The sequence below is a fragment of the Gammaproteobacteria bacterium (ex Lamellibrachia satsuma) genome (assembly GCA_019623805.1).
In the GTDB taxonomy this organism is placed as follows: Bacteria; Pseudomonadota; Gammaproteobacteria; order Chromatiales; family Chromatiaceae; genus QGON01.
Genome location: CP053680.1, coordinates 3,031,154 through 3,088,824, shown reverse-complemented (window position 1 = coordinate 3,088,824; position 57,671 = coordinate 3,031,154). Strand labels below are relative to the sequence as shown.

Here is a 57,671-nt window from a genome sequence, read left to right as displayed (position 1 = left end):
TTCGATGGGATGTTCGGCCTCGGGCATTCCACCCTCAAGGGACCAACTGCCCTGTGCCCATTCGTAGGGGATATCGGTGGTGACCTCTTTCGCCAGATCCATACCCTTAAGACCAGGAAAATTCTTGGCTGCCTCCAGTGCCGCCTGTTCGTCAACATCGTCACCCGCCAGGATACAACCGCTTTGAGCTCCTTTCTCCCGCAGGATCCGGGTCAGCTTGCGAGTGTCGATACCCGCAATAGCAACGATGTTATTACGGCGCAGGTAGGCATCCAGTGCCTCCTGGCTCCGCCAGTTGCTGCTCAAGAGGGGAAGGTCGCGAATCACCAGGCCAGCGGCATGGATATGTCCCGACTCCTCGTCGTCCTCATTGGCGCCGGTATTTCCGATATGGGGATAAGTCAGGGTCACGATTTGACGGCTGTAGGAAGGGTCGGTAAGAATCTCCTGATAGCCGGTCATTGCCGTATTGAAGACCACTTCACCGACAGACTGCCCATCCGCACCAATGGCTTCGCCCCGAAAAGTGGTGCCGTCTTCCAGGACCAGAACTGCTGGTTTGTTCAAAAAATTCTCCACTGCGAGCGCACGAAACGGGATAAGCCCTGCGGCTTACCCCGTTCCAATTGAATCGTTTGGGATGAGTGGCTGAAAAGTGCCACGTCAAACCAAGGCGATTCTACTTGAAAGAGAGCAATTCTGTCTACGTGGATAAGCCATCGCCGAATAAACCGCCTAAAGACCCGAAAGATGTTGCCGGGTCCAGTTAACGATGCCTCCGGCGTCCATGGCTCCAGGCTGCCGGGCAACCTCCCTGCCCCGATGCAGTAGCATCAATGTGGGAATACTGCGAATACCGAACTGCGCTGCCAACGGCTGCTGCTCTTCCGTATTCACCTTTGCCAGCCTCACCTGCGGTTCAAGTTGCGCCGCGGCCTGCTCGAAAGCCGGAGCCATCATTTTGCAGGGACCGCACCAAGAGGCCCAGAAATCGACCAGCAGCGGGAGATCGCTCTTCTGACTGTGGCGTTGGAATTGCGCCCCATCCAATGCGATCGGCTGCTGCGTAAACAGAGGATTATGGCACTTGCCGCAGTTGGCACCATCTTTCAGCCGCACCGCTGGAACCCGATTGACGCCGCCACAATGGGGGCAGACGATATGCATTGCTTCCGACATGAACTCAATCCCCGAAAAATTATTAGGACCTGTTAACACTATGCGGATGCCCAGCGTTGGCCCTATTATCATGTCTATAAATGGGGGGCCATCTCTCGATTTCAAGGCGGTACCAATCAAGCACAAATCGGTATAATACTAGTGCTGGTCCCAACAGATGCTCCAATCATGACTATCGACGATCCTGCCAAAAATAGAACTGATCCCGGCTTTGGCCTAGGCTTGCGGCGCGAGCTGGTCAGGCCGGTCATAGTACAGCGTCCGGCCGTGGACTGGTTCGAGATTCTCTCTGACAGCTATCTGGATGCCGATGAAGAAACGATGGATCAGCTACTGCAAATCCGCGCTGAATATCCCCTGCTCATGCACGGCGCGGGACTCTCAATTGGGGGACCGGATCCGCTGGATGGGGCTTATATCAAACAACTCAAAACCCTAATGCAGCGCGTGGAACCCAGCGCGATTTCCGACCACCTCTGCTGGACCCTGCCGGGCCAGTCCCACAGCTATGATCTGCGTCCCCTGCCCAGAACGCTTGAGATGATCGATCACCTGATCCCTCGTATTCGCGAGGTTCAGAAGAGACTGGGCAGACGCCTCATGCTGGAGAATATCTCGGCCTATCATCAGGAGAGCGGCAATCAGATGCCGGAGTGGGATTTCATGACGGCAGTTGCCGAAGCCTCCGACTCGCTGATCCTGCTGGATCTGAACAATGTCCTGTCGAACTGCAACAAACTGGGGCTGGAACCAATGACATTTGTGCGCAACCTGCCTGCCCAGCGCATCCGGCAGATTCATCTCGCCCCGCCGGCCAGCAATGTGGAACACCAGGTCGATCCTGCAGAAGCGCTAAAGTCAGATCCAATCTGGCAACTCTACCGCGACACCCTGAAACATGTCGGTAAGATTGCCACCATGATCGAACGCAATGATGATATTCCACCTCTGGAGGAGATGGTTAAAGAATTGGAACAAGCCAGGGCTATTGCCAGCCAGACGTAGGCCGGTTCAAGCGTAGCGGAACCGGCAACCTCAAAGATCACGTCAATCCCGGAATGCCCGATCCGCTACGTTTGATCGGGCCTGCTTTTCTGTGCATTTAGTGCCAGGTTTCTGGATAGAGAACCGCTCCAATACGGCTGCACCGCAGCGGTCTCCTCTGCCGCCGCAAAAGGCTGGCAAACGGTAAATCCGGGAATAACCGCCAACTCCTCATCCAGGAAGATCAAGGGGATACGATCCCGCAACCAGGGCGGTACACCCCAGGTCTGAAACAACTGCTTCAGGGGACGGTGAAAACTGTCACCTGCCGGGCGACAACGCTCACCGCCCCGGCGGAATCTCACCTCGATACGACCGTTTTGCCACGCTTCCGCATCGACTCCATGTTCGGAGAGAGAGACCTCCAGCTTTCCCAAGCCGGACGGCAGTGTCAACGCCGCTTCACCATTCCAACTCAGGCATAATCCAGCATCATGGGGGAGCAGCCGGGGACCAAGAAAAAGGTCATCCCGATAACGGCGCACCTCCATCCCACCCCAGCCCACCAGCGGGTTGGCGTCCGCACGTCCCAGTACGCACTCATCCAACATGCGCTGAAGATGCCGATAACCGGGCGCTGCCGCACCTTCCTGCGCCAGAACCCAATGCCGCAGCAGACTGCGGATTCTCGGCTCAGAGAGTCGACTGAGCGCTTTCACCGACAACCTTCCGGACGCTGAACCACGGCACCGCTGCAGATCTTCCGCCGCCAGCTCATCGATCAGCACCTGGGCATCGGCACAGAGCCCCGCACTTCGTGAAAGCGTCGCACTGGCAGCGGGCCAGTGCACCTGAATAAGCGGTATGATTTCATGACGCAGATAGTTTCGGGAAAATTCGAGGTCGCAGTTGCTGGGATCCTCCACCCAGATCAAACCTTCGCGCTGCGCATAGGTTTCGAGTGCTTGCCGGGTAAAACCGAGCAGGGGACGTTGCAGCCACCCGTTTCCAAGCCGGGACGTTTTAGCCATCGCCGCCAGACCAGCGGGCCCGCTGCCGCGCAGCAGTTGCAGCAGCAGGGTCTCTGCCTGGTCATCCTTATGTTGGGCGGTAAGCAGCCAGTCATCGGGCTGCAGCAGATCAGCCAAAACCCGATAGCGCCCCTCACGCGCCAGCGCCTCGATACTCTCGCCTGCGGACGGAGTCAGCGCCAGATTGATCTGCTGATAGGAGACATCGAGGGCTGCCGCGAAATCACGGCAGTGCTCACCCCAGGCATCCGCTTCAGACTGGAGTCCGTGATGAATATGGATGGCTTTGAGTTCACCGGGAGTCCGGTCGCGAATACAAACAAGCGCGTGTAGTAAAACTGTCGAATCGAGACCACCGCTAAAGGCGACATGCCAGTCACCGGAACGGGGCAGTTGCGGCATCCCTTCAAGCAGGCGGGCCGGAGAAAATTCCATACAGGATGGCGGAAAAGAGGAACTACTCTCCGCTGAACTGACCGTACTGCATCAGCCGCTGATAGCGGGTGTCCAGCAGTTTGTCGATGGCCATGCTGCGCAGATTCTCCAACCCCTCCAGCAGGGAGTGCTTGAGATTCTTTGACATCGTCTCCAAGTCCCTGTGGGCGCTGCCTAGAGGTTCGGGAATGATCTCATCGATCAAATTCAACTCTTTCAGTCGATCAGAGGTGATACCCATTGCCTCTGCGGCAAGGGGGGCCTTTTCTGCACTCTTCCACAGAATGGAAGCACACCCTTCCGGCGAGATCACAGAATAGGTGCTGTATTCCAGCATCATCACCCGATCTCCAACACCGATGGCCAATGCCCCGCCGGATCCACCTTCACCGATCACGGTGCAGATGATCGGGGTACGCAGACCGGACATCACCTTCAGGTTTCTGGCAATTGCCTCGCTCTGTCCGCGCTCTTCGGCACCCACCCCGGGATAGGCACCGGGCGTGTCGATAAAGGTGAGGATCGGCAGTTGGAACTGCTCCGCCATCTCCATCAGCCGCAGTGCCTTGCGATAGCCTTCGGGACGGGGCATGCCGAAATTTCTATGCAGCTTATCCTTGGTATCACGGCCTTTCTGTTGGCCGATCACCATTACCGGCTGACCATCGATACGCGCGAGACCGCCAACAATGGCATGGTCATCGGCAAAGGCGCGGTCGCCGTGGAGTTCATGGAACTCGTCGAATATCAGGCCGATATAATCCAGCAGATAGGGACGTTGGGGGTGTCGGGCGAGCTGGGATATCTGCCAGGGTTTAAGGCCGGAGAAGATCGACTCCGTGAGTGTACGGCTCTTGCTTTCAAGACGGGTTATCTCGTCCTGAATGTTGATCTCATTGTCGTCGCCCACCAGGCGAAGCTCTTCGATTTTCGCCTCAAGTTCGGCGATCGGCTGCTCAAATTCGAGAAAATTCAGATCCATGCGCGGACTATACCGGAAATGTTTTTTTTAGGACAGTCTCAACTAGAGGTCCAGACCCCCAGGGAAGTCTTGAATGAAAAGAGAAACCTGTCATTTCGACCGTAGGGAGAAATCTCATACCCCCACAACAACGAGTTAGTACTCCGCTGCTTGAGATCTCTCCCTACGGTCGAGATGACAATAACCGAGTCATTCAACGCGACCGTTTATTGTAGACCACGCTGACACTTCCCTTCCCCAGAAACCGCTCCAGGCGCCGCAGCAGTTCATCGACCGGATTGACCCGCCACTCCTGTCCCAGGACGATATCGCCTTCGGCTCTGGCTGAGCGGTAGTGCAATTTGATCCCGGTGGTTCCGCCGGTGAAGGGTGACAGCAACTGCAGCAGTTCATGGCAGAAACTGCCTGCATCACTGCCGCTGAGCTGGACATTCAGACCCAGATGGCCCGCATAGAGCGCCCGCGCCTGTTCAAACGCCAGCACATTATCCACCCGAATGTTCAGCCCTCCCCGGTATTCGTCATAGTTCAGGCTGCCGGAAACCACCAGAATCCGGTCTGTGGCCAGCAGGTCACGATAGGACTCATAGGTTTCATTGAACAGCGTGGCTTCGATGCGGCCACTGCGATCATCCAGCAACAGTGTTCCCATATAACCCCGCTGGGTCTGCCGGTGGCTGGTCTGCACCACCAGTCCCGCCACTACGACGGGTACACCACGACGACGCCCACCGCCACCATTTCCCGACCCGCTATCCAGCGAGAGATCGGCAATGCTGGTCCCGGCAATCTGCCGCAGCTCGGCCTCGTAACGGTCGATGGGATGGCCGGTGAGATAGAGTCCTAGGGTCTCCTTCTCGCCCTGGAGACGCTGTTCGTCCTCCCACTCCTCCACATCGTCGGGCACCACCTGTGGCTCGTTTGCCGTGGCGGGTTGGGGATCACTCATGCCGAAGAGGTCATTCTGCCCCCGCGCCAAGTCCTCATGGTGCTGCTCCGCCATTTTCAGCGCCAGGGGCAGCTGCATCATCAGCGTCGCCCGGTTGGCGCCCAGCCCATCCAGCGCACCCGCCCGAACCAGGGACTCCAGCACCCGCCGGTTGACCCGTTTCAAATCGATACGACGGCAGTATTCGAAGATATCCTTAAAAGCGCCGTTATCCTTGCGCTCCTGGACGATACATTCGATGGCCGATTCACCCACGCCCTTGATTGCGCCCAGGCCATAGACCACCTTGTTTTCACCATCGATAGTGAACTTGTATTCGGAGATGTTGACCTGAGGGGGCTCCAACTTGAGCTTCATGCGCCGGCACTCCTCGATCAGAGGCACCACCTTGTCAGTATTGTCCATGTCAGCGGAGCAGACCGCCGCCATGAAAGCCGCTGGGTAGTGCGCCTTGAGCCACATGGTCTGGTACGAGACCAGCGCGTAGGCTGCAGAGTGGGACTTGTTGAAGCCATAACCCGCGAACTTCTCCACCAGGTCGAAGATCTTCATCGCCAGATCGGGATCGACGCCGTTCTTCTCAGCCCCCTCCTTGAACACCGCCCGCTGCTTGGCCATCTCCTCAGGCTTCTTCTTACCCATCGCCCGACGCAGCATGTCAGCGCCGCCGAGGGAGTAACCCGCCAACACCTGGGCAATCTGCATGACCTGCTCCTGGTAGAGGATGACGCCATAGGTAGCATCAAGAATCGGTTTCAGCGATTCATGCTGGTAGTTGGCATCAGGGTAGGAGATCTTCTCCTTGCCATGCTTGCGGGCGATGAAGTTATCCACCATGCCCGATTGCAGCGGACCTGGACGAAACAGGGCGACCAGGGCGGTAATGTCATCGAAACAGTCGGGCTTGAGCTTTTTAACCAGCTCCTTCATACCCCGGGATTCAAGCTGGAATATGGCCGTAGTCTCTGCGCTCAACAGCAACTTGAAAGCCGCCTCGTCCGCCATATCGATGGCGGTGATATCGATGGGTTCCTCTCCGATTGCAGCACGACCGGCGTTCACCGTTTTCAACGCCCAGTCGACGATGGTAAGGGTGCGCAGTCCGAGAAAGTCGAACTTCACCAGCCCGACCTTCTCCACGTCATCTTTGTCGAACTGGGTCACCAGACCTTCACCGCTGGCCTCGCAATAGAGCGGAGTGAAGTCAGTGAGCAGGCCGGGAGAGATCACCACGCCACCGGCGTGCTTGCCGGCGTTGCGCGCGCACCCCTCCAGTTTTCTTGCCATCTTGATGAGCTCAGTGACCTCCTCGTCGGTTTCGTAGGCCTGCTTGAGATCCTCGCTCTCCTCCAGCGCCTTTTTCAGCGTCATGCCGATCTCGAAGGGCACCATCTTCGCCACCCGATCGGTGAAACCGTAGGGATGTCCCAGCACCCGCCCCACATCCCGCACCACCGCCTTCGCCGCCATGGAGCCATAGGTGATGATCTGGGAGACTGAATCACGGCCGTAGGTACGCGCCACGTAGTCGATCACCCGGTCACGCTTGTCCATGCAGAAGTCGACATCGAAGTCGGGCATGGAGACACGCTCAGGATTGAGGAATCGTTCAAACAGCAGTTCGTGCTCGATAGGATCGAGATCAGTGATTTTCAGCGCATAGGCGACCAGGGAACCTGCACCGGAGCCGCGCCCAGGTCCCACCGGGATGTCGTTGTCCTTGGCCCACTGGATAAAGTCAGCCACGATCAGAAAGTAACCCGGAAACCCCATGTTGTTGATGACACCCAGCTCGATCTGCAGCCGCTCATCGTAGACCTTGCGCTGATTGCTGAACTCCGCAGCCGTCGTATCGAAGATCTGTTCAAGCCGCCACTCCAGCCCCTTTTGGGACTCTGCGGCAAAATACTCATCAATGGTCATCCCTTCCGGGATGGGGAAATCGGGCAGGTAGTTCTTGCCCAGGGTCAGCTCAATATTACAGCGGCGAGCGATCTCAACCGAGTTTTCCAGTGCTTCAGGAATATCGGAGAACAGCGCCTGCATCTCCTCTGAACTGCGCAGATATTGTTGTTCGTTGTAGAGCCTGGGACGGCGGGGATCATCCAGGGTTCGTCCATCGTGGATGCAGACCCGGACTTCATGGGCCTCAAAATCCTCCGGGGAGAGAAAGCGGACATCGTTGGTCGCCACCACCGGCACATCATACTTCTCCGCCAGTGCCACGCTGGCGTGCAGACAGGCTTCTTCCTCCGACCTGCCGGTTCGGGTCAGCTCCAGATAGTAGCGATCACCAAACAGCCTCAGCCATTCTGCCAGCAGGCGCTGCGCCTCCTCCTCATTCCCAGCGAGCAGCGCCCGGCCCAGATCCCCCTCACGCCCACCGGAGAGGGCAATCAGGCCATCTGCATTACCCTCCAGCCACTCCCGTTCCAACATCGGGCGGCCAAGGTGTTGGCCCTCCCGGTAACTGCGGGAGACAAGGCGGGTGAGATTGTTATAACCGACCTGATTCTGCACCAACAGGAGCAATCGAAAAGGTGTGTTGGCATCCTCCGGGTTGCGGATCCAGACATCCACCCCGGTAATAGGTTTCACCCCGGCACCCAGCGCCGCCTGATAGAAACGCACCAGGGCAAACATGTTGCATTGGTCGGTGAGCGCCACCGCGGGCATACCCATCTCCACCAGCCTGGCGACCAGCGGCTTTACCCGTACCAGGCCATCGACCAGGGAGTATTCAGAGTGAACGCGGAGATGGATGAAAGCGGGTTCCATGGGGCTGGAATTCTAGCAAAGGGAAGCAGATCAGGTTGGCTGATTTTTGCCCAGCACCTAATCTCCATCAGGAAACACTTATCTCACCGCCAAGAACACAAAAGCACGGTAACTTCTCAATACATCCAAGCTTGCGGCCGAGCATTCATATCAATCAAGCATAAAAAAGCCGCCTGCGTCTCCACAGGCGGCTTTTTCTTTCACTGTTACCGGATCAGTTCTTGGACTTGTCCACGATCTTTTTGATCCAGGGCATCATGGCACGCAGCTGCTCACCGGTCTGCTCGATGGGGTGGGCAGCATTCAGACGGCGATAGGCGGTCATGGAGGGGTAGTTGAGCTGCCCTTCCATGACGAACTGCTTGGCATACTCGCCGGTCTGGATATTTTTCAACGCATCGCGCATCGCCTGCTTGCTCTCCTCGTTGATGACCTTGGGGCCGGTGACGTACTCGCCATATTCCGCATTATTGGAGATAGAGTAGTTCATGTTGGCTATGCCGCCTTCGTACATCAGGTCGACGATCAGCTTCAGCTCGTGCAGACACTCGAAGTAGGCCATCTCGGGGGCGTAACCGGCTTCGGTCAGGGTCTCGAAACCCGCTTTGACCAGCTCAACCGCACCGCCGCAGAGAACAGCCTGCTCGCCAAAGAGATCGGTCTCGGTCTCATCCTTGAAGGTGGTCTCTATGATACCGGTGCGGCCGCCGCCGATAGCGGATGCGTAGGAGAGAGCTGTCTCTTTCGCGGTGCCGGTGGCGTCCTGGTAGACAGCGATCAGGTCGGGAATACCGCCGCCCTTCTCATATTCGCTGCGCACAGTGTGGCCAGGCGCCTTGGGGGCGATCATGATCACGTCCAGGTCCTCGCGGGGTACGATCTGGTTGTAGTGGATGGCAAAACCGTGGGCGAAGGCCAGGGCCGCACCATTCTTGATGTTGGGTGCGATCTGGTCGCAATAGAGCGACGACTGGAACTCATCCGGCGTCAGAATCATGACAACGTCTGCAGCGGCAACTGCCTCTTCAACGGACTTTACGGTCAGACCCGAGTTCTCCGCCTTGATGACAGAAGGTGAACTGCTGCGCAGACCGACAATGACGTTTATCCCTGAGTCCTTCAGGTTGTTGGCATGGGCATGGCCCTGGGAGCCGTAACCGATAATGGAGACCGTCTTACCCTTGATCAGGGAGAGGTCACAGTCTTTGTCATAGTAAACGTTGATAGCCATGTTGTTTTCCTTCGGAAAATTTTGAATTGTGTGCCAGGGCCGGAGTCAAATTTAACTCCAATCCCTCTCGTGTTTGATTTTGTTGGGTTACGCTGCGCTAACCCAACCTACGCTTTGGCTTTTAGATACCAAGCCCCTTTGGACCACGGGCAATGCCCGATGGGCCGGTGCGCACCATCTCGACAATCAGATCGTCGTTCACCGCTTCGACAAAGGCATCGAGTTTACAGGACACGCCTGTCAGCTCGACGATATAGCTGGTGTCGGTGACATCGATGATCTTGCCGCGGAAGATCTCCACCAGTCGCTTGATCTCCTCACGCTGGGTGCGCTCGGCGCGCAGCTTTATCATCATCATCTCCCGCTCGATGTGGATGCCTTCGGAGAGATCCGCCAGCTTCACCACATCGATCAGTTTGTTGAGCTGCTTGGTGATCTGCTCGATGATCTCCTCGCTGCCACTAGTCACCAGGGTAAGCCGGGAGAGGCTGGGGTCCTGGGTCGGCGCCACGGTAAGTGACTCGATATTGTAACCACGGGCGGTAAACAGGCCGGATACCCGGGAGAGCGCGCCGGACTCGTTTTCCATCAGAATAGAAATGATATGTCGCATCAGACCAGCTCGCTCTCAGGTGACAGGTACATCTCGTGGTGGCCCTTGCCCGCTGCGATCATCGGGAAGACATTCTCTTCCGGATCGACCACCACATCCATAAACACCAAACGATCCTTCATGGCAAAGGCCTCCTTCATCGCCCCCTCCAGCTTTGCAGGATCCTCGATCCGCATACCGACATGACCGTAGGACTCCGCCAGCTTGACGAAATCAGGCGTCACGTCCATGGTCGATTGAGCGTAGCGGCTGTCATAGAAGAACTCCTGCCACTGCCGCACCATGCCCATATAACCGTTGTTCAGCAGCAGTATCTTGATCGGCAGATTGTACTGCAGACAGGTTGCAAGCTCCTGAATACACATCTGAATGCTCGACTCGCCGGTGATCAGGGCAACCTCCGCCTTGGGGTGGGCGATCTGGATGCCCATCGCTGCAGGCAGGCCAAAACCCATGGTGCCGAGACCGCCGGAGTTGACCCAGCGACGGGGTTTGTCGAACACATAGAACTGGGCCGCAAACATCTGGTGCTGTCCCACATCCGAGGCAACGAAGGCATCGCCCCCGGTCACCTTGTGCAGTGTCTCAACTGCAAACTGCGGTTTGATGCGGCCACTTTTTTTCTGATCATATTTGAGGCAGTCCATACCGCGCCACTTTTCGATCTGTACCCACCAATTTGCCAGCACATCCTTATCCGGTTTCTTTTTATGCTCCTTCACGACCCTGAGCATGTCGCGCAGCACTTGCTTGACCGGGCCCACGATCGGTACATCCACCCGCACGGTCTTGGAGATGGAGGCTGGATCGATGTCGATATGGATGATCTCGGCGTTGGGGCAGAACTGCTGAATATGACCGGTGACACGATCGTCGAACCTTGCGCCCACAGCGATCAGCACATCGGTTTCGTGCATCGACATGTTGGCTTCGTAGGTGCCGTGCATACCGAGCATGCCGATGAAGTGGCGGTCACTGCCCGGGTAGGCGCCGAGGCCCATCAGCGTACTGGTGATCGGATAGTCGAGTTCATCCACCAGCTCGGTCAGCTCCTTGGAGGCATTCCCCAACACGACGCCACCACCCGTATAGAAGACCGGCTTCTTTGCGGAGAGCATTTTGTTGACCGCCTTCTTGACCTGTCCCAGGTGCCCCTTGGCCTGCGGGTTGTATGAGCGCATCTTGATCTTCTTGGGGTAGTCGTAAGGGATCTTGATGCCCGGATCCGTCACATCCTTTGGAATATCGACCACCACCGGACCGGGTCGCCCGGTGGTGGCAATATAGAACGCCTTCTTCAGGGTCAAGGCGATATCATTGACATCCTTGATAAGGAAGTTGTGTTTCACACAGGGACGGGTGATGCCGACAGTATCGACCTCCTGAAAGGCATCACTGCCGATCACCGGCGTCGGGACCTGCCCGGTCAGCACCACCATTGGAATGGAGTCCATATAAGCGGTGGCAATGCCGGTTACGGCATTGGTTGCACCGGGACCGGAGGTAACCAACACCACCCCGGGTTTGCCAGTGGAGCGGGCATAGCCGTCCGCCGCATGGGTGGCACCCTGTTCGTGCCGTACCAGGATATGCTTGACCGCATCCTGCCGATAGATCGCATCGTAGATGTGCAGGACGGATCCACCCGGATAACCGAACAAATGTTCAACGCCCTCATCCTTCAGGCATTGAACGACAATCTCGGCACCACTCAATTCCACTTCAACAACCTCCAAATGACGCCCAGAGTCACGGGCAGCGGGCAATATCAAAACCGTACAAACTACTAATAGTCGCACGGGAGGTCAAGCAATAACCGGTATTCCACAATGCCCTCCAGGTTTTCTTTTCAAATTGGGCTACGTCACTTGCCATTCCACGCCCTTGCTCCATAATTAGAGTGGCTGGTTGATGGATGGAAATAACGATAAAAAATGAAGCGATATAGACTTTTTTCAGGCTTTTTCCTGGCTGCAATCTCTCTCGCAGCAGGTGCTCAAACCTATCGATGGGTGGGCGAAGACGGCGTCACCGTATACTCACAGACGCCACCATCTTCAGGTTCGGATTCGGCGGAGGTGATAAAACATCGCCCGGCGCCAAAGAACGACCCTGCTGATACCGAAGCGGCAAAAAAAAGTCTGAACAAGATGCGCCAGGATCTGGAAGATCGCCGGGAAGATCGCAAACTGGCCAAGCAGGCGCAGGATGAGAAGCAGCAAGCCGCCGCCACTCGTCTGCAGAATTGTGAGGTTGGGCGCTCCAATCTGCGCAATCTGACTGCCCTCGGTAACCGCAAATTGCGTACCCAGGACGGAGAGTACCTGCGACTGACTGAAGAAGAGCGCCAAACTAGAATGGAGCAGGCCCGCAAGGATATCGAGGACAACTGCAAAAAGTAACTGGGAGGTATCCATGCCGGTACTCAAGATCCAGACCAACGCCGAAATCCCGGAAGACATCGAAACCCGGCTGCTCCAAAAGGCCTCTTCACAGGTCGCGGAGATGCTCGGCAAACCTGAACGCTATGTCATGGTGTTCATCGAAACCAACCCCTATATGCTGTTCGCGGGCGATAACGCTCCAATGGCCTACCTTGAACTGAAAAGCATCGGCCTGCCGGGAGACCGGACCGGCGAGTTCTCCGACCGTCTCTGCAACCTGATCTCGGAGCAGCTACTCATCCCGATGGATCGAATCTATATCGAATTCGCCATGGCGGAGCGCCACATGTGGGGTTGGAGCGGAGGGACTTTCTAGGGAAGTTCTGATTAATTGGGTCATTGTCATCTCGACCGTAGGGAGAGATCTCAAACTACAAAGTGCTTAGCTGGTTTCGAGTTATACGATTTCTCACTACGTTCGAGTAGTGCTACACGGATGTAGCGTTTACGAACCTAAGGATGGAAATGACAATTAATCAGAGGCTCCCTGGTAATTCAGGGATTACATCCTGAACCCAAGACTGGATCAGGCCTACGTTTAATCAACCAATCCTGCCCTGATCTGCTGTTTATAGGCCTGAAAAAGTGCCCAGACACGGCGCCACACGGGACCGGCAACCCCTTCACCAACCGGCCACTCATTCAAGGAGATCACCGGCACGATCTCTTTCGTGGAGCTGGTGATCCAGAGCTCATCCGCCTCAAACAGGCGGCTTTCCGCAATCGGCGCCTGGATCAATGGCAGGTTGTGCAACCCGGCAAGCTCCACCACGAGGTCCCTGGTAATGCCCGGCAGCAGCTCCGGCCCATCGGGGGGCGTGGTAATCACTCCATCCTTCACCACAAAAAGATTGGAGGCGGTCCCCTCATGGGCCACACCGTCCCGGATGAGAATGGCCTCCGCCGCCCCCTCGTCCACCGCCTGCTGACGTAACAGCACATTCGCAAGCAGGGTGATTGCCTTGATGTTGCAGCGTAGCCAACGGGTGTCCGGCAATGTGATGGCGGCGACACCCTGCTCCGCTTGCCCCGGTTCCGGTGGCGCGACCGGGAAGGCCATAGCAAAGATCGTCGGCGTGGCTACCACAGGAAAGCTGTGATCCCGCTTCGGCGCAACCCCGCGTGTGACCTGAAGATAGACCGCCTGATCACCCATCTGCCCCGTTGGCAGCAGAGACTGGAGAATGTCTCGCCAGTCGTCGTGGGAGATCGGCACCGCCAGGCGGATACCCTGCAGGCTCCGGTCGAGCCGATCCAGATGCTGCTCCAGACGAAACAGCCGTCCACCGTAGGCAGGAATGACCTCATAGACCCCGTCGCCAAAGAGAAACCCACGATCCAGCACAGAGACCCTGGCCTCCTCCAGGGGGAGAAACTCGCCATTGAGGTAAACTTGGGTCATGTCTGAGATTTCCAATACCGAGAGTAATTCTGAAAGTATGCCCCTGCCCACCCTGCGTCAAGCCGTTCCTGCAGAGTGGATGACCCACCGCAAATTGCAGGCTAGAATGGCGCGTTTTCACCACAGGATCTTTTACCGCAATGCGTACTTCTGACTTTCCGCTGCAAACCGTCAAGGAAACCCCCGCCGATGCGGAGACTGCCAGCCACAAGCTGATGCTGCGCGCCGGCATGATCCGCAAACTGGCCGCCGGTCTCTACTCCTGGCTACCGCTGGGACTGCGAGTATTACGCAAGGTAGAACGCATCGTGCGGGATGAGATGGATCGCGCCGGCGCACTGGAGGTACTGATGCCGACCGTGCAGCCCGCCGAACTCTGGCAGGAGTCGGGCCGCTGGGAGAAATATGGCCCGGAGCTGCTGCGTTTTCACGACCGCCACAACCGGGAGTTCTGCTTCGGTCCCACCCACGAGGAGATCATCACCGATCTGGCGCGTAACGAGCTGCGGAGCTATAAGCAACTGCCGATCAATTTCTACCAGATCCAGACCAAGTTCCGCGATGAGATCCGCCCTCGTTTCGGCATCATGCGCGCCCGTGAATTCCTCATGAAGGACGCCTACTCCTTCCATCAGAATCAGGAATCCCTACAGGGTACTTATGAGCAGATGTATGAGACCTACACGCGCATCTTCAGCCGCTGTGGCCTCAACTTCCGCCCGGTGGCGGCGGATACCGGCAGCATCGGCGGCAGCACCTCCCACGAGTTCCATGTGCTGGCGGAATCGGGTGAAGACGCCATCGCCTTCTCCACGGAAAGCGATTATGCCGCCAATATCGAACTGGCGGAAGCGGTGGCACCCGCAGGTGACCGCCCCGCCCCCGGCCGTGAGATGGAGCTGGTGGACACCCCGAACGCAAAAACCATCCAGGAGCTGGTGGAGCAGTTCAACCAACCGGTCGAACAAACGGTCAAGACCCTGATCGTGCTGGCGGACGAAGAGAGCGAGAGCGATCTCGTTGCCCTGCTGGTACGCGGTGATCACGAGCTGAATGAGATCAAGGCGGAGAAGCTGCCCCAGATGGCGATACCTCTGACCTTTGCCGACGAAGAGCAGATCCGCGCTGCAGTCGGTGCAGGCACCGGCTCATTGGGTCCTGTCAATCTGAACATCCCGCTTTTCGTCGATCACGCCGTGGCACAGATGGCCAATTTCAGCGCAGGTGCCAACCAGGACGGCAAACACCACTTCGGCATCAACTGGGGACGGGATCTGCCGGAACCGGAAAACATCGCCGACCTGCGCAACGTCGTTGAGGGTGACCCCAGTCCCGATGGTAACGGCACGCTTACCATTGCACGGGGCATCGAGGTAGGTCACATCTTCCAGCTCGGCCAGAAGTACAGTGAGGCGATGAACGCCAAGGTGCTGGATGAGAACGGAAAATCCGTCACCATGACCATGGGCTGTTACGGCATCGGCGTCTCACGGGTGGTGGCAGCGACTATCGAGCAGCACCACGACGATAAAGGCATCTGCTGGCCTGCCGGGCTCGCACCTTTCCAGGTCGCCATCTGCCCGATGAAGATGAACAAATCCCACCGGGTACGGGAAGCCGTTGAACAACTGTACGAAGCCTTCGAAACTGCGGGTATCGAGGTGCTGCTGGATGACCGGAATGTGCGCCCCGGTTTCATGTTTGCCGACATGGAACTGATCGGCATCCCCCATCGCATCGTGGTAGGGGAGCGCTCTCTGGATGAGGGTAATGTGGAGTACCGTGCCCGCACCGCATCGGAGAACAGCTTCATCCCGCTGGATGAGATTCTCGACCATATCAAAGGGCAATTGTAAACAGATATTGAAGAGATAAAAAAACAGAACCCACCACCGGGTACGCATCCGATGGTGGGTTCTGCACCTGCCAACCAGCCAGGTTTTTCCTGATATATCGTAAGAAAGCTACTTCTCCTTTGTAACCACCTTCAGCAGCATCATCAACTCACCCGCCGTATGGCGGATGGTCCGCACCCCTTCCTGCATATCGTTGCATTCAACCCCGGTCCGCATCGCCGCCGCCGCATTGGCTACATCGAGGATACGTCCCAAAGGCGCACGAATCTCCTGTAGCAACAGCTCCACGGCATCCTGCTCCGCGTGGCTGGCCAATGACAGATCATCTTTGGAGACCTGGAGTTCATTGCTGAGATCCTTCACCAGGTTCTCCAGATTATCCCTGTAGGCCCCCACCTCCTGCAGCGCATGCTTCTGCCGGGTAATGTCCTGAAAGAAACAGAGCGCTGAAGAGTAATCGTGTTCCACCGGGGAGTTCCTGACACCTGATAGAGAAATCGTCACCGTTACCAGCCGTTTTCCGCCCGTTGCGTTGCTGACTTCCAACGGGTGCTGAAACAGGTCGGCTTTGGAGGCGCAGACATCCGCCAGGTAACGGGGCACATCTTCACCAAACGCAGGAGGACAGGGAATCCAACCATCCAGCGAGCGGCTGAGCACATCGGCCTCTTCACAACCGAAGAGCTGCTCCGCACCGCGGCTGAACAGCTGCACCAGACCGTCGGCATCGAACATCACGATGGCATCCATCGATTCCCGCAGCATCTCCTGCAGACGCACCTGCTCCTGCAAGGCCTCAAAACCGGTCTGCCTGACATGGTGCCGCACCCTGTGCAGGCGGGTAACCTCTTCGATCAGCTCATTTCTGCTCTTCCCAACATCATCCATAGGCTTGGTTCCTCTCGAATCAAACTGAGTACCGGCATATGCAAGACCGGTTGCTTGATCAATGAGTCGGCGAGGCAGTATGGATATTGAGGAAGCTGAGAATAAGATTCACAGGCTGGGAATTATTGGATTTCTCCTGTGATTTTACGCACGGGATTACAGTCAATTGGTTCCTGAAACAACGCCGGAAACAAAAAACCCCGGCTGTGCCGGGGTTCTGTCTCCTATTAAGTAAAGCGTTAAGGGGCGGCCGATCCTTTGACGAAGATGCTTCTCGTATCACCCTGCATGGTCCTGTCTGGATCCATAGTACGCAGACCCAAGCGTGCAAGCTCATCCACATCCAGGGAGAGATCAAGTCCGGCCGGGGCGGTCCAAGTCCAGGTATTGGTTCCCGCATCGCGGACCAAGTCGTCAGAAGTCGCCTGGTCCATCGGCTCTGAGCGGAGTTCTCCATACTGGATAGCATCCCCGGTGACAGGATCTGATAACCGTCCGCGGACGAGCCAGAGGGTGTCCGCAGGCAGCGTGCTGGTCCAACTAACCGAGGTTACCGCTGCCGTCCCGATATCATGGGCAGTGGTAAGAGAAGTTGCTGTGTCACCCGTGAACGAGGTTCCATCATCCAGATGGACCGTGATGTCCGCCCGCACCGGCACAGCTACCGCAGCGGGATCCAGCACTGTGTAGTCCAGCGAAAATGTCATGGGCGGGATACCCAAACCCAGTCGGTCGTTGGTGAAGGTTGCAGAGACGGTATCTGCTACCAATATTGAATGGTCGCGGGTACTGGCATAGCTTCCCACCCGCTGCGCCTTGTCGTCGTCGAAAGGGAACTGAAAGTAGGCGTCAACGGCATCCATGTAGTCGTTGCCATCACCCGCAATCGTGTCATCCCAGAGCGCAAAGCTATTACCTCCACCGACGAAGGTTCCAGCCAGCAGTGACACGTCCGCATTGAGGAAAGCGGCCGGTGCGTTACCAAAGGAGATCACAGTCATCGCTAAACCATCTTCGGTCAACTGGGATCTGACCATCAATTCGGGATTCACTGCCCGCGCAACACCCGTAGATGCCCCCATGGTCACAGTGGCATTGCCGCTGTCGGTGAAGGTCAGGGTCGTTGGTATCGGCACACCGCCTACCAGATCATACAGCGTCAGGCTCACCCGATTGTTGGCCCAGTCGATGGCGTTTGGAGTGAACCCTGAGGCTCCTGGCTGCCACGGACTGCAGGAGAGCCCGGTGAAGGTCGGCACAACGCAGGTGACATCACTTCCGTCGCTGATCACCTGCAGGGCAAACTTACCCAGGGAGATATCCGGATTATCTGTCTCAACGGTAAAGAAACCGTTCATGCCCGCCAACACGTTCAGACTGCGACTCCAGGAGATTGCTCTGCGTGGACCGTCATCGTGAACCGACCAAACACGCAGTTCCGAAGGACCGTCCCACTCGTTGATTACACCCGGCGGGATTGTAACAGTCGGAGTGCTACTGGATACTCGTTTCCGTTCAGGACTCTCGGTGCTGTCGAAGTCGAAATGATAGCCGTTGGCACCAGGGACACCAGGGAAGCTGGCAGTCATGGCCTGGTAGGGGTTGAAGAACCCGTAGAGGCCAATCACCCGGCCCCGCTCGGTACTTGAGGAGACAACACCATTCAGATCCAGATCCCTGCGACTGATACGGTCCGCCACAGGCAGGGCGAGTTGAGCAGTCGCGTTATGGGAGACAACCACCTGATCGTCGACACCACCATCAACCGTACCCATGTCATCCATGATCTTCACGACATAGCTTTCACCATCGACCAGCGGGGTACCCATGCCATTCTGGTTGGTATCGCAGCTGGCGAAGCTGTAGAAACCATCCTGAAACGCCTCGGTGTCGAAGTCCGCATGGGGCAATCTGCTCACTATCCTGAAGCCACCCTGGTCATACGCCCGGGAGCAGAGCAACACAGTGCCTGTCGCGTCGTAGACCTCAGCCCGCAGAATGCTACCGGTAGCCGCCGTGCGCATCGGCGGATTGAACAGCCCCATGATGTGGAGATCCTCGATAGCGCCATCGGAGACGGCACTGGTGACCCTGAGGGTATAGTCTTCAGTCGTCAGACGCTTGCCGTACATTTCGGTCCATGAATCGTCACTCCAATCTGGAAATTCTCCCGGATCTGAACATACCGCTGGATCCACTTGGCCATAGAACTCCTTGTCAGTACCTTCAGCCGACAAAGAGACGATCGGCAGTCCGCCTGCATCATCCGGAGCACGAACAAAGATGCCTCCAATCATGGTGCTGGAGCACTGGATATCATTCACGAAGCCATCACCATCCAGATCATCCAAATCGTAAAAACTCTCGGTAAAAACAAAGAATCCAGTATTCGGATCAAAGCTCACATCGCTATAGACAGTATTCGGATGTGCACCGGCAACGAAAGGCATGAAGCTGTTACCGTTGATCACAATCTCAACTGGAATGGTACCCCGGTCCTGGTCACCCGCCTGAATATTGTCGCTACCGCGATACTCAATACCGTAGACACCGTTGTAGTCTTCGGTGCCGTTATGGCGGTAAACGAAGTCAGCAGTCAAATTCGTGGTACGTGTACAGTCGTAATTGTTGACAGCATTATTGGTATCCACACCCGTTTCGGTCTCTGTAATAGTCCCGGAAAAGGTACCGGCCACCAAATCATAGGTGCCGTCGGTGAGGATAAATGACTCAGTAAAATCCCAGCCGTTTTCAGAGTAGCTTTCACTCAAAGCCAATGTAAAGGTGTCGTTGGCCGAGTCAACTGTACCAGTAGGCTGGCCGCCAAACGGATCAGCACTCATTGCAATCAGGTTGATACCCGTCTGGCCCACCGTGATATACATCCGCTCGACATCGCCAACCAGATCATTTTCATAGCAGGTGCCGGTGCCGGACTGTATCGTCCGGTTAATCGCGGTAGTGATTTCCGTCAGTTTGTAGACACCACTCAGATCATCCACCGCTGCTGCCGGATTGATCGTGATGGAGAACGGACCCAGATCGGCGGATTCCGACGGGGTACCATCGTCGGTGACGGTAATAGTGATATCAATCTGTATCCCTGCGGCATCCGGCGTACCGCTGATCTCACCAGTGGTACCGTTAATGCCAGCCCAGCTGGGCAGATTGGTGGCTGTGAAGGTCAAGGTGTCGCCTTCAGTGTCATCGGAGGTCGGGGTGAAGGAGTAGGCAATGCCCACCATACCATCCGGTGCCGTTCCGCCGATGGTCGGCGCATCGTTGATCGGCGCGATGTTCACCGTCACGTCGATGGTATCGGTATTGCCGGTGCCGTCATCCACCTGCACCGCAAAGGTATCGGTACCATTGGCATCCGCATTCGGTGTATAGCCGATGATCTTGGAGACGCCGGTGCCGGAGGCAGTAGCCAAACCGTTCGTCGCGGCGGAGGATATGCTCCAGGTCAGTACATCGCCGTCTGCATCGGTCGCATTGAGGGTCAGGGCAAAGGCGGTCGGCACACCATCCTCGTCCATGTTCACCGTAGTGGTTGCACCTTCGGTGATTTCCGGGGCATCAGGTTGAGCCGTGACGGTCACGTTGACGATGATGGTGTCGGTGTTGGTGCCATCTGTAACCGCGACGACAAAGCTGTCCGGGCCGTTCAAGTCGGCGGTCGGCACATAGGTGACAACCATGGAATTGCCGGTACCACTGGCAGTGGCTACGCCATTGGTGGCCTGGGTGTCGACACTCCAGGTCAGAACATCACCTTCCACATCAGTGGCGTTAAGGGTCAGACTGAACGGCGTGGGAGTGCTGTCCTCATCCATGGTCACTGTAGTGGAGACCCCTTCGGTGATCAGCGGCGCCTGGTTGTCACTGACTATCACGGTCACGGTGGCATCCGCCGAGTTGGCGGTACCGTCGGTCATGCTATAGGTGAAGGTCTCGGTGCCATTGAAACCGTCGGCAGGGGTATAGGAAATAGCGCCGCCGTCGATGCTGACGGTGCCACCATGTGAAGTTGCACCCAGTGGTGTATTGATGGTCAGTGCCGAGCCTTCGGCATCTGTATCGTTGACCAGTACATCAAGCAGATTATTACTGCTGTTGAAGCCGACGCTGAAGCTGTCGTCGTTGGCCACAGGGGCATCGTTTACCGGGTTGATGGTAAGGGTTACCGTGGTGACGGCGGAGGCATCCGCACCGTCAAACGCGGTATAGGTAAAGCTGTCGCTGGTGGATTCGCCGCCATCGTGGTTGTAGGTGATTGTGCCGTCGCTATTGTCCAGCAGCTGGCCATGTGCCGGCAGTGTCATGCCGGTCACGCTGAGCGGGTCGTTCTCTCCGTCGCTGTCGTTGGCGAGCAGGTCGATAGTGACGCTTCCACCTTCATCCAGTGTTCCGCTGTCAGCTCCCGCCTGCGGCACATCGTTGACCGGGGTGATGGTGATATTGACTGTAGCTACTGCAGAGTCAGCGGTACCGTCGTTGGCGGTATAGGTGAAGCTGTCACTGATAGTCTCACTGCCGTTGTGGGTGTAGGTCACGGTGCCGTCGGCATTGAGTGTCGCCGTACCATTGGCGGGAACGCTCAGATTGGTGACGGTCAGTGCGCTGCCTTCGGCATCGGCATCGCCGTCGAGCACGTTGACTATGACCGAACCACCTTCAGCCGTAGTACCCGCATCGTCATCTGCGGTGGGCAGATCATTCACCGGCGTAATGGTGATAGTGACGGTGGTGAGGTCGGAGGTGAGATTGCCGTCATTGGCGCGATAGGTAAAGCTGTCGCTGACCGTTTCGCCACCATTGTGGATGTAGGTAACGGTTCCATCGCCATTGTCCAATAACTGACCATTAACCGGCAGCGTCATGCCGCTGATAGTGAGTGGATCACTCTCCGCGTCGCTGTCGTTGGCCAGCAGATCGATGGTGACCGTGCCGCCCTCAAGGGTGGCGCCGCTATCGGCAACACCGATCGGCGCGTCGTTCACCGGGGTGACGGTGATATCTACCATGGCGGGAGCGGAGTCGTCTGTACCGTCGTTGGCAGTGTAGGTAAAACTGTCACTGATAGTCTCGCCACCGTCGTGGGTGTAGGTCACAGTGCCGTCGGCATTGAGGGTGGCCGTGCCGTTGGCAGGGACACTCAGGTTGGTGACGCTCAGGGCATCGCCCTCCACGTCGGTATCGCCATCAAGCACATTGACGGTGACTGAGCCGCCTTCATCCGTGGCACCCGCATCATCATCTGCCGCAGGCGCATCGTTCACCGGGGTGATGGTAACCGCAACGGTGGCCACGTTGGAGCTGGCGGTGCCGTCGCTGACCCGGAAAGTAAAGGCGTCGGTGCCGTTGAAGTCGTTGTCTGTGGGTGTGTAAGTATAGGCACCAGTCACTGCATCGGTGATAACTACGGTGCCATTGGTGCCCTGGCTGTCCACACTGAAGGCTAGTACGTCACCCGCATTGACATCGGATCCGATAAGGGTTCCGGTTCCCACGGTAGCCTCGGCAGTGGTCAGGGTGCCGTTCGAGGCAGCCGGAGCACTGTTTACAGTGACGCTGGGATCTGTGGGATCAAGGTCGACGCTATCAAGGTATCCGTCGCCATCGGAATCGATGTCGCGAGAGTCAGGCGTGCCGTCAGCGTCCGTATCGACTGCACCGTCACCTTCATCGACATCGGAAAGACCGTCGTTGTCGTCGTCGGCATCGGCGTTGTCACCGGTGCCGTCGCCGTCAGTGTCCACTGTTTCGCTGGCGTCCTTGGGAAAGGCGTCGCTCGCATCCGGCTCGGCGTCATCGTCGTCATTTGTGTCGGCATTGTCGCCAGTGCCGTCACCGTCGGTATCGAGGAATTCGTTGGGATCGGTATCGAAGGCATCCTGGGCATCCGGTACGCCGTCGTTATCGTCATCCGTATCGACATCGTTGGGGATGCCGTCGCCGTCAGGATCCTGAGAGGCGAAACTTACACCGGGGTTGGTGTCATCGTTGTCGTCCGGGTCGTAGAGTACATCCCAACCGTCATTATCCTGATCGTTGATGCTGCTCTTGGTATTGTCCAGTGGATAATCGTCACTGGCATCCGGCACACCATCGCCGTCGTCGTCGGTATCGGCATTGTTGCCGGTGCCATCACCGTCAGTATCCACCTGCTCGGCGGGATCAAGTGGGAAGTCATCGTCGACATCTGCCACGCCGTCGTTGTCGTCGTCGGTGTCGGCATTGTCGCCGGTGCCGTCACCATCACTGTCCACCGACTCGGTGGCATCGTCAGGGAAGGCATCCAGGGTATTCGGCACTTCGTCGCCGTCCCGATCCGGGTCTGGCTCAGCCGGCTCCAGAACCAATTCGATGGTACCGGTGGTGGGATCGAGATCGTCCGTATTGGTGGTGACACCTGTGGTCGCCGTTTCGTCGATGAGGATCTGCTGAACCTGATCGACGGTCAGCGGAGTTCCTGTGCCGTCATCGGTGCCGGGGATCGGCAGCGTGGCTGGATCCTGCTGCAGCACGGTAGCAGAGGTCTCGGTCAGCACCGTACTGGCGGTGGGAGCGCCCGTTTCATCGGGTACCTAGCCGTCGATCTGGCCGGTGGAAAGGTCTGCGGCCAACTCTTCCAGTACTGCATTTGCATCGGCATCCGGGAGCTGGTCATCAATCTGGGCGACTACTGCGGTCAACGCCTCCACGGCGGCGCGGTAACTGGCGACATCCGCCTGCTCGTCGGTGGTATCGGTGGTATCGTCCACCAGTGGTGGGGTAGCGAAGATGTCGATATCGCCACTCAGGCCGAAGCCGACGGTGGAAGCCACCTGAGCGGCCGCGATCGGCAGCGCCGCAATAAACTCAGCCGCAGTGGTGGTGCCATTACCATCACCGGTGAAGGGAGCCGTGCTGGAGTCCGCGTTCATCACCGCCAGGTCGGTGGCCATGGTGGTCAACGGCGTGGCATAGATCTGCTCGCCCTTGTCGAGCATAGCCAGGGTAATTACCGTGCGCATGGTACTGATCACCGGAAAGGCGCCGGTAGTGATATCCGTGGTTCCCGCGTCACTGGTGAACTCGAGGATATAAGGAGGTGTCAGAGGGAAAGGCAAGGCCAGTCCCTGGATCGCTGCGGCGCTGTCAGTGGTGCCTGTATCCACCACCGTACCCTTGAACCCAGGCTGAGAGGCATCGAACAGGGTGGCCGTGGTTACCGCATTCGCCAGAGGCCCTTTGACACCACCACCGCCTATGCCACGGGGTGCTGGAGCTGGGTCAGCCTCATCTCCACCGCCACCACTGCACCCTGACAGAACCAGCGCCATAGAGGCAACAAGTAAGAAGGCGCGAAACAACAGAGGGGATCTCTTCCGGGTTTGCTGGGAACTCATGGTATTTCCTTCAGGTCTATATCCATCACGATAGCGATTCGGTCTTCGTGCCAAACGCACGCGCGAGCGCACCCATCCTGGATGGGCAACTGCTCGAAAATTATCGGGTCTTCTTGGGTATCAAACGGATTGGCGGTGACGAGGGTCGCCACAGATTCTTACACTCTTTCCATAGCCGGCCATTCTCTCTTACCGAATAAAACATTACCGCACTCCTCCCTTTTATATTCGGTTTAAGAATGACGTAATATGTAAGCTTTGTAAACACCTACATGCTATAGGTGTTTCTTTCATTCGCAAACCCTGCAACAACAGCTATTCCCCTGTCACTCACATCCGATACATCATCACCCCGTCCACCAATGAAGCATTTGACACAACCAGCCATAAACAAGGAAACTACCCGGCTTTGAGCACCTTTGCTGCTGTAATCAAACCAAGGCTCCCAGAATGACGAAACAGCCCTCTTTTACCCGTGATGAACTGCTTGCCTGCGGACGCGGCGAGATGTTCGGCCCCGGCAACGCCCAGTTACCCACGCCCAACATGCTGATGATGGATCGCATCATCAACATCTCCGACGAGGGGGGGGAGAACGGCAAAGGTGAAATACTCGCTGAATTGGATATCAACCCGGATCTCTGGTTTTTCGACTGTCACTTCCCCGGTGACCCGGTGATGCCAGGTTGTCTTGGACTCGATGCCATGTGGCAGTTGGTGGGCTTCTTTCTGGGCTGGATCGGCAACCCAGGCCACGGTCGCGCATTAGGAGTTGGCGAGGTCAAATTCACAGGCCAGGTACTGCCGAAAGCTAAAAAGGTGACCTACCATATCAATATGAAACGGGTCATCAGCCGCAAACTGGTTCTCGGCGTGGCCGACGGCGTGATGAAGGTGGATGGCAGGGAGATCTACACCGCCAAGGATCTGCGGGTCGGCCTCTTTACCTCGACAGAAAACTTTTAAATCCGGTCGTTATGCAAGGTCACCGTGGAGCGCTGATTCTATTCCTGGCAGCCACGCTGCTCTTTTGTTCAGTCCTGCAGGCTTCCGAGGTCAACCGCCTGTTGCGATCCGAAACAGCCCCTGATGGAGTGGTGTTCGAGATTCTGGAGAGCGACGTGGATGATCTCGGTTGGGCGATTCCCCAAACCCTGCGTCACATCAAGGCACTGCGCGCGCGCTTCCCCGATCTCGATATTGCCGTTGTCACCCACGGCCCGGAGATGTTTGCCCTGAAATCATCCGACCGGGATGCCTTCCCCGAGGCCCACGAAATCGTCCAGTCACTCACCCAGGATCAGAGGGTGGATGTACACGTCTGCGGCACCCATGCCAGCTGGTATGGCGACGCCGATGAGGACTTCCCCGACTATGTGGATGTGGCGCCTTCCGGTCCTGCACAGATCAACCAATATCTGGAACTGGGTTACAAGCTGATCGTCGTTGAACGGGAATTATGAACCCCCAGTCAGATTTGTTTGCTGTATAAAACGAATCTACCAACCCACCACGATGACTCCGTAGATAGACAAATCGCGGCGGGGGCGCCGCTTCTACGAACACATAACAGCCAGGATTCAAACTCGCAAGCCCATGAAAAGTCTCTGGAACGATACCGAAGCCGCCCGATTCACCGATGATCTGCAACTGCGGGTCTACAGCTCAAGGCTGTTGGGGAGCGATCCCTCACTGGTGCTGCACGGAGGTGGCAACACCTCGGTAAAAATCCGCCAGCCCGATCTCTTCGGAGATGAAGAGGAGATCCTCTACGTCAAGGGCAGCGGCTGGGATCTGGCCACAATCGAAGCCGAGGGTTACACCCCGGTCCGTATGGCGCATCTGCTAAAGCTGGCAACCCTGGAGTCACTCTCAGACCTGGAGATGGTCAATCAGCTCAAGACCCAGCAGACCATTGCCTCAGCCCCGACTGCCTCCGTGGAGGCGATCCTGCATGCGGCGCTGCCTTACAAATTTGTCGACCATACCCATGCCGACGCCCTGGTTACCATCACCAACACCCCGGACGGTGAAGCACGCATCCGCGAGCTCTACGGCGACGACCTGGTGGTCATCCCCTACGTGATGCCCGGCTTCGACCTGGCGCGGACTGTAGCGGAGCAATTCACAAAAGAGGCCCATGAGGGCACCCTCGGCATGGTGCTGATGAACCACGGTCTCTTCACCTTTGGCGACACTGCCAAGGCCTCCTATGAACGCATGATAGAACTGGTTGACCGGGCGGAGAGATACCTTCATGCCGAGGGAGCCTGGGAACTGCCTGAGCCTGCCTATGAAGCGACTGCAGCAGACCCGATTGCGTTGGCGTCACTGCGCCGCGGCATCTCCTCTGCCGCCGGTTTTCCTGTAGTACTGCGCAGTCATCGCAAGCCAGATGAAATGGCCTTCTGCCAACGGGATGACCTCACTGTGATCTCGCAGCAGGGACCGGCGACACCGGATCATGTCATCCGCACCAAGCGCCTTCCTCAGTTGGGTCGCGATGTAGAAAGCTATGTCCGGGACTATCGCCAATATTTCGACAAGCAATCGCCCCAGTCCCGCACACCAGTGAAGATGCTCGACCCAGCCCCCCGGGTGGTGCTGGATCAGACACTTGGACTGCTTACCATCGGAAAGAGTCCCAAAGAAGCGAAGATCATCTCCGACATCTATCGTCACACCATCGAGATCATTCAGCGCGCCGAACGACTCGGCGGCTGGCGCGCCCTGCCCGCACGGGACATCTTCGATGTGGAGTACTGGGAACTGGAGCAGGCTAAACTGCGCAAAGGTGGAAAGGCACCACAGTTTCAGGGTGAGGTCGCACTCGTGACCGGCGCCGCTTCCGGCATCGGTAAGGCATGCGTGGATTCACTTTTGGCACGGGGGGCTGCAGTGGTGGGTCTGGATATCGATCCTGTCATCGAAACCCTCTACCAACGGCCGGATTTTCTCGGCATGTGCTGCGACATCACCGACAACACTGCACTGCAGCAGTCAATAAAGAAATCGGTGCTCGCATTCGGCGGGCTAGACATGTTGGTGCTGAATGCGGGTATGTTTCCCGGTGGCTGCCCTGTGGCGGAACTTCCCGACGACGAGTGGAACCAGGTCATGCAGGTCAACCTGAATGCCAATCTGGCCCTGTTACGATCATCTCACCCTCTGCTGAAACAGGCGCCGAGCAATGGCCGGGTAGTGGTGATCGGATCAAAAAACGTACCTGCACCAGGTGCGGGCGCAGCAGCCTACTCCGCATCAAAATCCGCACTCACCCAGCTGTCCCGGATTGTGGCACTGGAGTGGGCCAAAGACGGCATTCGCATCAACATCCTGCATCCCGATGCCGTTTTCGACACCGGCATCTGGACCCAGGAAGTACTGCAGGCCCGCGCCAGCCACTACGGCATGAGCGTGCAGGACTACAAAACGAGAAATCTGCTGAAGACAGAGATTACCAGCCACGACGTGGCAGAACTCACCGCTGAACTCTGTGGCCCGCTGTTCGCCAAAACCACAGCCGCGCAGATCCCGATTGACGGGGGAAACGAGCGGGTTGTTTAGCCGGGGCACTCCTCCCTGACTGCCCCGGAAACATCCCAACTCAGATCAACGAGCGGAGCAGTTCAATCGCCTGTTGAACCAACGGATAGACCTCGTCCTGGGCCTCACAGGTCGTCAACCAATCCTGCTTGTCGGGCTGCCCGGAAGTGGCGCAACCGTCGATCTTTGGCAGGATATCGTGCTCAAGTTTGTTGAGCGCATCAGCGTAGTCCCCGTTATCTATCTTCGACAACACCGCATTGAGCTTATTGGTAAACGGCTTTGCCAGGTTCTTGTTCTTGAACACCGACGAGTCGAAACCATTAATCCTCTCCATGACATCCTGCACCAATGTCACAAGCTCATCCTGCAAGGTCAGGGCGGTAACCGTCACGCTGCTCGGATCACTGTCCAGCAAGCCATCGTTCACTATAAGGCTGGCCAGGTAGGTTCCAGCAAGGTCAGCCGTAAAGACCGTCACCGCTTGATCCGGGGTTGCCAGCTCTGCACCACTGCCATCCGGCTTGAGCACCAGCGACCAACGATAGGTCAGCGGACCACCATTGGCATCGTGACTACCCGTTCCGTCCAGGCTGACACTCTCTCCAACATAGACAGACAGGTTGTCCCCTGCGTCGGCCACCGGCTGCACATTTTCAAGACTGACCGTCACCTGGTCCGGTTCACTCACTGCGTAATAGGCATCGGTCACTGTCAGCTCAAACACATAGCTACCGTAGAGATCGGCAAGAAACAGGGTTTCCGCCGTATCTGCCGGCGTAGGTTCGGCAACACTGCCGTCCGGTTTGGAGACCAGCATCCATTGGAACTCGATCAGATCATCACCATCCAGGTCGTAACTGGCCAGACCGCTCAGCGCGATCCACTGCCCCGTTTGGGTGATCGCCAGGTCTTCACCCGCGTCGGCTACCGGCGCTGTGTTGACCGTACTGACCATCACCTTATCAGTGTCACTGACGTGTCCCTGCTGATCAGTGACACTAAGTTCGAGCAGATAATCACCCATCAGATCCGGTGTCAGCGAAGGTGTTGCCGAAGCCGGATTTTGCACGGTGGAAAGACTGCCAGATGGCGAAGAGATCAGCTGCCAGGCGAACAGCAGCGGGTACTCTTCATCGGGGTCAGTGCTGCCGGTCCCGTCCAGGGTGACTACCGTACCCGGGTGGGCTGCCTGATCCATCCCGGCATTGGCGATCGGCCGGTCGCAAGGATCACCGATACCGTCGTTGTCTGCATCGGCCTGATCCGGGTTGTAGCCGGTGATGCAGTTATCACTGTTGTCACCAACGCCGTCACCGTCAGTATCGGCCCATTCCGTCGGATCCTTGGAAAAGGCGTCGTCTTCATCGAGCACGCCGTCGTTGTCATCGTCGGGATCATCCTGGTTGGGAATACCGTCTCCGTCACTGTCCTCCAGAGCATCTGCCTCGGTGGGATTGGTGTCCTCGTCGTCCGGAATACCGTCATTGTCGTCATCCGGATCGGCATTGTCACCGATACCGTCACCATCCACATCGGACCACTCGGTGGGATCGTTGGGGAAGGCATCCAGGTGATCAGGCACACCATCACCATCGGTGTCCGGTGGTGGCGGGGCTGGTTCACTGCAGATCTCCAGATTGAGATCCACGTCACCCGGTGCTCCTGCGAAATCCGCCTCCACCACCAACCAGGCCGGATTGGTGGTTACCGTGGGATGGAAACTGCGTGCGGTGATATGCACCGACTGGGTGGCGATCTCAGGAAAAGTCACGCTTGCCTCCAGCTGCTGCGGAAAGGTGACCTCCACACTGCTGCCGTCGGAGAATGCAACCGTGGCATCCTTCAGGTAGGCACCGTACTTATGGGGTCTCACCAAGCCGGAAAAGTAGGTCCGTTCCCTGATCTGCGACAAGGTGATGCCGTTGATGGTGTAGACCTCGGGAAACTCCACCTGCATCCAGGTACCCACGTCAGTACCTGTGAAGCGGGGAGCGAAGAAACTGCGCGGACTCAGGTCACCATTGCAGGCCCAGTAGTTGCTGTAGGTAAAGCGGTAGTTGCCGTCTATGGCGTTCTGCGCCTTTCCATCGCAAGTGTTGCGCCAGGGCTGCAGCCACCATGAAGACTGGTTGCCGATCCAGCCATCCTTGACGGTCAGCCGGGGATTACATTCGGGATCGCAGGCATCACCAATGCCGTCCAGATCACCATCAGACTGCAAGGGGTTGGCAGCTTCAGGACAATTATCATCGGCGTTGGCGAACTCATCACCATCGACATCGTCGTCACAAATGTTTCCGATACCATCGTGATCCATATCGAGCTGATCCGGATTGGCACTTAACGGACAGTTGTCTTCGGCGTTGACGACACCATCGCCATCCAGGTCATCGGGATCACCTACGGCTCCGAAGAAGTCGATCTCCAATGCATACAAACCAGCCAGTGAATAGTCATTATGGAAACTGACGATGGCGGCACGAATCGAGTCGGTGGTGTGCGGTGTGGTGAAATCAGCATAGGTTACTGACTCTCTTGTTGAAAATGGCGTGCCTGGAGGGAAGGCCACAAGTTCCTCAGTCCCATCGGAAAAGGTGAATCGCATCTCATTGATGTAACGGGAATACTTGTCTGTCCCCGGCAAAGAGGACATCAGTGTATTTTCGACAAACTGATAGAAGCGGATACGAGTCAGAGTCAGAGACGCTCCGAAATCGATATGGAACCACTCACCGTGATTGTCGATCGCATTGGCTGGTGAAAAAAAACTCCTGCCCCGACCACAGGGGTCTGCAGGATAGGAATAGGTGTAGGCACCGTCAATGAGATGAAATGCCTGGCCGTCACAAGTCGGATCGGGCCACAAGCTCCACCACCAAGATGACTCGGATGTAGTCCATGCCGTGTTATCCAGTGGTGTATCTTCGGACAGAGCAGTAAAAGGCGCGACAAGCGTCCCCACAAGCGCAAGCGCTAAAATGATTGTTTTCATCGGATCCTCCCCCATTTCCCTGGAAATATCTACACCTGAAATTCCCTCTTCGGATTCTGTATGCGTACAGATAAGCGAAGCGAAGCGACGAGACGAATAAAACGCCTCTACTTTCAATCTAAGACAACACTGGAGAAAGATAATGACGCAGATCAACAAAATGTTGGGGGTCTGTATCACGATCCGTTTTTTGACCCTCTTGTGATCATTCCACTTCAGGCTTATCCAAATAGAAATCTTTCCTGTGCCACTCAATATTTTCAGAACTTTGGCGAGTATTATCCAAAACAATCGGCAGAGAGTGTTTCTGGACAAACATTCCTCAGCACAGGCTGCTATATTCAGCTTGAAGGTTTGGAAGTAACAGAGTATTCGATCTTACTGTTGGAGATGCAAGTGTCAGAAAGTATTGCACAAGACATCCCGATTTCTGGTCATCAGAAACATTCTGAAAGATCCGCCAGAAAGCTTGTGAAATTCCCGCTCCAGATAATCATTGGGTTTCTTATTACTTTGTTACTTAGCTCTGTCAGCCTTTCAATATCCTGGTATAACTTCGAAAAAAACAAAACCATCACCCTCTCCGCCACTCAAGAACTGTTCAACCGCATTGAACGGCAGACAGCTGAACGTATTCAAGGTATCTATTCACCTGCAGCGATGTTGGTAAGTATCACTGCTGAGCTTGAACAGGCACAAAACACAGAAGCCGCACAACATCAAAAGCTGTTTCATGCATTCATTGCCGCACTGAGAGGAAATCCCTATTTGGCATCCATCTACATTGGGTATGCGGATGGGAAACACTATCTTGTAAGGACTATACGTGAGGGCAAAGATGAATGGTCTAACGCAAACCTGCCTGTTAACACTGCATTCATGGTTCAGTACGGCGCGCAACATGGAGACGACCAACAGGAGATCAGTTATGTCTATTATGATTTGGATCTCAAACCTATTGGTCGCCAGGACGGCCTTGATTCAAACTATGACCCCAGAAAACGGAGCTGGTATCAGACAGCCATTAACAGCGCAAACCTAATACAGACTGCACCGTATATCTTTTTCACTACACGTGATGTAGGCATTACACTGGCCAGGCGTCTACCGCAAACCTCCGGAGTTGTAGCCGTGGATCTCAGGCTTAATGAGATTTCGACGGAATTATCGAGCCATCTGATTACACCTTCAACAGAGGTTGTCGTATTTGATTCTGAAGGTACTGTAATCGCTTACTCAGATATTAAACAGGTAAGCCGACATGCTGGGGAGGGAGGTCATGAATCTCTAATTACTGCGCATTTGTCTGATCTTCACAATCCTGTTTTGCATCAGCTATTTAAGACACTGACTTCAGACAGCCAAGACAGGCGCTTAAACATTTCAACTGGGACACAGGAATGGATAGGAACCCTGTCACCGTTACCGTTGCAAAGTGGAGAAACTGCCTATCTTGCGATTCTCTCCCCACATGATGAACTCCTGGCTCCGCTGGAAAAGATTCGATCTGAGAGTGTACAGATATCTTTGGCGCTGCTTTCTATATCCATTTTTATTGGCTGGTGGATATCCCGGCGTATCTCTCTTCCAATTCATCTTCTTGCTCAAGAGGCACAGGAAATTCGAAAACTGAAACTGGATACTCCCATTGATGTGCATTCTCATATCAACGAGATTCATACTCTGTCTGTGACCATGTCAGTCATGAAGACTTCCATCCAACAATTTATTGAAATCGGCAAGGCGCTTTCAACTGAGAAGAATATGGATCACCTCCTGGAGAAGATTCTGCTTGAGGCTCAACAAGTTTGTAATGCGGATTCGGGGTCTATTTGTCTTTTAAATGATGATGAAGACAAACTTGAATTTTCAATTTTCAGGAATGACAACACAAATGAGTTTTATGGTGGATCAACAGCGAATAAACCTCCTATTCAGCCGATCATCCTATCCAATAAAAAGACAAAGGGCCGCGTTACAGTTACTGAAAGTGTTGTGCGTTCTGGTAAAACTCTAGCCATTGAAGATCTGTCTGTCCTTGATGACGGTAGTGAAATTCGACAACGATTCGAGAGAAAGGACTACCAGTGCATTACCATGCTGGCCCTTCCATTAATCAATCAACGCTCTGAAATCATCGGAGTCCTAGAATTGATCAATGCCCGTCATCCAACCACTGACGAGTTGATTGGCTTCAGCCCAGCGGTAATCTCTTTTGTGGAGGCCCTCTCATCAAGCGCTGCAATTGCCCTCGACAACCGGTGTCTGCTAAAAGAACAAAAAGACCTGCTTGATGCCGTCGTCCAGATGTTGGCTGGGGCCATTGATGCCAAGTCGCACTACACCAGCGGGCATTGTCAACGAGTACCAATCCTTGCGCATGAACTGGCTATTGAGGCCACCTTATCAACAGCGTCTCCATTCAGGGAATTCACCCTTTCAGAAGAACAGTGGTATGAACTCTATCTTGCAAGCTGGCTGCATGATTGTGGCAAAGTCACCACACCGGAACACGTTGTAGATAAAGCAACGAAATTGGAGACCATCTATAACCGTATCCATGAGATACGATTACGCTTTGAACTCCTTTGGCGGGATGCAGAGATTAGCTATCTCAAGGCACTTTCAGAAGGAGAAAATAATAAACAGGTACTGCAAGAGAGATTTAATACTCAGACTGAGAAAATCCGTGAAGACTATGCTTTTGTGGCTGAATGCAATATCGGGGAAGAAAGCATGGCAGCTGAAAAGATATTACGATTGAATGAAATAGCAACACAAAAATGGAGACGCAACCTGGATGATCGTATTGGCATTTCACCGAAGGAGCTGTCTCGAAAGGTGTCCATACAAGAGGCTCCACCCACACTTCCCACCAATGAACCTCTTTTGGCAAACAAAGCAGAACACATCATTCCTCACAGAGACAAGCTCGGCCCCTTTGCAGACAACCCCTATGGTTTTCAAATGGATACGCCGAAATATGCCTTTAACCTGGGTGAGCTTTACAGCCTCAGTATTGAACACGGCACGCTTACAAAAGAAGAACGTTTTAAGATCAATGAGCACATCACACAAACCATCATCATGCTAAAGCAACTTCCGTTTCCAAAAGCACTGCGGCATGTCCCTGATTGGGCTGGTAGTCATCATGAAAAGCTTGACGGAAGCGGATATCCACGCCATCGTTTCGCAGACTCCATTTCTATCCCAGAACGCATCATGACGATTGCTGATATCTTTGAAGCTCTGACAGCATCAGACAGGCCCTATAAAAAATCAAAGTCAGTCAACACAGCACTTAAAATTATGAGTCAAATGAGCAAAGAGAATAAAATATGTCCTCACTTGTATGAATTATTTCTGACATCAGGCGTCTATTCCCGCTATGCAGAAGAGTATCTATTACCTGAACAAATCGACAAGGTGGATAACGATGCATTGCTTCACTGAACAGGCTAATTACCCAGGATGGCCAGTTGGTAAAAAACTGGTGCGGGTGGATAAATCTGGCTTTCTACGCAGGACCATGGTCAGTCCCCAATTGATTCGTTAAACAGTTTAGGTCTTTGCGGAATGCAGGCTATTTTATCCTGTCAACCGGGTCTGACACTGCGGACTTCAACCCCTGCCTTTTAACAGGCTCACAGATACGCATGGTATCAAGACTGATCGTGCCATCAGAAAACAGTTCAAAACGTTTAAATCCCGCCCATTCCTGACTCTCCCGACCATCAGGCAATCGTGATTGCGCACCAGTGGTCGGGGTCGAAGTATAAATGATGCCTCTATCCAGCCAGTGATATTCTTGATGGATATGGCCGGATGACACGCATCGGACTTTACCGTTACTCAACATAGCCTGACGAAGTTTATCCGTTTCCCCGACACCACATTGTATGCCACGAAATTTCAGATCAACCAAATTGTAATGCATGAACACCAATAGGTCGCTGATATCTTCTCTGAGCTGTAAATCCTGTAAATCCTGATAAACTTCAGGTAAAACTCTGGCGTGAAACCAGGTTCCATTGAGGGCTTGTGTTTCCAGCAGATACACACACCATCGCCCAATCTGAAACTGCTTTGCCATTTGGCAATTACGATAGGGAAAAACCTGCTGCATAACCTTTAAATCATCATGATTTCCAGCCTGAATCAGACAAGTTGTGCCTGGAAAATAGTGATCAACTGACTCAGCTAAAAACTGATAGGAGGCACGGCTTTCATCATTCGATAAATCACCGCTAAACACCAGTAAATCCACTGCGCCTGACGCCTGCGCCCCAGCAAGGCAGGCTAACAAACTGGCGTTGGTATCGACGCCATGAAAATTCCCGTCTGATTCAGGATCATGAACATGACAGTCGGTAAACTGGAAAACAACCCCTAAACTTCCTGAATTCATAGGGGCTTACGCGCAACCGCCTCACAACGCGTACGGCCATAATAGGCATCAGGATGATTACCCCAGTTTAGCACTGCCTTCTGAGCTCGTACTATTTCATCTTCTGTATAACCCACCTTAAAGGCATGCCTTTGAATGTAATCCTGCCAAAACAACGCATAGTCGTTCGGGTTATAACCTGATGAATGGCAAAATACATCATAACTGGCAGACAAGGAGATCACATCGAAACCTGCTTTAATCAAGCTGCTGGCTTGCTTTCTACCATAGAAAATATCAGAACCCGCCACATTGAAGCAGGCTTCAATAATTTCCCACGCTTTATCCAGGTCGTCAACTGACGGATAACAGACATCACCACCAAATTCTGCATCACGTATGCCAAGCAATCCACCTGGTTTCAGTACTCGCTTTAATTCTGCCAAAGCCAAGTCCTGAACACTTAAATGGTATAAAACTGCATGCGCCAAAATAGCGTCAAAAGTATTATCTTCAAAGGGAAGATCAAAGATAGATGCCTGCTGGAAATGGATATTTTGGTTATGATCAGCAGGAAACTGCTCAGACTGAATATCCACAGCATGTACATACCCATTAGGGCCAACACGTTCTGCAATCTGTAGACTCAATGAACCCGGCCCACACCCAACATCAAGCACAGTGTTCCCTTGTTCAATATGGTCTTGAAAAAAACAACCCTCTTTATCCAGACTTCTTTTTGAAAACTCGCTCAGGATATGCTTTGAATATCCACCGCTATATTTTTCATCTTTCAACGCATCATTCCTGTAAATTATCAATTTCAGTTAAGCTCTTATCCAGGCGAGTTAATACTGCTGAAGGGATAGCCACATCGGCATTCCACCTCTGATTTTTGTGGGTATCTACATCTTCGCAGCCAGTTTTAACCTCGGAAGTGTGGTCTGTTCCCCTATTATTCCATTGCTTTCCTGCACAAAACAATGATCCGGTGAATCAATAGGGACGGTTTAGATTGATTTCACGATGCACGGAAATCCACAGGTGCTAGAAATATTTATCCGGGATCATTTCGTCCAACGCTACTAACGCGATCAATCCAGAGTATATTATGGCACCGACCGCCCAGCTTCTCCCCCTTTGAGCACCCTTGCGGAACTCGTAATACGACCGCAGACTCAGGACCAGCGCCAGAAGGCCAAGAACCAACCCAACTACGGCAGCCTTTAAGGATACGTCGTCTGACCCTATAGCAAACATGCCTACTACAGACAGGGCAAGACTTGTAAAAGTCTTCCAGCCAATCTTCTTGGGATTTATATCAAAGCGTCTGATCGATTCAAGAAGTGAATGCATGCCTTCGTGCCATGCACTATCCTCTATGCTCAGCGGCTCGATATATGCAAGCTGCTTCAGAGGATCTGGCAACTCTTCCTGGTGAAACCTTTTCGCACTGCCGACAAGAACTGGAATAACAGGTATATCACGACTAAGCGCCGTTGCAATTTCCAGGAGAACGTAATCATCAGGCTCATCGATACGCCGTCCGCCGTTCGCACTCTTGTGCTCCAACTAGTGCGGGCCAATCACTGCAACTAAAACGGAGCAGCCCTTTAGCGCCTCATCAATAGCTTTCTGCCAGTCTGAACCACCATGCAAGGTTGCTTGATCCTGAAAAATATTGCCGGCACCAAAATGCGAAATGAGCGTCTCAGCAACCCTCCCAGCACGCATCAGCGTGCCTTGCTGTCTATAGCTCACAAAGATTTTGCTCATTCACCAATCCTTATCGGCTGCTTAAAATCCACTACAAGACTGACGATAAGTTTAGCAGACAAACACCCTCAGATTCGGCCTCGGGAGTGACAGCTCCTAGAACGGCATGATGGTGCGAAAACCCGACATCAGCGGACTGATCGTGTGGGACATATTGCCGACATCATGAGTCATCACACCAACACTACGATTGAGGTTGGACATACTGCCATTCATACCCTCCACATGGGTACTGATCTGACCAATGTTATCGTTCATGTCGACCATATGGTTGTCAATTTGGCTCATGTTTCCGTTCATTGCCACCATCTCAACATTCATATTTAGCACACCTTGTGACATATTACGGGTATCACCACTGATATTGGCTATGTATCCACGCATATCATGCATATCCGTCGACATGCTGGTCATGGAACGTTCCATGACGTTCACCACGTAGAAAAGATAACCCATTGCAACCAGTGCGATCAGGGTACCAGGTACAGAGAAGATCTTGATGCGCTGGATGCGATACCGCTGTTCAGTCTCAATGGCCTTAAGCTTATCGGAAAGCAACTGCTCCCGCTCTTTCGCTTCAGTATGAACCTGGTCGAAGGCGTGATTCAGGCGCTCGGAAAACTCCTCAATGATCTTTTCCTGGCTATGGTCGCGCTGGCTATTGTCTTTGTGGATCTTATCAAAGACCGATTGCAATCCCTGCATCAGCCCAGAGAGAACCGGGTTGTCATTTTCCTCGGGATTATCGCTGATTGGGGGCTGTTTTTTCCGACTCACAGTTCAGTGCCTCGTTGTAATTCAGTCAATATAAGAAAGTAATGAAATAATTAGTTTCTTACATGGAACTGATTCACGAAACTGGTTAAACGATAATTTTATGGCTCATGATATGTGGACTGCCTCTCATCCACGTATGGAAAAAAACCGAAAAACAGACCGATTCTCTGCGAAGACAAAAAATATTCGTCCCATTTTCTGTGATCACTGCATTTTTCGGGCTACCATCTTACTTCTTACGCACCAGATAGATCAGCCGCTGCTCGGTGATGGATTCGTCGATCAATTCATAAAGGCCATGTGCGGTCAATACCTGGATCTCGCGAGTATACTCAGGATTGGTTGCCGTAATTTGGAGTACCTGACCTGAATCCATTCTGGCAAATGCTGCCTTGGTGCGAATGATGGGAAGCGGGCAGTCCAAGCCACTGACATTCAATTCCCGGTCGAAGTTTTGCGTAGCCATCCTGTTGATATCCTGTTAGAAAAGAACGTTCGGAGTGATTCGATTCACCACCAGCTGATTGACTATTTATCAATCGAGTGTGATCTTATTGATGTATTGATTGTGTTCTTCTTAGTTTTTGCATGCCGGGAGACAGGCGAGATCAAAATTATTCCAATAGCAATAAAAAACAACGTTGCGAGAATAAACCAACCATCACCAAAATAACCACTTATCCCTATCGCGCCACCAAGAAGAGAAAAGATGACGATCCTGAAAATACCTTTTTTATCAAAATCAAAGTAACTGAAATACTCCTTTTTTACCAAAAAAATAACTATAGCGAAATAAATGGCGCCAAATATCCATAATTGCTTTGAAAGCAACACCACCAGCAGAAGAACAGTTCCAGACTCAATGAAGAATTTATTCATAATCAACGCCTATTATTTATCAGAACCAGATAGTGACCCAGTAAAACCTTCAATATCTCTTGTCGTTGAATATGCATCCATCATGTCTTTTGCAGGTCCTGAGAGCCCACGGGACATGAGACCAAGACCATAATCAAATACATTCTCTGGAGTTGGAGAAAGAATAGCAGCGGCTGTACCGAATATCATGGCAACTCCAGATGCCGTAGCTAAGCCCGCAGATGCTGAGATAGCACCAGCAGTAGCACTTAAAACTAGCCTCGCCTGCTTTCCTTGAGCCGAATTCAACTCTGAATAATTCATACCCAAAGCTGCAGCTGAACTCGCCTGAGAAGCAGCGCCCCTGGAAACCCAATATGCTTCGCTCCTATTTTCATTATAAATCATCACATCACTAGCATCTTTCCTACTATTCAATATATGGTATTTACCAATTTCTGCATTAAACAAATGCACCATAGCCCCATGATACGCTCCATCTGCAAAACTGCCACCTGTTGCTGCTGATGCAAGCCCACCGAGCGCAGCGGCAGCCATAGTGCGAATTGGCATTGGTACAGCATTGGTTTTTGTCCATCTCGTGGCCGGCGATATATGCGAAACAAACGCTCCCACAAACCCACTCTTGAAATCCCCACCACGCAGTTCGCTAATCGCACCTTGTGTGGTTCCATGGGCCAATGCGGTCACTCCATCGCTATCAAATAGTCGCCCTCCCCCATTACCGCCATGCCCTATATACCCTGCAGCTGCACCACTGATCGCACCAAACATTGCTCCCTTCAACGCGCCTTTCAGTGTGCCTGTTGTGGCTCCACCCACTACGGCGCCTATTGCTGCGCCATTCATCGCAGCCAGTGCTATTTGCCCTGCCGCCACCTGAAAACTAGTGCTGCCGACTGTGATGAACGCGCCACTGGCTCCCGATCCTCCTGCCGCAGCGGTAAATAATGCTTCCCCAAAAAATACACCCCCCATCATCGCCATACCAACAACCATGCCAATCATCCGAATGTAGGGATTGTCGATAAATTGAGAGACAATCATGATGATCGCGCCGATGATGAAATTGATGAAGTGGCCGCTGGGGTCGTTGTACTTCAACGGGTTGTTCATCACATATATGTAGCGGTTGAAGTTCTGCGACAGTCCCGGCTCCTGGATGTAGATATCTGCTGAGAGGAATCGGCCTATCTCCGGATCATAGAGCCGGGCGTTCATGTGCACCAGACCTATGTTGTCGATCTGTTCGTGGCCGGTGTATCCCCGGTTGGTCAATTTTCGCTGGAAGGACTGGTCGATCTCTTGCCCGTTGGCCGCCCGGCGCTGACCGAAGGGGGTGTAGCCCAAGCGTGCGATGATCGCGCCATGGGAGTCGGTGATGGTGTCGACGCTGCCCAACGCATCTTTGTGTAAGTAGCGGGTCTGATCCGCCTGTTTCTGACCATTTTCGATGGTTCTGACCTGGATCGCAATGACCTCGCCATCGGCGTAGATGAAGTGTTTCTTACGCTTGATGTGGTTACCGTCCATATCCACGGCATCAATCAATTCATAGCCTTTGCCGATGTACCAGGTGGTCTCCTGTCCCTCTTTGTCGAGGCTCTGTTTGGTGACGCGGTTATTGTCAGGACCGTATTCAAAACTGACATCAGCCTCTTTTGTCTTTATCCTCAACGGTTTGTTGAATGAGCTCCATTCGATCTCACGTCCACTGCCGGACACCATGTTGCCATTGGCGTCGTAAGCGTAGTCTTCGTAGGTCCCGTTGTTGCGGTTCAGTGTGAGGATGCGGTTACCCTGATCATACGACATGGATCCTGCGTTGGATTTGTGCAGGATGTTACCGTTGATGTCGTAGCTATAGCTGAGACTGTCACTTACACCGGTAGCAGTTTCATAGTAATCAGCCTGTTCCAGCCGATCGAGGCTATCGTACTGGTAGCTCTCGCTGATGCCGTTGACCCGGTCGTCGCGCTGGGTGACGTTGCCGGAGTTGTCGTAGCTGTAGTGCAGGTTGCGGATTGAGTTGTTCTCTGCGACGCCTGTTTTGATCTCCTTAAGGCGGCCGCTGTAGGGGTCGAAGATGCGTTGGGTTAAGTAGCCGTTGCCTGCGAATTCGCCTTTCAGACGACCGGAGGCGTCGCGACTGGTAGCTGACCAGAGGGTGACATACTCGTCGCTGTTATTGTGTTCGTCGAGTTGACGTTCGATAGTATCCATCGAAGCCTGATAATCTTCGATCTTATCCATGAATTCTCGAGCAATGCTTGCCTGTTCTCTGGCCTGCAGATAGAGCTCTTTTGCCTGTCTGGCATACAGTTCAGCATCTCGACGGGAGTTCTGCTCAATGGTGCGATAGATTTCAGCCTCTTGGTTTTTTTCCGCGGCCAGTTTTGACAATCTTTCTGATTGGGCTTGTGTACTCTTCGCATGTTTTGAATAGAGACTCGAGAGCCTGACCTGCTTGGGTGGCCCAGACTCACACCATTTCGCTTCATGGACCTGAACCAGACCAAACATCTCAGGATCTTTGTTTTGGACCCACCTCGTGCGGGTATTTCCGGCCCGCTTTGCCTCCTGAACCTTCACCTCAAATCGGCTGATTCCGGAGATATTCCACGGGTCGTACTCCTTCCAACCACAATCTTGCGGTTTTGGCAGCCAGGATGAATTCACCGTTTCTGTTGTTGTTCCATAACTCGCACACTTTCCTTTCCTCCCGTACGCGTTGCAATAGGAGTACTTGTAGTAGGCTTTCCCCCCCGATGATTTCGAATATTTAAAATAGGCATTGCCAAACACGCGCCAAAGTCTGCTGGCCTGCTTAGCATAATAGTCCGATTGGTTTTGGTAGTGACTGGCTTTAGCCAATAACTTGCTTGTCGCCGTTTCAAGCCGCACCAAGTCGTTCTCAGCCTGTTTTTCAGCCCCAAGCGCAGCCAACTCCAGCGCTCTGATCGTTCCAGCTTTTTCGACAAGTGCAGCAGCCTGTCGTTGAGAGGAGACCTTCCGCCCCTCTAGCTCATAAACCTCCTTCAAGAAGGCGCTCAACGACTCCTCAAGCCGGATATAATCATAATCCCAAACCTCCTTTTTCGGCATGCGCACTGTTTTTAGATAGCCGTCTTTGTTGTAGATCCGTTCGATCTCTATACCGTCAGGAAAAGTCTCTTTGACGGGGCGGGATTGGGCATCGTAGGCAACCTGTTTGGTAAAACTTTTCTCTCCTATTTTTGTCTTGGTGGAGACAGCACGGCCGAGAGCGTCGTATTCGAACGAACGGCTGTTGTCAGGTAATGTGGTTCTGGCGAGTTTACCGATGCCGTTTTCTGCTGTGTCGTACTCCCAAGTTGCGACACCTTCTGCAGTCTCGCGCCTGACCAGTCGGCCGAGCTGGTCGTGAAATTGCTTGACCACCTGGCCCTTGGCATCCTGCTGCCAGATCAGCTCGCCATAGGGATTGTAGCGGTATTGCCAAAAGCCCATGGAGGGGTCGTCCATGGATATCTTGTTGCCGTGGTCATCATATCGATTGCTGATAATGAATCCGTTGGTGTCTGTTGCTGTCAGGTTGCCGATGGGATCGTAAGTGTAGGTGATGGTGGATATACCTGCCTCGACAACCTGCGCATCTTTATCCAACAGGTTTTTCGTCACCACGCGTGCACGACCTTCCGGGTCGATCACAGTGGCGCTCAGCCCCTGGTAGCTGTAGTAGGTGGGAATATGGCCCGTCTCGGAGGGTTTGTTCTGCACCACCACCCTTCCCATTTCGTCGTACTCACTTGTGACCCAGTATGAGTTCGCGCCAGGGAACTCGCCCTCAAAATAGGGCAAGGTGGCGGCGATTATCTGCCCCTTTGCGTTGTACTGTTTGTCCTGGTAGACGTTCTTTCCGTTAAAGCCACGGGTGACAGTTCTCACCTCACGATTCAGGGCGTCGTAGTAGACGGTCTTGGGCGGTGCACCGGTAGCGCTCTCAGTGATCCTATAGACACTAAAGTCATCAAAGATAAGACCAGCGTTGGCACCGTCACTCCAGTCGTAGGTCCAGTGGGTCTCTGTGCCATCGGCGCGGCGCTCCGTTGTTTTACGGCAGAGACTATCGTAACCCCAGTGGGTGCTGATGCCGTTGGGACCGGTCTGCTTGACCGGCAGGCCGCAACGCGGGTCGTATTCGATGTTTTCCCGGTGACCCAGAGCATTGGCACGGTTTATAGGGAAGCGTCCTGATCCATCATAGGTTGCATATGAGTGGCGGGGGTCCACGCCCTGCCCGCTCAAAACGGTGCCGGTACGATTGCCATATTCGTCGTATTCAAACTCACTGGACAGGCTGAGACTGCTGCCCGGTTCAATAACCTCGCCTCGCAAAACACCACTTACGTGATCGTAATCAAAACCGGTCGAGCGAGTCAGCGTACCTTCACGGGTGGAGTGGGTGACTTCCACGTAGAGCGGCTTGCCGATCAACCAGACAGACTCATCGTTGCGATATACGCTATTTGTCTCCTTTCTGACAAAGTCGCCATTTACTCCGTTGATCTCCACCACCATACGTAGCGCATTGCCATATTCATCGTACTCCGCATGATTGGTCTGTTCAGTTTTGGTATGGCTACCATCCAGTTCATAGTGTTCCAGCACTTGGGTATGGGGTTGTACACTGACGACATTGTCGTAGACCATCTGCATTTCGCGATAGGTCAACCTGTTCCTGAGAATGACCACATCACCGACAAGCTCTTCTATCTCCCGCACCCGGCCACTGAAATCACCAAGCTGATAGTAGCGGGTGATATGTTTTCTGTTGGCAGTGTGATTATGGCTGCTGACCTCGGCAAACCCAAGACTGCCGTCATCTTTGTGGGTCTTCAGCCCGGCATAGTGGTAACTGACGCGGTTCATACCGCCGATGCCATCGGAGGAGGATATACTTCGCACCACTCTGGTGACACCCTGCATATCAAATACGGGCGCTACTGCATCCTCATAACGCTCGTAGAGATCCTCATCACTCAGGCGGCCATATTCGAATTCCGTGCGTGCACCATAGCCGGTGGTAACCGCTGCCAGCAGGTTGGCCATGTTGTCGTTTCCGATGGTACAGTTGATACCCTTGTAACTTCGGTAACATACATCCGGCGATCCATCGTTGTTGATGTCGGTCATACGCAACGGGTTCTCTTTCGGCATGACCTTGGTGCCGTCATACAAAGTCATGACATCTACACTCGGCTTCAGACTCGCATATTTGCGCATGACGTCGAATTCTTCACCATTGTTCAACGCACAACTAAAGGCTTCGCTTCCTGAGCCGCTGCAGACATCTGCCCTTCCATCCACGTTGATATCGAGCAGGTTCAGACTGTTGTCGTTATGATTCTTCTCCAGATCCTCGTCCGTCCCCCACTCATAGGTAACGTCCGCCCATTTTTTGAGTGGCGTAAAGGCCTTTCCGGTATTGATGGCGCAGGTGTAGTTGCGCGACTGACGAAAGCAGATATCCGAGAGGCCATCCGCATTAAGATCGCCATAGCGAAAGGTACCGGCAAAGCTTTTGTTCGCCCATTGGCGGCCAAATTCCGCAGACCAAATCTCTTTCTCGCCAAACAGAGGCATATTATCCGCATCGACACCCAGACCGAGGGCGCAACGAAAACCCTGATCATCTGCACCACAGATATCGATAAGGCTGTCGCCATTGATGTCGGTAAAGTTAAGGGTGTTGTTCTTGATATCGTCACTGCCAGCTGGCCAGCCACTCTCTGAGAGTGTCACGAGGGGACCGAACCTTTTACCGTTCTTATTCAGTACACAACTGACACCATCGTTGCCAAATTTGCAGATATCCACATATCCGTCACTATTGATATCGGAAAAACGCAGTGTGTCCCTGCGATTGAATGACTTGCTCCAGTAGCGATTATTGCTGAATTTCTGACCATCGCTTATGCCACACAAGATGCCTAAATTGTCCTGGATACAGTAATCGGCCTTCATATCGCCGTTGAGATCCAGCAACATAAAAGTCCCGGAGATTTTTGGCTTATGCCAATGTTTTGCATCAAGCCGATCCGCCCATTTCGAGTATCCGGCCGGGTGATTGCCACTGCTCAATCCACAGTAGAGTCCATGATCGAGATAACAGAGATCAGTCAGTCCATCCTGATTCAGGTCGCCCAAGGCATAACTGGAGAAGACATTGCCGGTCAGAATAGAGGGATCGTTGATAAAATCGAAACCGGTATTTTCATTCCATTCAAATCGGGTCGCAGGACTGCACTCAGCCAGGCCATCGCAAAGCTGGATGGCACTGATACGACTGAAGGGCAGTGTTTCGTCGATTTCGTAACTGAAACGATACTCCCGCAGTTTTTCCCCATCGCTCAGGATATTCAGCGAAGCAAGCCGAAGTCCCAAATCACGTCTTTCTCCAAACTGGTAGGCACTGAGATTATCGGGACGGGGTTCGTATTCAAACTCGACCCGATGCACGCTGTACTCAATAAAATCCGGAACACTCAATCCACCATCTTTGCGATAATGGTATTGAATCCGGTTATCAAAACGGTCACGCCGGCTACTGAGTTTCCAGGCGGCAGGCTCATTGCGTCCGGCTGCAGAGGTTCGCGTATTTGATGAGTCACCGTACTCCAGGATATATCCCTGCTTGCTCCAAACCGTCCAGCGCTCCGGCCCGCTGCCCAGTGCCCCATGAGATTCAATTTTTGCGTAACTCTCTGCAACAGTGCGGTACTCAGTACCATCTTCACCATCCTGACCTGCTATGGAGATCAGCCGCTGTCCGTCGAGACAGTAGCGATCCCTGTTATCAAATCCCACGCCACCCCGTTCACCGTCGATCTCCTTGTTGGCCGGACAGCGGGTAATGGCGGACTCACCAGTCAGTTTAAAACCGATTCCCAAGACACCATTGGGATTACGTGGGCTGTAGCTGATAGACAATCCTGGCGCCAGTCCATTCGGACCTTCCGGCAGATCAACCGGCAATGTGTAGTCGAGGGTACCCTGATTGACTTGGGCCTCGCCCTCCAGGGAACCGACCAGCCCGCTATTGGCTGCCGCGTTTGGAAGAAAAAACAATGATGCGCAGAAAACACCAGAAAGACTGGCCGTAAGCCTCATATCCATGAGTTTAATTCCCTTAATTTTGTGTTTTTTTCGTTATCAGAAACTGCCGGCGCGGCGTTCCAGTTCGATCATCTCATCATCGAGTTGTTCGAGTTTACTATTCAGTTCGATCAGTTCAGGATCGGTTGTCTCGGGCTGTATGTCTGTCAATGCCAGGATTTCGCCCTGTGTAATGCCGTACTTCTGGCTGACCTCCGCCATCAAAAGATCCGCTTCTGCAAGCAGCTGCTCGGTCTCTTTGCTGTAAACATCCTTGCCACCCACCCGGCCTTCCACTTCCTCCGCTTCCTGGTTGATCCGTTCAACCTCCAGCCGCATCTCTTCCACCGATGCTCGCAATGTTTCCGCTGCGGGGGGGAGTGCGTCATTCACCACCAGGCGGTTTCGCTCTTTTCGCAGTTCACCCACAGCAAGTTCACTGGCCTGACCTTCAGATGCATCACCCTCAATCTGCAGGAAATCCTTTACCACATTGCGTAATGTTCGTTCCGGCAGTGTGACCGTTTCGTCAACAGACACTGGCTCTACCTCTCCGGTATTCATGGCGACAGCCAACACCGCCATAACGGAGATAACACTTGCTGAAAAAATTGCGGTCTGTCTCTTCATGCTCTGTTTTCCATATTTGTTTATTCATTCAACCATCGACGCAATAGGCATCGAAGTTTTATGCGTTGAAAATGATGTAATTCGAATAATCCGTATCTTTGCCGCCAGTGCGAGCAACAGGGGCGTGATCGTCAATAGCAGTAGAGGCCACTCACCCCAGGCCGTATAAGGGGTCTGACCACGCCTGGGCTGGATGCTGCCGTCGAACCAGTTCTCTCCACCGCTTCGGGTCTCAACAAGTCCGCCGTGAGGACCGATAATGGCGCTAATCCCCTTGTTGGTGGCATGCAGCATAGGCTTGCCACTCTCAAGCCCCCGCATTCTGGCTATCTGCAGGGCCTGCTCCGGTAACCACGTCTCTTCGAACCAACTCACATCGCTCACATGCACAAGTAGTTGCGCATCTTTCCAGTCGTGCCGTAATTCGTTGCCGAAGTGATTTTCAAAACAGATGGAACTGGCCAGTGGCACGCCTTTTACCTCCAGTAGTCCCTGCTCCGGCGGCCCACTTGTCAGAGAGTCCATCTCGACATTGAGCATGTCTCCCATATCGCGCAAAAGCAAGATGTCTGGGGTAAATTCACCAAAGGGGATCAGGTGACGTTTTAAATAGCGAAGTTTTGGTTCCGCGCCGACAAACAGGGCGTTATAGGATTTTCCGTCACCTTCGATATAGCTGCCCAGCAACAGCTCAGTTCCCGCTTCACGCAAGCTGTCCACCTGCTCATCCAGAAAACGGTAGACGCCCTTCAGGTCGTAGGCCACTGAGGACTCATGCCACAATACAAGGTCCGGACGAGGTTCCACCCGGCTCATCGCCAGATAGCGTTCGATGGTATCGATCACCTTGTAGCGCCGAAACTTCCGTTCTTCATCCTGATTTCCATGTATCAGGCGCACTTCAAGCGTCTGGGAGACTGGCTGAGTCCATTCCAGATGACCTAAAACTGTTCCTGTCAGGAACAGCGACAGTAGTGCGGCTGATGCCGACAGCCTCATCTTTTTCCCTGGACCGATCAACACCAACGCCAGCAAACCACCCGCCAGTAAAACAATAAAAGTTAGACCCAGAACGCCAAGATATGGGGCAAACCCTGCCAGCGGAGTGTCGATAAAGCCGTAACCCGCCATGTAGTGGGGAAAACCGCTCATCCACCAGGTTCTGACCCACTCGCCAAGTGTCCAGACCGAGGCAAACATCAGAACAGAAATCAAAGGGGACCTTTGTCGGCTCAAGCTGACATGGATGTAACCGCAAATACCGGGAAGACAGATATTCACCAGGACCACACCAGCCATGACAACAGTGAGTATCGGCAGAAAGCTCTCGTCAACCCCACCCAGAGTGCTGAAGAGCCAATGAAGCCCCACACTGTAGAAGGCCAAACCGAAGAGAAAACCGCGCCATGCGGCACGTCGGGGAGTTGAACGGCTCCAGATCAGAAACAGAGCAGCAAAGGAGACCAGCGCCAGCCACGGCAGATGAAAGGGGGCAAAGGCAAAAACCAGAGCCACGCCGGCAAGCAGGGCCAAAATATCCTGTCCGATATTGTTCTTTTTCATACTGTCCATGTACTGTTTTTTCGCCTTGATGACGCTGCATCAAATCCCTGCCTTAGCGAACGTTCCCGGTTCGCGAAAGAATAGATAACACAGGAGGGGAAGGAAAATCCCATTCAGCAGTGGCTTTTTGTGACTCAGTTCACAATATAAAAGGTGATCTCCCAGTTTCTAATCCGCAGGGCTCAGGAGTTGCCGGTTACACTGCGCTTGAACCGGCCCACACCCGCCGGAATTCTGGTGAGGGTTGCGGTTGCAGGAACGACTAATCGACCAGGGAAACACCTTGAATCGGGCAGGCCCGTATCATCTCCCAAAGCAGATCGACGGCTTCCGGTCGGGGAAAACTCTTGCGCCAGGCAAGAGCTACCCGGCGATGCGGGGGATCTCCCTTGAAGGGGCGGGTGGTGACCAGTTCATCCGACGAAGGATTTGGGTTGATTGCTGTATCAGGCAACACGGTTATCCCGATACCACCAGCGACCATGTAGCGGATGGTCTCCAAAGAACCCCCTTCCAGATTGCGTTGCAGGCTGCCTTCACTGGAACTGGGCTGCAGACAGCCCGGACAGACCCGTAGCACCTGATCGCGGAAGCAGTGCCCGTCACCCAACAAGAGCACACTCTCCTCGCTGAGATCGGCGGTGGAGATGGCATCCAACTCAGTCAGCCGATGCGCTACGGGCAGTAGCACGGAGAAGGGCTCATCATAGAGTGGCCGGGTCTGGATGCCCGGCTCATCATAGGGTAGTGAGATGATAACCACATCCAATTCACCCTGCTTCAGCTGCTCTGACAACACTACGGTGAAGTTTTCCCGAATGACCAGCGGCATCCTGGAGACCCGACGGGTCAGTTCCGGAATCAGATGGGGAAAAAGGTAGGGACCAATAGTGTAGATGGCACCGACCCGCAAGGGATCCACCAGTTGATCTTTACCCTGCATTGCCAGAGTTCTGATGAAACCTGCCTCCTCCAGCACCCTCTGAGCCTGAACAACGATACGTTCTCCCGCCGGTGTCAGGGTAACTTCACCCTGACCACGTTCGAACAGACTGACGCCCAGATCCGCCTCCAGCTTTTTCACTGCCACGCTCAAGGTCGGTTGGCTGACAAAACAGCCTTCCGCAGCACGCCCAAAGTGACGCTCACGCGCAACAGCTACGATGTATCGGAGTTCATTCAGGGTCATGGCAAACTGGCCTTAAGGAAAAAAACAGGCATACATCAGCACTAAAACTCGCAATAAAAAGTTAAATTATGCACATTAAACAGAATCTAATGCACATTTTTCATAAAAAGCGCACACGCTTCATTGTTTCGACAGATTTTATTAGACTACTATAATCAGACTGAAAATCTGTTTTACAATGGTTCGCCGGGTATGCCCGGTAACCAAAACTTTCAAGGCTTGACCAACCTTCAACGATGTCCGCAGACACCAACACATTCCAAAACCTGCCTGAAGGCAGCCTGAAAGTACTTCAGCTGACGGACTGTCATCTCTATGCTGACACCTCGCGTTGTCTGCTCGGTATGAATACACAGGAGACACTCAACCTGGTCTCGGCAATGGCACTGGAGCAGCTGGGGACTCCCGACATGATCCTTGCCACCGGCGATCTGGTCCATGACGCTTCTGAAACCGGCTACCGTCGGCTCAGGAAGCAGTTTGCCGGATTCGGTGCTCCAACCTTCTGTCTGCCTGGGAACCACGACATTCCCGAAATTATGGACCGCTTGTTGAATCAGGACGGCGTATCCACCATTCCCAGCACACAGCAGGGAAACTGGTCACTGATCTTTCTGGACTCCACCATTCCCAAGGAGCCCGGTGGCCATCTCGATGAAAGCCAGCTGGAACTGCTCAAGGATGAACTGCAAAAACACCCGGACAAGCATACGCTGGTCTGCATGCATCACCATCCGATTCCGGTGGACAGCGCATGGATGGATAGCATGGCCCTGAATAATCCTGAACCGCTCTTCGAACTGCTGGCAAAACACAAACAGGTGAAAGGCATCCTATGCGGCCATATCCACCAGGAATTTGAGCGCAACTACCACAACCTGTTGTTGCTTGGTTCACCCTCTACCTGTATCCAGTTCATTTCAGGCCAGGACAAATTTGGCCTTGCCGACAACCCGCCGGGTTATCGTTGGCTTGCCCTGCTACCGGATGGTGAAATCCGTAGCGGCGTGGAACTACTGCCGGAAATGCCTGAGGGCCTGGAGTTCAATTCCAGCGGCTATTGAACCGAATATCCTTGCTGCTTTTCAACCACTCAAAAAATTTCAGCTCAAATCCACCGCCACCGGATCACCCACCTTCATCGCCTGCGGCAGGTGCAGAATACGCACAGCCACCACTTCAACGCCAGCCTCCACCACCTTGCGCAGCGTTTTTCCATATACGGGATCGATCTCATCGGCTGGGCGGAAACACGCCCCCTCCGGCCGATTGAGCGCATAGATCATCACGCCACGATAACCCTGGCGACAAGCCTCCGCGAGTAGCTCAAGATGCTTCAGACCCCGCGCAGTGACCGCATCAGGAAAACTGAGCGACTCACCCCCCTCCCAGAGCGTGACATTTTTGACCTCGACCCAGACATCCGCCCCCGGGCCATCACTCAGGAACATATCGAAGCGGGAACGGGGAAAACCCGATGCCTCGAAGATCACTTCTGCCCGCACATTCCGGTACCCTTTCAGACCTGGGATCCGCTCTTCACGCAACGCCTCGCTGACCACTGGATTCGTACGGCCGGTATGAACGCCGATCCAGCCTGCGCCCATATCCACCCGTTCCAGCGTCCAGGCAAGCTTACGGCGCGGATTGTCGCTGTGACTGATCTGTACCAGCGCTCCTGGTTCCCAGCATCCACGCATGCTGCCAGTATTTGGGCAATGGGCGGTTACGACGGAACCATCGGCCAGTTCGACGTCCGCCAGAAAGCGTTTGTAGCGTTTCAGTATATGTCCGTTGGTGAGTAGTGGAAGCAACATGAACCTGACTCGGGAAACTCCTAGGGCAATCCCTAATTTTACACGACCACGACTGGGGCTTATATTAGGGTCTTCGCCGAATCAACGGAAAAACTCTCTAAAGAGGAGTGAATAATGAAGCGTGAACTATGGCTCACCGCCTGTATCACTACGTTCTGCCTGACAAATGCGCAGGCTGACGAAGGCTATCCCACACAGGGGGGATACTACGACAATCCATCCTCAAGGGGACAGCAGGCGCCCGCCTACAACGAACCGGTTTATGGCGCTCAAGGCTACGGCACACAAACGCCTCAATACGCCGCTCCCGCATATCGCGGCGACAATCAGAACAACAACAAACAGTTCAATATGAATCCGATGAACATGATGAAGGGGGCGCCAAACCCCATGAACAACATGTTCAATTCCAATCGGCGTGAAGAACGCTACCCGGAACCCTACTATCCCGCACAACAACCAAATTATAACCAGGGATATGGATACGGGTATGGCGGTGCACCAGCCTACCAGTCCCCACCGGTCTACGGTTATGGCGCCCAGCCTGGCGGCGGCTATGCCCCTTATGGAAACAGCTCCGGCTACTACAATGCCCCCCCTCAGGGCGGCTATCCGCAACAATACAGCGACTACACAACCACCCAGCCATATAGTGAGCAGCAACCCGTCTACAGAGCGCCGGCTTATAACCCGCCAACCTATGACACCGCTCCACAACAGCAATATGCGCCGAGTTACGACTACGAAACCAGCGGCAACAACCAAACTTATCCGCAATACCCCAGCTACGCACCACAACAGCCGCCGCAAAGCGATTTCACTCCACCGGCCAAATACAGTTATCGTCCGATGCCACCAGCAGCGACTGGTGAGATGCCCCCCCCACCAATGGAGATGCCGCAGCCAATGGCGCCAGTGGTATCACAACCCGCACCGATTGAGTCCCCCACAGTGCCGTCTCCTGCTCCTGCTCCTGCTCCTGCTCCTGCTCCTGCTCCTGCTCCTGCTCCTGCTTTCCAGGAACCTCTAGCACCCCTCAGCTATCCGGAACCGGCGCCTATGGCTCAAGAGTCAGCAGCGGTTCCCACCGCACCTGTCCTCAAAGAGGAGGAGCAGACAGCTACCCTGGCCAACGGGAAACCAGCGGTCTTCCGTCCGATGGAGGATACTGCAACCGATGGGAGTGTGGACGTCCCGGCAGCCCCTCAGCATCAATAACCGATGGTTACTGTCTGAGATAACGGACCGGGCTGGAGTCAAAATAACGCTGTAGGAACGGCGCCCTCGCCGCGATGACCCCGCAGATGAGCAAATCGCGGCGGGGCGCCGCTCCTACAGACGCTTCGCAGCAAGCTGAGGAAAACCAAGAAAGAACCTGTGCATCAGGCAATAGAGAAGTGGGAATACTCCTGGAGATGCAGGTTTTCACAGGCGACACCTGAGACATCGGCATTGGCTGGCCCCTGACGCAACCAGTCGCGTAGTTCATTGACTGCCTCTGGATCACCGCAGGCAATCACTTCGACTCGGCCGTCATGCAGATTTTTGGCATATCCGGTGATGCCCCGTCTCTGCGCCTCGTAACGGGTGCTGGCCCGAAAGAAGACCCCCTGCACCCGACCCGCCACAAGACAGCGAACACAGACCGGGTGTGCTGTTTGCACCGCTTTACCCATCGATTCTTACCACGGCTCTCTCACCGAGACGCAACTGCTGCCCCTTAGGAGTTTTGAAGCCGACTACAAGACGATAGTGACGCGGCGTACCGCTACCGTCCAAAGGTTCCAACCCGACGAACTGAATTACCCCCGGCAGCCATTCGCCATGAACACCGACCTTTGCAACCTGCCCCGGCTGCAGCCTTGCTGCCATTTCACTATCAACAGCAGTCACCGCTTTCATCTGCCGATCATTGACCATTACCACCAACGGCATGATCTGCAAATGGTTGACCACAGCCTGCCCCTGCTGGACATTCACCACCAGCACCCGGCCGTTGAAAGGCGCCTTGATACGACTGTATTCACGCGCAAGTTTTATCAGAGTCAACTCTGCCTCCGCTTCACGCAGATAGGCATCCGCCTTGGCAGCATCGATCTCAGCGAGCTGCCGCTCATGGTCGGAGAGCAATGTTCGATCATAGAGTTCCAGGGAACGGTCCAACTCCCGCTTGGCCTCATCCATCTGTTGCTTGGCTGCCTCTTTCTGCGCTACTGCCTTTACCAGTCTGGCTTGCAACGGCCGTTGGTCCAACTCGACCAGCAAAGCGCCTCGGGTAACCGGCTCGCCTGCAGTCACATTGACCCGGCCCACGACCCCGTTCACGACAGTTCCCAACTCCACCCGTTGCTGCCACTCCAACTGAGCTTCCAGATCCTGGGCCTGCAGCGTGCCGCAGAAGAGCATTCCACAACAGACAACCACACGAATCATTCTCTTCATTTCCCCTCCCCCTTACTTCCCACTGTGATATCAAATTCATCCAACAGCACTCCGGCCAATGCATCGAGCCGTGCATGCGCCAGCGCAATTTCAAAATCGGTCTCAGCCTGCTGCAGGCGCCAGTCGGAGATTCTTACCATGGAATCACCCAGATCAGTGGATACCTCCAGGTCGTATAGGGTACGGCTGCGGTCAAGAGAGAGATCACGATAGTCGCCGGTCACCACCAACTCCTCCCGCCTTACCCGTAGCCGGTCAAGTTCCAGCCAGAGCTCCAACGCCGACTGTCGCAGATCAAGTTCAAGCACGGCCAGCTCCGCCCGGCGCTCCCGTAGACGGGCGCGCTCCAGGGCAACCTCGGCACCGACCCGATTGCCGAGAAAGAGCGGCACCTCCAGCACCAGTGCCGCAGACAGCGGATTACGCCCCCCCAACTCCCGATTATAGGTGGCGGCTTCAACTTCCCCGCGGATTATCGGATTGTCGCCCGCCCGGGCTGCACGCATCTGCTGTTCAGCTGCATCCATCTGTGCACGCAGTGATTTCAACCTGGGATTACTATCAATAATAAGCTGGGTCAGCGCTTCCACACTCTCTGGTACCAATCGGTCAGGCAGGTCGGGAGAGACAAGATCGGCAGGCAGGTCATCGGGACGATTGAGGCTGATGGCGAGACGCGAGCGGGTAATACGCTGCTTGTTCTGGCTACTGATGGTACGCCGCCTTACCTTCTGAAAAAGATCTTCGAGCCGCAGCAGCTCAAGATCGGAGATCCCGCCCAGTTCGGATCGGCTGCGAGCCTTGTCCAACCGGACGAAGGCGATCGACATCGCCTCATTCTCCCGCGCATATTCCAGGTCCGCCAGCAGTACATCGAAGAATCTGGCCATTACTTCCAGTCGCCGCTGTTGGCGTACATCCAACAGATTCCATTCCTCGCTTCGCCGTGCCGCATCCGCTGCGGCCAGCGCACTGTCGGTGCGGCCAAAATCATACAACCGTTTGCTCAGTTTCAGTTTCGCCCAGCTGTCATTGCTGGATTGATCGACGGCGTTGTATGAAGGGTTGACCACCTTCAGAGCCGCCTCGAAACCAAACTGCAGGTCATCGCTGGCATCGACACCGGACTGCTCAGCCTGGGCGCGTTGGAGCGTTGCATCAGCCAGCTCCCGGTCGGGATGCATGCCATCGGCCAGTTTCAGCGCCTGTTGCAGCGTCAGGGGGGATGGGAGTGGCTCAGATAGGCTGTCGGCCGCCCGGACCGGCGAAAAACAGATCCATCCAGCCAGAGTAAAAACCAAGGTTATCGGGATTCGAAGGCGGGTCACCGCGCTCTTTTTTCCTTTCTCTTTTGTCGTTTATAGCGGGAAAAACTGATCTTTTTATACTCGCCGTTCACCACATACTCTCCAAGCCAGAGAAACTCCTGGGCATCGCGGGTGGCACCTGTAAAGCGACTGATCAGTTTACCCTCCAGATCGAAAAAACCGAATACCGGCGTGGCTCGCACACGAAACTGTTTAAAGGCAAAATCCTTCTGCGAGACCTGCTCACCCTGGAAGTCGGTAATCGCCACGTCCCCCTCTATATCCACGGTGAAGATCAGAAAGTGTTGTTTATAGTACTCCTGAACCTCGGACTGATTCAGCACAGTGTCTTTCATACGATGACAAAATGGACACTCATCCATCTCGAACATGATAAGGATACCCGTTTTACCCTCCTCGCGGGCAAGCTCCAGCTCCTCACTGAAATCCCCCAGCGACTGATCAAAAAAGTGATCAGCAGAGTCTCTGCTCACCGCCCCGGCAGAGAGCATGAACAGCATCAGGACAATGGAGAGGAAAATCCTCACATCGAGCCACCTACTCAGCATTGTTGGCAATAAAACTTTCCAGGTCATCTGCGGTTAACGGCCCCACCTGCCGAGCCGCTACTTCACCACTCGGTGAGATTAAAAAAGAGGTCGGCAGGCCGGGAATTTTCCCTAACTCCGAGTCAGCGGCTGGTTTGCCCAACAGGATCGGATAGCTGAGAAACTGCTCTTTGACAAAGCGGCTCAGGCGTTTTTTATCAATGCGCTCAAAGGCAACACCCAACACCACAGCATCCTTGTCCTTGTGGTTGGAGTGAAAGACCTCCAGCTCCGGCAACTCCTCCCTGCAGGGAGGACACCAGGTAGCCCAGTAGTTGACCAACACCCACTTGCCCCGGTAATCGGAAAGCTTGTGAGTCTTACCATCGAGTCCCGGCAACTCAAAGTCCACGGGCTCTGAGAACGATGCCGTGCTGAACAGGGCCAAACAGCCCAATAGTAGTAGCCGCCACACTGGGGGTGGATTGCGCATAGGGTGCCTCTGGTACTTGTTGATTCTTCTGGAGAGAAGCGCCGGCAACGGCACTCTCAATTATCCGACCCCCATTGTCGGGATAAATTCCGGGGATTTCAATCATGAAAGATATACCGCAGCCCGATTTTTCAAGATTTAACGGTGACCGCCGATAACCATTCAAGAGACGTAAACTGCATCAATCAGCAGAAACTTATAAAGGGTGAACCCGCCACGGAATACCGATACTATCAATATGTTTCAGATTTTCAGCAGACCAAATGATTCGATGCGGCGTCCCAAGTTTACTGTTCCTGCACCCGATTCCATCGAAAACCCGAATGTGGAGACACATCCCGGATCCCTGCGCCAATGGATCGCTTCCCTCCCTTACGCCAGTCCAGCGCGCGTGGCTGAGGCGATCATCACCAATCTTGCACAACTCAATCGTTTTCCTGGACGGGTCCCTGACCGCATAGAGTTGATGGAACTCTACCGATTGCCCACAACCCGACTCTGCCGGATCGCCTCAAACAAACCCGGCGCACCCAGCGTGAAGCAGATCCGCCAGTTGATGCAGGAGATGGCCTACGGTCACAAACATATTGTCAATGAATGCCTGCGTCAGAAATCATGGCTCAAACACCGCAAAAGACTGTTGGGGGGGATCTACTACGCCATCAAATTTCTCTCTCTTGACCAACTGACCACTTTCGAAGGTTATGACTGCCAGGCCATCAATGCCTGGCGTGAAATCCTCCAGCTCTACAATCTGGCGGAACAGCAGAACCAACAACACGATCTGGTCGACGACCGTGACCAGGCCGTACCAAAGAACGCCTCTGTCGCCCACCAGCTGAAACGTCTCCTGCTGCTGGCGCTACTCGACCCCTGCCATCTGAAGGCAGGGGAAGCACGACTCCGCTACGGCTATCTGAACCAATTTGCAGGCAAAGCACGTTTCGAAGAACTGAAATTCGATGCGGACCCGGCCGGTCGCTATATCATCGATATGCTGGGCGAGGTGCCACCACGGCTTTTCGATCCGGATACCTCCGGCACATTGGCATCTCCCCGCTTCCGCCTGCTCAACATCAATCCAGTCAGCAAACGCCTGCACAAGAGTCTGCGAAAGATCGAGCTACGTGATGAAGCCCCTCCAATGGGACTGCAGCACCTCAGTTCGGAAGATGCTGCAGTGACGCTGCGCGACATGCTGAAATCCTGGCATATCCGCATGGAACGCAACAGCAAAAGACAGGATACCTATGGACAGGTTACCGTTGCCATCGGCATCAGTTCGATCCACCACTTTCTTGGTATTGCCACTCCTGCAGCCAGCAGACCCGATGAGGAGGAAGGAGAATCGGTGACTCTGGCATCCGGCAATCTGGGCGGAGGTTTCAAACCCCGCCACCAACGTTTCACCTGCAAACTGACCAACTGCAGCAAAACCGGTGTAGCGATTCATCTGCCGCTGCAAAGCTCGAGTCTTAAAATGGTCGGTCAACTGGTATTGATCACTGAAAAACATCCCGACCAGCCGGACAGCCTGAAAATCGGTGAAGTAAGACGCGCACTCAAGAGGGGCAGTGATATGTTGGAGTTGGGGATACAGTTTCTAAAGGGGCACGTAATGCCGGTTACTCTCAACCCCATCGGAGGGAGTGGTGGCGACCTCCGCACACAGCCTTGTCTCTACGTCGACCGGGGAGTCCCGAAAAAAAACACGCTACTGTCTACCAAAGGGCAGCTCAAAACCGGGCGCGAATATCTTGTGGCGGAACAGATACCGGCACCGATTATAGTGCCGACGGAGCAGGCTTCATCGAGTCCCTATTACGAGCGGCTTAAGGTCAGATACAAATAGCATCGCTTCAGCAATTCCAGGTCTAAGCCTGACGGTAGAGCGCTTCCAGCGGGCAATTCATACCCTTTTCAATATCTCTCTCGAGAGTCTGCAGAATACTCGACAATACCACTGACCCCTCATCCAGCTTATCAGCGTCCGGCAGCACAAAAGGCGCTGCACGGTAG

At 54.2% G+C, this 57,671-nt stretch carries 41 protein-coding genes and 2 pseudogenes (2 of these 43 running past the window's edge); 11 read left to right on the top strand and 32 right to left on the bottom strand.

Features of this window, described 5'->3' with window-relative positions:
- On the bottom strand, positions 1-567 hold the start of the coding sequence (carA, locus tag HPY30_13520) for a glutamine-hydrolyzing carbamoyl-phosphate synthase small subunit (GenBank protein QYZ66915.1). 576 nt of this gene lie to the left of the window's left edge; 567 of the gene's 1,143 nt are visible here — the first part of the coding sequence; it begins with the start codon at positions 565-567; its stop codon lies beyond the left edge, outside the window.
- Positions 568-735: 168 nt separating this feature from the next.
- Positions 736-1,179 carry a thioredoxin TrxC gene (gene trxC / locus HPY30_13515; protein ID QYZ66914.1) on the bottom strand — a complete coding sequence of 148 codons (444 nt, stop codon included), beginning with the start codon at positions 1,177-1,179 and terminating at the stop codon, positions 736-738.
- 168 nt (positions 1,180-1,347) lie between these two features.
- Between trxC and HPY30_13510 the strand changes: the two genes are divergently transcribed.
- Positions 1,348-2,184: a DUF692 domain-containing protein gene (locus HPY30_13510; protein ID QYZ66913.1), complete on the top strand. Its 837-nt coding sequence runs from the start codon at positions 1,348-1,350 to the stop codon at positions 2,182-2,184.
- Positions 2,185-2,249: 65 nt separating this feature from the next.
- Here HPY30_13510 and tilS read toward each other — a convergent pair whose 3' ends face one another.
- The 6 genes from tilS to HPY30_13480 all read right to left on the bottom strand — a co-directional run bounded on the left by tilS (position 2,250) and on the right by HPY30_13480 (position 11,903).
- Positions 2,250-3,596, bottom strand: coding sequence for a tRNA lysidine(34) synthetase TilS (gene tilS / locus HPY30_13505; protein QYZ68045.1), 1,347 nt, complete (start codon positions 3,594-3,596; stop codon positions 2,250-2,252).
- Positions 3,597-3,651: 55 nt separating this feature from the next.
- Positions 3,652-4,611 (bottom strand): acetyl-CoA carboxylase carboxyl transferase subunit alpha, encoded by a 960-nt coding sequence (accA, locus tag HPY30_13500; protein ID QYZ66912.1) that lies wholly within the window; start codon positions 4,609-4,611, stop codon positions 3,652-3,654.
- A 193-nt stretch (positions 4,612-4,804) separates the two neighbouring features.
- Positions 4,805-8,338, bottom strand: a complete 3,534-nt coding sequence (dnaE, locus tag HPY30_13495) for a DNA polymerase III subunit alpha (GenBank protein QYZ66911.1) — start codon at positions 8,336-8,338, stop codon at positions 4,805-4,807.
- A 214-nt stretch (positions 8,339-8,552) separates the two neighbouring features.
- Entirely contained in the window at positions 8,553-9,563 is a 1,011-nt protein-coding gene (gene ilvC / locus HPY30_13490) for a ketol-acid reductoisomerase (protein ID QYZ68044.1), read from the bottom strand.
- 127 nt (positions 9,564-9,690) lie between these two features.
- A complete protein-coding gene (gene ilvN, locus HPY30_13485) occupies positions 9,691-10,182 on the bottom strand; it encodes an acetolactate synthase small subunit (protein ID QYZ66910.1) in 492 nt (163 codons plus the stop codon).
- Positions 10,182-11,903, bottom strand: coding sequence for an acetolactate synthase 3 large subunit (locus tag HPY30_13480; GenBank protein ID QYZ66909.1), 1,722 nt, complete (start codon positions 11,901-11,903; stop codon positions 10,182-10,184). The genes ilvN and HPY30_13480 overlap by 1 nt, the downstream gene beginning before the upstream one ends.
- Before the next feature lie 213 nt (positions 11,904-12,116).
- Here HPY30_13480 and HPY30_13475 point away from each other — a divergent pair, with 213 nt between their 5' ends.
- Together HPY30_13475 and HPY30_13470 are read left to right on the top strand one after the other, a co-directional pair.
- Complete coding sequence (locus tag HPY30_13475; protein ID QYZ66908.1) at positions 12,117-12,584, top strand: DUF4124 domain-containing protein; 468 nt, start codon at positions 12,117-12,119, stop codon at positions 12,582-12,584.
- 13 nt (positions 12,585-12,597) lie between these two features.
- Entirely contained in the window at positions 12,598-12,942 is a 345-nt protein-coding gene (locus HPY30_13470; GenBank protein QYZ66907.1) for a hypothetical protein, read from the top strand.
- Between the two features lie 222 nt (positions 12,943-13,164).
- Here the strand turns inward: HPY30_13470 and HPY30_13465 are convergent, their stop codons facing one another.
- Positions 13,165-14,028 carry a D-amino acid aminotransferase gene (locus HPY30_13465; protein QYZ66906.1) on the bottom strand — a complete coding sequence of 288 codons (864 nt, stop codon included), beginning with the start codon at positions 14,026-14,028 and terminating at the stop codon, positions 13,165-13,167.
- A 140-nt stretch (positions 14,029-14,168) separates the two neighbouring features.
- Between HPY30_13465 and HPY30_13460 the strand changes: the two genes are divergently transcribed.
- Positions 14,169-15,884, top strand: a complete 1,716-nt coding sequence (locus HPY30_13460; protein QYZ66905.1) for a proline--tRNA ligase — start codon at positions 14,169-14,171, stop codon at positions 15,882-15,884.
- A 108-nt stretch (positions 15,885-15,992) separates the two neighbouring features.
- Here the strand turns inward: HPY30_13460 and HPY30_13455 are convergent, their stop codons facing one another.
- The 3 genes from HPY30_13455 to HPY30_13445 all read right to left on the bottom strand — a co-directional run bounded on the left by HPY30_13455 (position 15,993) and on the right by HPY30_13445 (position 24,166).
- Positions 15,993-16,772, bottom strand: a complete 780-nt coding sequence (locus HPY30_13455) for a PAS domain S-box protein (protein ID QYZ66904.1) — start codon at positions 16,770-16,772, stop codon at positions 15,993-15,995.
- A gap of 239 nt (positions 16,773-17,011) precedes the next feature.
- Entirely contained in the window at positions 17,012-23,326 is a 6,315-nt protein-coding gene (locus HPY30_13450) for a tandem-95 repeat protein (GenBank protein QYZ66903.1), read from the bottom strand.
- Positions 23,327-23,362: 36 nt separating this feature from the next.
- Positions 23,363-24,166, bottom strand: coding sequence for a hypothetical protein (locus HPY30_13445; protein ID QYZ66902.1), 804 nt, complete (start codon positions 24,164-24,166; stop codon positions 23,363-23,365).
- A 450-nt stretch (positions 24,167-24,616) separates the two neighbouring features.
- On the opposite strand from HPY30_13445, the gene fabA reads away from it, so the two are divergent.
- The 3 genes from fabA to HPY30_13430 all read left to right on the top strand — a co-directional run bounded on the left by fabA (position 24,617) and on the right by HPY30_13430 (position 27,733).
- A complete protein-coding gene (fabA, locus tag HPY30_13440) occupies positions 24,617-25,132 on the top strand; it encodes a 3-hydroxyacyl-[acyl-carrier-protein] dehydratase FabA (protein ID QYZ66901.1) in 516 nt (171 codons plus the stop codon).
- Between the two features lie 11 nt (positions 25,133-25,143).
- A complete protein-coding gene (locus tag HPY30_13435) occupies positions 25,144-25,629 on the top strand; it encodes a DsrE family protein (GenBank protein QYZ66900.1) in 486 nt (161 codons plus the stop codon).
- 133 nt (positions 25,630-25,762) lie between these two features.
- Entirely contained in the window at positions 25,763-27,733 is a 1,971-nt protein-coding gene (locus HPY30_13430; protein ID QYZ66899.1) for a bifunctional aldolase/short-chain dehydrogenase, read from the top strand.
- A 40-nt stretch (positions 27,734-27,773) separates the two neighbouring features.
- Here HPY30_13430 and HPY30_13425 read toward each other — a convergent pair whose 3' ends face one another.
- Together HPY30_13425 and HPY30_13420 are read right to left on the bottom strand one after the other, a co-directional pair.
- Positions 27,774-29,672 carry a hypothetical protein gene (locus tag HPY30_13425; GenBank protein ID QYZ68043.1) on the bottom strand — a complete coding sequence of 633 codons (1,899 nt, stop codon included), beginning with the start codon at positions 29,670-29,672 and terminating at the stop codon, positions 27,774-27,776.
- 207 nt (positions 29,673-29,879) lie between these two features.
- Positions 29,880-30,722: pseudogene (locus HPY30_13420) on the bottom strand (hypothetical protein).
- A gap of 45 nt (positions 30,723-30,767) precedes the next feature.
- Between HPY30_13420 and HPY30_13415 the strand changes: the two are divergent.
- Positions 30,768-34,160, top strand: a complete 3,393-nt coding sequence (locus HPY30_13415) for a GAF domain-containing protein (GenBank protein QYZ66898.1) — start codon at positions 30,768-30,770, stop codon at positions 34,158-34,160.
- A gap of 130 nt (positions 34,161-34,290) precedes the next feature.
- Here HPY30_13415 and HPY30_13410 read toward each other — a convergent pair whose 3' ends face one another.
- From HPY30_13410 to HPY30_13360, 11 genes are all read right to left on the bottom strand, one after another.
- Entirely contained in the window at positions 34,291-35,115 is an 825-nt protein-coding gene (locus HPY30_13410) for a hypothetical protein (protein QYZ66897.1), read from the bottom strand.
- Positions 35,112-35,891: a class I SAM-dependent methyltransferase gene (locus HPY30_13405; protein QYZ66896.1), complete on the bottom strand. Its 780-nt coding sequence runs from the start codon at positions 35,889-35,891 to the stop codon at positions 35,112-35,114. Before HPY30_13405 ends, HPY30_13410 begins: the two co-directional genes overlap by 4 nt.
- A gap of 250 nt (positions 35,892-36,141) precedes the next feature.
- Entirely contained in the window at positions 36,142-36,666 is a 525-nt protein-coding gene (locus HPY30_13400; GenBank protein QYZ66895.1) for a hypothetical protein, read from the bottom strand.
- Positions 36,667-36,870 carry a toll/interleukin-1 receptor domain-containing protein gene (locus HPY30_13395; protein QYZ66894.1) on the bottom strand — a complete coding sequence of 68 codons (204 nt, stop codon included), beginning with the start codon at positions 36,868-36,870 and terminating at the stop codon, positions 36,667-36,669.
- A gap of 96 nt (positions 36,871-36,966) precedes the next feature.
- Positions 36,967-37,647 carry a hypothetical protein gene (locus tag HPY30_13390; GenBank protein ID QYZ66893.1) on the bottom strand — a complete coding sequence of 227 codons (681 nt, stop codon included), beginning with the start codon at positions 37,645-37,647 and terminating at the stop codon, positions 36,967-36,969.
- A gap of 229 nt (positions 37,648-37,876) precedes the next feature.
- Complete coding sequence (locus HPY30_13385; GenBank protein ID QYZ66892.1) at positions 37,877-38,113, bottom strand: sulfurtransferase TusA family protein; 237 nt, start codon at positions 38,111-38,113, stop codon at positions 37,877-37,879.
- Between the two features lie 62 nt (positions 38,114-38,175).
- Positions 38,176-38,526, bottom strand: coding sequence for a hypothetical protein (locus HPY30_13380; protein ID QYZ66891.1), 351 nt, complete (start codon positions 38,524-38,526; stop codon positions 38,176-38,178).
- 12 nt (positions 38,527-38,538) lie between these two features.
- Entirely contained in the window at positions 38,539-45,684 is a 7,146-nt protein-coding gene (locus HPY30_13375) for a hypothetical protein (GenBank protein QYZ66890.1), read from the bottom strand.
- A 36-nt stretch (positions 45,685-45,720) separates the two neighbouring features.
- Positions 45,721-46,293: a hypothetical protein gene (locus HPY30_13370; GenBank protein ID QYZ66889.1), complete on the bottom strand. Its 573-nt coding sequence runs from the start codon at positions 46,291-46,293 to the stop codon at positions 45,721-45,723.
- A 24-nt stretch (positions 46,294-46,317) separates the two neighbouring features.
- The gene (gene lnt / locus HPY30_13365; GenBank protein ID QYZ66888.1) at positions 46,318-47,865 is read right to left on the bottom strand and encodes an apolipoprotein N-acyltransferase; all 1,548 of its coding nucleotides are present in this window, start codon (positions 47,863-47,865) and stop codon (positions 46,318-46,320) included.
- 253 nt (positions 47,866-48,118) lie between these two features.
- A complete protein-coding gene (locus HPY30_13360; protein QYZ66887.1) occupies positions 48,119-49,045 on the bottom strand; it encodes a hydrogen peroxide-inducible genes activator in 927 nt (308 codons plus the stop codon).
- Positions 49,046-49,281: 236 nt separating this feature from the next.
- Here HPY30_13360 and cpdA point away from each other — a divergent pair, with 236 nt between their 5' ends.
- Positions 49,282-50,109, top strand: a complete 828-nt coding sequence (cpdA, locus tag HPY30_13355) for a 3',5'-cyclic-AMP phosphodiesterase (protein QYZ66886.1) — start codon at positions 49,282-49,284, stop codon at positions 50,107-50,109.
- A gap of 39 nt (positions 50,110-50,148) precedes the next feature.
- Here the strand turns inward: cpdA and sfsA are convergent, their stop codons facing one another.
- Positions 50,149-50,862: a DNA/RNA nuclease SfsA gene (gene sfsA, locus HPY30_13350; protein ID QYZ66885.1), complete on the bottom strand. Its 714-nt coding sequence runs from the start codon at positions 50,860-50,862 to the stop codon at positions 50,149-50,151.
- 927 nt (positions 50,863-51,789) lie between these two features.
- Between sfsA and HPY30_13345 the strand changes: the two are divergent.
- Positions 51,790-51,876 (top strand): annotated as a pseudogene (locus tag HPY30_13345) (OmpA family protein).
- 368 nt (positions 51,877-52,244) lie between these two features.
- Here HPY30_13345 and HPY30_13340 read toward each other — a convergent pair.
- The 5 genes from HPY30_13340 to HPY30_13320 all read right to left on the bottom strand — a co-directional run bounded on the left by HPY30_13340 (position 52,245) and on the right by HPY30_13320 (position 55,652).
- On the bottom strand, positions 52,245-52,538 hold the full coding sequence (locus HPY30_13340; GenBank protein ID QYZ66884.1) for an acylphosphatase: 294 nt from the start codon (positions 52,536-52,538) through the stop codon (positions 52,245-52,247).
- Positions 52,531-53,304 (bottom strand): efflux RND transporter periplasmic adaptor subunit, encoded by a 774-nt coding sequence (locus tag HPY30_13335; protein ID QYZ66883.1) that lies wholly within the window; start codon positions 53,302-53,304, stop codon positions 52,531-52,533. Before HPY30_13335 ends, HPY30_13340 begins: the two co-directional genes overlap by 8 nt.
- A complete protein-coding gene (locus tag HPY30_13330) occupies positions 53,301-54,488 on the bottom strand; it encodes a TolC family protein (GenBank protein QYZ68042.1) in 1,188 nt (395 codons plus the stop codon). The genes HPY30_13335 and HPY30_13330 overlap by 4 nt, the downstream gene beginning before the upstream one ends.
- A 140-nt stretch (positions 54,489-54,628) precedes the next feature.
- Positions 54,629-55,180, bottom strand: a complete 552-nt coding sequence (locus HPY30_13325; GenBank protein QYZ68041.1) for a thioredoxin fold domain-containing protein — start codon at positions 55,178-55,180, stop codon at positions 54,629-54,631.
- A complete protein-coding gene (locus tag HPY30_13320; protein ID QYZ66882.1) occupies positions 55,170-55,652 on the bottom strand; it encodes a TlpA family protein disulfide reductase in 483 nt (160 codons plus the stop codon). The genes HPY30_13325 and HPY30_13320 overlap by 11 nt, the downstream gene beginning before the upstream one ends.
- A 271-nt stretch (positions 55,653-55,923) precedes the next feature.
- Here HPY30_13320 and HPY30_13315 point away from each other — a divergent pair, with 271 nt between their 5' ends.
- Positions 55,924-57,504, top strand: a complete 1,581-nt coding sequence (locus tag HPY30_13315) for a PilZ domain-containing protein (protein ID QYZ66881.1) — start codon at positions 55,924-55,926, stop codon at positions 57,502-57,504.
- Positions 57,505-57,526: 22 nt separating this feature from the next.
- Here HPY30_13315 and HPY30_13310 read toward each other — a convergent pair whose 3' ends face one another.
- Positions 57,527-57,671, bottom strand: partial view of a virulence factor BrkB family protein gene (locus HPY30_13310; protein ID QYZ66880.1) — the end only. It continues 1,094 nt past the right edge of the window; the window shows 145 of its 1,239 coding nt (coding positions 1,095-1,239); the start codon falls outside the window, past its right edge — the gene reads right to left on this strand; the stop codon is at positions 57,527-57,529.

Excerpts from the sequence above, each read along its gene's own strand:
- trxC (QYZ66914.1), bottom strand. The coding sequence starts at position 1,179 with ATGTCGGAAGCAATGCATATCGTCTGCCCCCATTGTGGCGGCGTCAAT.
- HPY30_13510 (QYZ66913.1), top strand. The coding sequence starts at position 1,348 with ATGACTATCGACGATCCTGCCAAAAATAGAACTGATCCCGGCTTTGGC.
- tilS (QYZ68045.1), bottom strand. The coding sequence starts at position 3,596 with ATGCCGCAACTGCCCCGTTCCGGTGACTGGCATGTCGCCTTTAGCGGT.
- accA (QYZ66912.1), bottom strand. The coding sequence starts at position 4,611 with ATGGATCTGAATTTTCTCGAATTTGAGCAGCCGATCGCCGAACTTGAG.
- dnaE (QYZ66911.1), bottom strand. The coding sequence starts at position 8,338 with ATGGAACCCGCTTTCATCCATCTCCGCGTTCACTCTGAATACTCCCTG.
- ilvN (QYZ66910.1), bottom strand. The coding sequence starts at position 10,182 with ATGCGACATATCATTTCTATTCTGATGGAAAACGAGTCCGGCGCGCTC.
- HPY30_13475 (QYZ66908.1), top strand. The coding sequence starts at position 12,117 with ATGAAGCGATATAGACTTTTTTCAGGCTTTTTCCTGGCTGCAATCTCT.
- HPY30_13470 (QYZ66907.1), top strand. The coding sequence starts at position 12,598 with ATGCCGGTACTCAAGATCCAGACCAACGCCGAAATCCCGGAAGACATC.
- HPY30_13465 (QYZ66906.1), bottom strand. The coding sequence starts at position 14,028 with ATGACCCAAGTTTACCTCAATGGCGAGTTTCTCCCCCTGGAGGAGGCC.
- HPY30_13460 (QYZ66905.1), top strand. The coding sequence starts at position 14,169 with ATGCGTACTTCTGACTTTCCGCTGCAAACCGTCAAGGAAACCCCCGCC.
- HPY30_13455 (QYZ66904.1), bottom strand. The coding sequence starts at position 16,772 with ATGGATGATGTTGGGAAGAGCAGAAATGAGCTGATCGAAGAGGTTACC.
- HPY30_13445 (QYZ66902.1), bottom strand. The coding sequence starts at position 24,166 with ATGAGTTCCCAGCAAACCCGGAAGAGATCCCCTCTGTTGTTTCGCGCC.
- fabA (QYZ66901.1), top strand. The coding sequence starts at position 24,617 with ATGACGAAACAGCCCTCTTTTACCCGTGATGAACTGCTTGCCTGCGGA.
- HPY30_13435 (QYZ66900.1), top strand. The coding sequence starts at position 25,144 with ATGCAAGGTCACCGTGGAGCGCTGATTCTATTCCTGGCAGCCACGCTG.
- HPY30_13430 (QYZ66899.1), top strand. The coding sequence starts at position 25,763 with ATGAAAAGTCTCTGGAACGATACCGAAGCCGCCCGATTCACCGATGAT.
- HPY30_13425 (QYZ68043.1), bottom strand. The coding sequence starts at position 29,672 with ATGCAGGTGGAGTTTCCCGAGGTCTACACCATCAACGGCATCACCTTG.
- HPY30_13415 (QYZ66898.1), top strand. The coding sequence starts at position 30,768 with ATGCGTACAGATAAGCGAAGCGAAGCGACGAGACGAATAAAACGCCTC.
- HPY30_13410 (QYZ66897.1), bottom strand. The coding sequence starts at position 35,115 with ATGAATTCAGGAAGTTTAGGGGTTGTTTTCCAGTTTACCGACTGTCAT.
- HPY30_13395 (QYZ66894.1), bottom strand. The coding sequence starts at position 36,870 with ATGAGCAAAATCTTTGTGAGCTATAGACAGCAAGGCACGCTGATGCGT.
- HPY30_13385 (QYZ66892.1), bottom strand. The coding sequence starts at position 38,113 with ATGGCTACGCAAAACTTCGACCGGGAATTGAATGTCAGTGGCTTGGAC.
- HPY30_13380 (QYZ66891.1), bottom strand. The coding sequence starts at position 38,526 with ATGAATAAATTCTTCATTGAGTCTGGAACTGTTCTTCTGCTGGTGGTG.
- HPY30_13375 (QYZ66890.1), bottom strand. The coding sequence starts at position 45,684 with ATGGATATGAGGCTTACGGCCAGTCTTTCTGGTGTTTTCTGCGCATCA.
- HPY30_13370 (QYZ66889.1), bottom strand. The coding sequence starts at position 46,293 with ATGAAGAGACAGACCGCAATTTTTTCAGCAAGTGTTATCTCCGTTATG.
- lnt (QYZ66888.1), bottom strand. The coding sequence starts at position 47,865 with ATGGACAGTATGAAAAAGAACAATATCGGACAGGATATTTTGGCCCTG.
- HPY30_13360 (QYZ66887.1), bottom strand. The coding sequence starts at position 49,045 with ATGACCCTGAATGAACTCCGATACATCGTAGCTGTTGCGCGTGAGCGT.
- cpdA (QYZ66886.1), top strand. The coding sequence starts at position 49,282 with ATGTCCGCAGACACCAACACATTCCAAAACCTGCCTGAAGGCAGCCTG.
- sfsA (QYZ66885.1), bottom strand. The coding sequence starts at position 50,862 with ATGTTGCTTCCACTACTCACCAACGGACATATACTGAAACGCTACAAA.
- HPY30_13340 (QYZ66884.1), bottom strand. The coding sequence starts at position 52,538 with ATGGGTAAAGCGGTGCAAACAGCACACCCGGTCTGTGTTCGCTGTCTT.
- HPY30_13335 (QYZ66883.1), bottom strand. The coding sequence starts at position 53,304 with ATGAAGAGAATGATTCGTGTGGTTGTCTGTTGTGGAATGCTCTTCTGC.
- HPY30_13330 (QYZ68042.1), bottom strand. The coding sequence starts at position 54,488 with ATGCATCCCGACCGGGAGCTGGCTGATGCAACGCTCCAACGCGCCCAG.
- HPY30_13325 (QYZ68041.1), bottom strand. The coding sequence starts at position 55,180 with ATGCTGAGTAGGTGGCTCGATGTGAGGATTTTCCTCTCCATTGTCCTG.
- HPY30_13320 (QYZ66882.1), bottom strand. The coding sequence starts at position 55,652 with ATGCGCAATCCACCCCCAGTGTGGCGGCTACTACTATTGGGCTGTTTG.
- HPY30_13315 (QYZ66881.1), top strand. The coding sequence starts at position 55,924 with ATGCGGCGTCCCAAGTTTACTGTTCCTGCACCCGATTCCATCGAAAAC.